52 protein-coding genes (2 of these 52 cut by a window edge) are annotated in these 57,490 nt (G+C 58.6%); 23 read left to right on the top strand and 29 right to left on the bottom strand.

What is annotated here, in order from left to right; all coding sequences use genetic code 11:
• Positions 1-1,046, bottom strand: partial view of a sensor domain-containing diguanylate cyclase gene (locus NT179_01730; protein MCX5720737.1) — the 5' portion only. Its footprint begins 316 nt before the window's first position; only the first 1,046 of its 1,362 coding nucleotides appear in the window; the start codon lies at positions 1,044-1,046; the stop codon falls past the left edge of the window.
• 230 nt (positions 1,047-1,276) lie between these two features.
• Here NT179_01730 and NT179_01725 point away from each other — a divergent pair, with 230 nt between their 5' ends.
• From NT179_01725 to NT179_01710, 4 genes are all read left to right on the top strand, one after another.
• Entirely contained in the window at positions 1,277-2,842 is a 1,566-nt protein-coding gene (locus NT179_01725) for a DEAD/DEAH box helicase family protein (GenBank protein MCX5720736.1), read from the top strand.
• Positions 2,843-3,333: 491 nt separating this feature from the next.
• A complete protein-coding gene (locus NT179_01720; GenBank protein ID MCX5720735.1) occupies positions 3,334-4,962 on the top strand; it encodes a PAS domain S-box protein in 1,629 nt (542 codons plus the stop codon).
• Entirely contained in the window at positions 4,959-6,170 is a 1,212-nt protein-coding gene (locus tag NT179_01715) for a response regulator (GenBank protein MCX5720734.1), read from the top strand. Before NT179_01720 ends, NT179_01715 begins: the two co-directional genes overlap by 4 nt.
• The gene (locus tag NT179_01710) at positions 6,163-7,374 is read left to right on the top strand and encodes a response regulator (GenBank protein ID MCX5720733.1); all 1,212 of its coding nucleotides are present in this window, start codon (positions 6,163-6,165) and stop codon (positions 7,372-7,374) included. The genes NT179_01715 and NT179_01710 overlap by 8 nt, the downstream gene beginning before the upstream one ends.
• Before the next feature lie 49 nt (positions 7,375-7,423).
• Here the strand turns inward: NT179_01710 and NT179_01705 are convergent, their stop codons facing one another.
• The gene (locus NT179_01705) at positions 7,424-9,052 is read right to left on the bottom strand and encodes a peptide chain release factor 3 (GenBank protein ID MCX5720732.1); all 1,629 of its coding nucleotides are present in this window, start codon (positions 9,050-9,052) and stop codon (positions 7,424-7,426) included.
• 154 nt (positions 9,053-9,206) lie between these two features.
• Positions 9,207-10,360 (bottom strand): IS3 family transposase gene (locus NT179_01700; protein ID MCX5720731.1). Its coding sequence is split into 2 segments (ribosomal slippage): positions 9,207-10,111 and positions 10,111-10,360, totalling 1,155 coding nucleotides; the frame shifts between segments, so codons are not numbered across the junction.
• 296 nt (positions 10,361-10,656) lie between these two features.
• Between NT179_01700 and NT179_01695 the strand changes: the two genes are divergently transcribed.
• Positions 10,657-11,583 (top strand): HEPN domain-containing protein, encoded by a 927-nt coding sequence (locus NT179_01695; protein ID MCX5720730.1) that lies wholly within the window; start codon positions 10,657-10,659, stop codon positions 11,581-11,583.
• A 474-nt stretch (positions 11,584-12,057) separates the two neighbouring features.
• On the opposite strand, the gene NT179_01690 is transcribed toward NT179_01695, so the two are convergent.
• The 3 genes from NT179_01690 to NT179_01680 all read right to left on the bottom strand — a co-directional run bounded on the left by NT179_01690 (position 12,058) and on the right by NT179_01680 (position 13,873).
• Positions 12,058-12,357: a type II toxin-antitoxin system RelE/ParE family toxin gene (locus NT179_01690; GenBank protein MCX5720729.1), complete on the bottom strand. Its 300-nt coding sequence runs from the start codon at positions 12,355-12,357 to the stop codon at positions 12,058-12,060.
• Positions 12,358-12,639 (bottom strand): hypothetical protein, encoded by a 282-nt coding sequence (locus tag NT179_01685; GenBank protein MCX5720728.1) that lies wholly within the window; start codon positions 12,637-12,639, stop codon positions 12,358-12,360. It lies immediately after the preceding gene.
• 169 nt (positions 12,640-12,808) lie between these two features.
• Positions 12,809-13,873 (bottom strand): hypothetical protein, encoded by a 1,065-nt coding sequence (locus NT179_01680; GenBank protein MCX5720727.1) that lies wholly within the window; start codon positions 13,871-13,873, stop codon positions 12,809-12,811.
• Between the two features lie 519 nt (positions 13,874-14,392).
• Between NT179_01680 and NT179_01675 the strand changes: the two genes are divergently transcribed.
• The 8 genes from NT179_01675 (at position 14,393) to NT179_01640 (ending at position 22,266) form a co-directional block, all read left to right on the top strand.
• The gene (locus tag NT179_01675) at positions 14,393-15,481 is read left to right on the top strand and encodes an alkene reductase (protein ID MCX5720726.1); all 1,089 of its coding nucleotides are present in this window, start codon (positions 14,393-14,395) and stop codon (positions 15,479-15,481) included.
• A gap of 123 nt (positions 15,482-15,604) precedes the next feature.
• Positions 15,605-16,789, top strand: a complete 1,185-nt coding sequence (locus tag NT179_01670) for an NnrS family protein (protein ID MCX5720725.1) — start codon at positions 15,605-15,607, stop codon at positions 16,787-16,789.
• A gap of 127 nt (positions 16,790-16,916) precedes the next feature.
• On the top strand, positions 16,917-17,741 hold the full coding sequence (locus tag NT179_01665; protein ID MCX5720724.1) for a class I SAM-dependent methyltransferase: 825 nt from the start codon (positions 16,917-16,919) through the stop codon (positions 17,739-17,741).
• 129 nt (positions 17,742-17,870) lie between these two features.
• Positions 17,871-19,241 carry a DUF3422 family protein gene (locus NT179_01660; protein ID MCX5720723.1) on the top strand — a complete coding sequence of 457 codons (1,371 nt, stop codon included), beginning with the start codon at positions 17,871-17,873 and terminating at the stop codon, positions 19,239-19,241.
• A 142-nt stretch (positions 19,242-19,383) separates the two neighbouring features.
• Positions 19,384-19,767: a fluoride efflux transporter CrcB gene (gene crcB, locus NT179_01655; GenBank protein MCX5720722.1), complete on the top strand. Its 384-nt coding sequence runs from the start codon at positions 19,384-19,386 to the stop codon at positions 19,765-19,767.
• Between the two features lie 133 nt (positions 19,768-19,900).
• Positions 19,901-20,365, top strand: a complete 465-nt coding sequence (locus NT179_01650) for a hypothetical protein (protein MCX5720721.1) — start codon at positions 19,901-19,903, stop codon at positions 20,363-20,365.
• Positions 20,362-20,727 (top strand): EamA family transporter, encoded by a 366-nt coding sequence (locus NT179_01645; protein MCX5720720.1) that lies wholly within the window; start codon positions 20,362-20,364, stop codon positions 20,725-20,727. Before NT179_01650 ends, NT179_01645 begins: the two co-directional genes overlap by 4 nt.
• 150 nt (positions 20,728-20,877) lie before the next feature.
• Positions 20,878-22,266 carry a BamA/TamA family outer membrane protein gene (locus tag NT179_01640; GenBank protein MCX5720719.1) on the top strand — a complete coding sequence of 463 codons (1,389 nt, stop codon included), beginning with the start codon at positions 20,878-20,880 and terminating at the stop codon, positions 22,264-22,266.
• Between the two features lie 82 nt (positions 22,267-22,348).
• Here the strand turns inward: NT179_01640 and NT179_01635 are convergent, their stop codons facing one another.
• From NT179_01635 to NT179_01605, 7 genes are all read right to left on the bottom strand, one after another.
• Positions 22,349-23,332 (bottom strand): alpha/beta fold hydrolase, encoded by a 984-nt coding sequence (locus tag NT179_01635; protein MCX5720718.1) that lies wholly within the window; start codon positions 23,330-23,332, stop codon positions 22,349-22,351.
• The gene (locus NT179_01630) at positions 23,329-24,723 is read right to left on the bottom strand and encodes an aminotransferase class III-fold pyridoxal phosphate-dependent enzyme (GenBank protein MCX5720717.1); all 1,395 of its coding nucleotides are present in this window, start codon (positions 24,721-24,723) and stop codon (positions 23,329-23,331) included. The genes NT179_01635 and NT179_01630 overlap by 4 nt, the downstream gene beginning before the upstream one ends.
• On the bottom strand, positions 24,720-25,430 hold the full coding sequence (locus NT179_01625) for an MtnX-like HAD-IB family phosphatase (GenBank protein ID MCX5720716.1): 711 nt from the start codon (positions 25,428-25,430) through the stop codon (positions 24,720-24,722). The genes NT179_01630 and NT179_01625 overlap by 4 nt, the downstream gene beginning before the upstream one ends.
• 174 nt (positions 25,431-25,604) lie before the next feature.
• Positions 25,605-26,255 carry a response regulator transcription factor gene (locus tag NT179_01620; GenBank protein MCX5720715.1) on the bottom strand — a complete coding sequence of 217 codons (651 nt, stop codon included), beginning with the start codon at positions 26,253-26,255 and terminating at the stop codon, positions 25,605-25,607.
• Positions 26,255-27,724: a CHASE3 domain-containing protein gene (locus tag NT179_01615; protein MCX5720714.1), complete on the bottom strand. Its 1,470-nt coding sequence runs from the start codon at positions 27,722-27,724 to the stop codon at positions 26,255-26,257. The genes NT179_01620 and NT179_01615 overlap by 1 nt, the downstream gene beginning before the upstream one ends.
• A 124-nt stretch (positions 27,725-27,848) precedes the next feature.
• Positions 27,849-28,739: an acid phosphatase gene (locus NT179_01610; GenBank protein MCX5720713.1), complete on the bottom strand. Its 891-nt coding sequence runs from the start codon at positions 28,737-28,739 to the stop codon at positions 27,849-27,851.
• Positions 28,740-28,833: 94 nt separating this feature from the next.
• Positions 28,834-29,148, bottom strand: coding sequence for a hypothetical protein (locus NT179_01605; protein MCX5720712.1), 315 nt, complete (start codon positions 29,146-29,148; stop codon positions 28,834-28,836).
• A gap of 145 nt (positions 29,149-29,293) precedes the next feature.
• Between NT179_01605 and NT179_01600 the strand changes: the two genes are divergently transcribed.
• The gene (locus tag NT179_01600) at positions 29,294-30,529 is read left to right on the top strand and encodes a TIGR03862 family flavoprotein (GenBank protein MCX5720711.1); all 1,236 of its coding nucleotides are present in this window, start codon (positions 29,294-29,296) and stop codon (positions 30,527-30,529) included.
• Positions 30,530-30,591: 62 nt separating this feature from the next.
• On the opposite strand, the gene NT179_01595 is transcribed toward NT179_01600, so the two are convergent.
• The 4 genes from NT179_01595 to NT179_01580 form a co-directional block, all read right to left on the bottom strand.
• Entirely contained in the window at positions 30,592-31,560 is a 969-nt protein-coding gene (locus NT179_01595; protein ID MCX5720710.1) for an acetyl-CoA carboxylase carboxyltransferase subunit alpha, read from the bottom strand.
• Between the two features lie 64 nt (positions 31,561-31,624).
• Positions 31,625-35,086: a DNA polymerase III subunit alpha gene (locus tag NT179_01590; protein ID MCX5720709.1), complete on the bottom strand. Its 3,462-nt coding sequence runs from the start codon at positions 35,084-35,086 to the stop codon at positions 31,625-31,627.
• A 175-nt stretch (positions 35,087-35,261) separates the two neighbouring features.
• Positions 35,262-35,960, bottom strand: coding sequence for a hypothetical protein (locus NT179_01585; protein MCX5720708.1), 699 nt, complete (start codon positions 35,958-35,960; stop codon positions 35,262-35,264).
• On the bottom strand, positions 35,957-36,817 hold the full coding sequence (locus NT179_01580) for an OmpA family protein (GenBank protein MCX5720707.1): 861 nt from the start codon (positions 36,815-36,817) through the stop codon (positions 35,957-35,959). Before NT179_01580 ends, NT179_01585 begins: the two co-directional genes overlap by 4 nt.
• 247 nt (positions 36,818-37,064) lie before the next feature.
• Between NT179_01580 and purH the strand changes: the two genes are divergently transcribed.
• From purH to NT179_01560, 4 genes are all read left to right on the top strand, one after another.
• Positions 37,065-38,615 (top strand): bifunctional phosphoribosylaminoimidazolecarboxamide formyltransferase/IMP cyclohydrolase, encoded by a 1,551-nt coding sequence (purH, locus tag NT179_01575; GenBank protein ID MCX5720706.1) that lies wholly within the window; start codon positions 37,065-37,067, stop codon positions 38,613-38,615.
• Between the two features lie 166 nt (positions 38,616-38,781).
• Positions 38,782-40,059 carry a phosphoribosylamine--glycine ligase gene (purD, locus tag NT179_01570; GenBank protein ID MCX5720705.1) on the top strand — a complete coding sequence of 426 codons (1,278 nt, stop codon included), beginning with the start codon at positions 38,782-38,784 and terminating at the stop codon, positions 40,057-40,059.
• Between the two features lie 27 nt (positions 40,060-40,086).
• A complete protein-coding gene (locus NT179_01565) occupies positions 40,087-40,743 on the top strand; it encodes an L-threonylcarbamoyladenylate synthase (protein MCX5720704.1) in 657 nt (218 codons plus the stop codon).
• A 36-nt stretch (positions 40,744-40,779) separates the two neighbouring features.
• The gene (locus NT179_01560) at positions 40,780-41,190 is read left to right on the top strand and encodes a hypothetical protein (GenBank protein ID MCX5720703.1); all 411 of its coding nucleotides are present in this window, start codon (positions 40,780-40,782) and stop codon (positions 41,188-41,190) included.
• An 18-nt stretch (positions 41,191-41,208) separates the two neighbouring features.
• On the opposite strand, the gene NT179_01555 is transcribed toward NT179_01560, so the two are convergent.
• From NT179_01555 to NT179_01535, 5 genes are all read right to left on the bottom strand, one after another.
• Entirely contained in the window at positions 41,209-41,598 is a 390-nt protein-coding gene (locus NT179_01555) for a hypothetical protein (GenBank protein ID MCX5720702.1), read from the bottom strand.
• Positions 41,599-41,672: 74 nt separating this feature from the next.
• Positions 41,673-42,866 carry a pyridoxal phosphate-dependent aminotransferase gene (locus NT179_01550; GenBank protein ID MCX5720701.1) on the bottom strand — a complete coding sequence of 398 codons (1,194 nt, stop codon included), beginning with the start codon at positions 42,864-42,866 and terminating at the stop codon, positions 41,673-41,675.
• Positions 42,863-43,351, bottom strand: a complete 489-nt coding sequence (gene coaD / locus NT179_01545) for a pantetheine-phosphate adenylyltransferase (protein ID MCX5720700.1) — start codon at positions 43,349-43,351, stop codon at positions 42,863-42,865. Before coaD ends, NT179_01550 begins: the two co-directional genes overlap by 4 nt.
• Positions 43,348-43,929 (bottom strand): 16S rRNA (guanine(966)-N(2))-methyltransferase RsmD, encoded by a 582-nt coding sequence (gene rsmD / locus NT179_01540; GenBank protein MCX5720699.1) that lies wholly within the window; start codon positions 43,927-43,929, stop codon positions 43,348-43,350. Before rsmD ends, coaD begins: the two co-directional genes overlap by 4 nt.
• 275 nt (positions 43,930-44,204) lie before the next feature.
• Positions 44,205-44,378: a hypothetical protein gene (locus NT179_01535; protein ID MCX5720698.1), complete on the bottom strand. Its 174-nt coding sequence runs from the start codon at positions 44,376-44,378 to the stop codon at positions 44,205-44,207.
• Between the two features lie 181 nt (positions 44,379-44,559).
• On the opposite strand from NT179_01535, the gene radC reads away from it, so the two are divergent.
• A complete protein-coding gene (gene radC / locus NT179_01530; GenBank protein ID MCX5720697.1) occupies positions 44,560-45,261 on the top strand; it encodes a DNA repair protein RadC in 702 nt (233 codons plus the stop codon).
• 24 nt (positions 45,262-45,285) lie between these two features.
• Here radC and NT179_01525 read toward each other — a convergent pair whose 3' ends face one another.
• Together NT179_01525 and NT179_01520 are read right to left on the bottom strand one after the other, a co-directional pair.
• Entirely contained in the window at positions 45,286-46,677 is a 1,392-nt protein-coding gene (locus tag NT179_01525) for a Do family serine endopeptidase (protein ID MCX5720696.1), read from the bottom strand.
• 201 nt (positions 46,678-46,878) lie between these two features.
• Complete coding sequence (locus NT179_01520) at positions 46,879-47,511, bottom strand: hypothetical protein (protein ID MCX5720695.1); 633 nt, start codon at positions 47,509-47,511, stop codon at positions 46,879-46,881.
• A 207-nt stretch (positions 47,512-47,718) separates the two neighbouring features.
• Between NT179_01520 and NT179_01515 the strand changes: the two genes are divergently transcribed.
• From NT179_01515 to NT179_01500, 4 genes are all read left to right on the top strand, one after another.
• Positions 47,719-48,057 carry a hypothetical protein gene (locus NT179_01515; GenBank protein ID MCX5720694.1) on the top strand — a complete coding sequence of 113 codons (339 nt, stop codon included), beginning with the start codon at positions 47,719-47,721 and terminating at the stop codon, positions 48,055-48,057.
• 89 nt (positions 48,058-48,146) lie between these two features.
• Positions 48,147-51,227: a CusA/CzcA family heavy metal efflux RND transporter gene (locus tag NT179_01510; protein ID MCX5720693.1), complete on the top strand. Its 3,081-nt coding sequence runs from the start codon at positions 48,147-48,149 to the stop codon at positions 51,225-51,227.
• Between the two features lie 136 nt (positions 51,228-51,363).
• Positions 51,364-53,013, top strand: coding sequence for a phosphoglucomutase (alpha-D-glucose-1,6-bisphosphate-dependent) (gene pgm / locus NT179_01505; GenBank protein ID MCX5720692.1), 1,650 nt, complete (start codon positions 51,364-51,366; stop codon positions 53,011-53,013).
• A gap of 154 nt (positions 53,014-53,167) precedes the next feature.
• Complete coding sequence (locus NT179_01500) at positions 53,168-53,524, top strand: helix-turn-helix transcriptional regulator (protein ID MCX5720691.1); 357 nt, start codon at positions 53,168-53,170, stop codon at positions 53,522-53,524.
• Between the two features lie 50 nt (positions 53,525-53,574).
• Here the strand turns inward: NT179_01500 and NT179_01495 are convergent, their stop codons facing one another.
• From NT179_01495 to NT179_01475, 5 genes are all read right to left on the bottom strand, one after another.
• The gene (locus NT179_01495) at positions 53,575-54,249 is read right to left on the bottom strand and encodes a M50 family metallopeptidase (protein ID MCX5720690.1); all 675 of its coding nucleotides are present in this window, start codon (positions 54,247-54,249) and stop codon (positions 53,575-53,577) included.
• A gap of 344 nt (positions 54,250-54,593) precedes the next feature.
• Complete coding sequence (locus NT179_01490) at positions 54,594-54,863, bottom strand: type II toxin-antitoxin system RelE/ParE family toxin (GenBank protein ID MCX5720689.1); 270 nt, start codon at positions 54,861-54,863, stop codon at positions 54,594-54,596.
• A 529-nt stretch (positions 54,864-55,392) separates the two neighbouring features.
• Entirely contained in the window at positions 55,393-56,781 is a 1,389-nt protein-coding gene (gene hflX / locus NT179_01485) for a GTPase HflX (GenBank protein ID MCX5720688.1), read from the bottom strand.
• 318 nt (positions 56,782-57,099) lie between these two features.
• The gene (locus NT179_01480) at positions 57,100-57,342 is read right to left on the bottom strand and encodes a type II toxin-antitoxin system HicA family toxin (protein ID MCX5720687.1); all 243 of its coding nucleotides are present in this window, start codon (positions 57,340-57,342) and stop codon (positions 57,100-57,102) included.
• Positions 57,339-57,490: the 3' portion of a 2-oxoisovalerate dehydrogenase gene (locus NT179_01475; GenBank protein ID MCX5720686.1), read on the bottom strand. It continues 55 nt past the right edge of the window; only the last 152 of its 207 coding nucleotides appear in the window; the start codon falls outside the window, past its right edge; the stop codon is at positions 57,339-57,341. The genes NT179_01480 and NT179_01475 overlap by 4 nt, the downstream gene beginning before the upstream one ends.

Below are 57,490 nucleotides of genomic sequence, written 5' to 3'. Positions count from 1 at the left end.
TCGTAGCGGCGGGCGGCCTTCCGGAGCCGCTGCGCAGTTTCTTGGATGACGATATCTCCCACCGGGTGCCCATAGGTATCGTTGACCCGCTTGAAATGGTCGAGGTCGGCCATGAGGACCGCCACCGGGTGGCGGGTCCGTTCAGCCCGCGACAGTTCCTGCGCCAAGGTATGCAAAATCGCCGAGTGGTTCAGCAGCTCCGTCAACGAATCGTGCCGGGCTGCTTCCGTGGATGCCTGGAGGAGCTGGAGGTTTTGAATCGCGGTCCCGGCCTGGGCCACGAGGGTCAGCACGATCTGCTCGTCCAGCCCGCTGAAGTCGGTCGCCAGTCCCTGGTCGGTCAGTTTATTGGCGAGAGAGAGCCGGCCGAAAAATCTGCCATGGCAGCGAATCGACACTCCGAGATACGAGGTCATGGGGGCATGGTCTTTGGGGAATCCGAGGGAGGTCCAGTGCTTCGCGAGGTGTCTCAGGGAGAGGGCACTATTCTCTTGTCCAAGGGAGTCCATCGCTCCCTGGTCAAGCGGGAGCGCCTGGATGGCTTGGGCTGCTGCGTCATCAATTCCTCTGCTGAGGAACTGTCCCGGTTCACGTTGATTGTCGTTGGAAACCGCTAACGATACATAGCGCGCCCCGGTGCTCTTTTTGGCGACGTCGAGGAGATGGGAGAGGAGTCCGTCGAGGTCTTGCTGCGCGGACAGGGTCTGTGCGGCTACGACCAGCGTATGAAGGGCTTCCGTTCGTTTGGTGAGGGCCGCTTCCGTGGCACTGGCCCGTAGGCATTCCCGTTTCGCCGTGCGCCATTCGCCGTGCAAGACCTTGATCACTCCCAGCGCAAGGACAAGCAGGGGGAGGAGGATTGGGCCGGCGAGCAGCGACAGTTTCCGGAGGAACGATCCAAGGGGAGCGAGGACGTTGTCCCGGTCCAGAGAGAGCAACGTGAGCAGCGCCAGGGCCGCGACCAGGGACATGATCCAGGTCCGGTGGCGGCCTATCCAGACAGGGAATCGGTGTGTGGTGGACGAAATGGGAGTCTGTTGTTCCATGCAAGTGGCTCGGGTACGGAACCTGTCGAGGTGGTTGCACTCATCATAAAGGAAGCGCGAAGCAAGGCAAGGAAAGCGTCGATTATTGCGGTGGGAATAAGGGGATCGACCAAGCCCCCTGTTCTATGCGAAAACTACCCATAGCTCTGGAGTGTCTGTACTCGAATGAAGTCGCGCCCTCGTTATGTTGTCCCTATCCATCGAACGCTGACCAGCAGGAAGAGGCTGCCGTGACCCTGTCTCCCTGGACTGCCAAGCTGCGTGAGTGGCAGGCTCGCGCCGTGTCCGGCGTCCTGACCCATGCGAGTCCTGATTTCCTCGCGACGGCGACCCCCGCCGCCGGGAAAACGCGTTTTGCCCTGCGGATCGCTCACCAGTACTTGGCGGATCGAGTGGCCAGCCGTGTGCTGGTCATCTGTCCGACCAACCACCTACGCACGCAATGGGCGACTGCCGCTGGCCTGGTGGGGATTCAGCTGGACCCTGGGCTGACGAACGAGCAAGCTATCGAGGCCCGCGACTACCACGGCGCCGTCGTGACCTACCAGCAAGTCTGTCTCGCGCCGGCCATATTTCAGCGCGCCTGCCGGAGCCGGCCCACCCTGCTCATCTTCGACGAGTTGCACCATGCGGGCGAGGGAAAGGAGTGGGGCAATGCCCTGCGGGAAGCGTTCGACGAAGCGGTTTTTCGATTGGCCTTGTCCGGCACCCCCTTTCGCTCCGATAACAATCCGATTCCCTACGTGCGCTATGAGCAGGGCGAGAGCCAGGCTGATTTCACCTATGGCTATGCCGAGGCGATTCGCGAAGATGTCTGCCGTCCGATTCTTTTCCCGAGTTACGAGGGGGAGCTGACCTGGCTTTCGGAGGGCCGCGAACATCGAGCGACCTTCGAGGATGGACTCACCTTCGAACTGCAGCGGGAGCGACTCAAGACTGCGCTCTTGCAAGATAGTTGGCTCGGGCCTGTCATCACGGATGCCCACACTGAGTTGCGTCGACTCCGTAAGCAGGAACAGCCTGATGCGGGAGGGCTCATCGTCGCCATGAATCAGGACCATGCCAGGCAGGTGGCGGAACTGGTGGGGCGTATTACGGGCAGTCGAGCCCATGTGGCCATCTCGGACGATCCGTCTGCGTCGAAGACGATCGAGACCTTCGCGCATCATAAGACCCAGCAATGGCTCGTCGCGGTGAACATGGTGAGCGAAGGCGTCGATATCCCGAGGCTCCGCGTAGGCGTCTACGCCACGAACGTTCTGACTGAGATGTATTTCCGCCAGGTCGTCGGGCGATTCGTCCGGATGCAAGAAGGATTGCCGAAGCCGCAACGGGCCTGGCTCTACCTGCCGAAGGATGCCACCCTCGTCCACTATGCCAAGCGAATCAAGGCGGAGCGGGACCATGTGTTGGAAGAGATCATGCCTTCCGTGCAGCGTACCCTGTTCGGGACTGCTGCCACCTCGCTGAAAGAATACATCCCTCTGCATGGAGTGGCCCGGATGGATAGCTTGATCGGAGGAGACGAGGGGGAGCCGGCTCTCGATGGGAAGGGCCTCGCCGCACCGCCGGTGGCGCTTCATGACAAGAAGAACGAATTGCGAGACCAGCACCGGTCCCTTGTCGGGACCGTGTCGCGCAAGACCGGCGTCGATCATCGCCAGCTTAACGCCGAATTGATCAAGCGAACCGGCGGCCGGGTCGAGCAAGCGACCGTCGCGCAGCTGGCGCGTCGGATTGCGTTGCTGGAGAAGTGGCGGGACTCCGGGTTTGACGGAGGCCGGGCGCGGACCTGACTGAACCTACGTACATTCCTGCGATCTGATATCAATTCCCAGTCCCTGCCCGCATGGATCGGCGTTCATGTGGCTGCGCGTTCGACACGTACAGCGAAGACTACGTAAGCACTTCCTCTCGGATGAAGAAGTGCCGCGCGCCGCTGCGCTGCGATCATCGCTAGGCAATTAGTGCAAATTCACCATGGCTACCGCGGTCCTGTCGCTTACGGCGCGAGATTGTTAGGTACGCTATTAATTATTTCATGAAACTTTCCGATAGGTATCGCAGGGAGTATTTGGCCCCGTGAAGCGACGGGGGCCTGACCTGTTCGAACGGGTCGTGGAATGTGCCCCTCTGCTGTGGCCGGTCCTGATTCGTCGGAGGTGAGCGCATACCCGTTTGGCCTGGCCCTGGTGCCTTGGCAGGACGAAGTGTGCGGTGGTCGTTCTCTTGCTAAGCGGTCCGTCGGACGGACCGCAGTGAGTGAAAGCTGATGGAGCGTACGCATATGAACAAGTCTCTCACTCTGGATTCAGAGACTTCTCACATCATTCTCGATAATGCCTTGGATGCCCATATCCTGATGGACAGAGAAGGAACGATCGTCGGCTGGAATCCGCAGAGCGAACGGATCTTTGGGTGGCCCGCAGACGAGGTACTCGGACGTCGTCTCTCCGATCTTATCATCCCGCCCGCATACCGAGACGCCCATGAGCGGGGGCTTCAGACCTTCTTGGCAACTGGGAAAGGCGCAGTGCTCGGCACCCGCATTGAAATTGAAGGCTGGCACCGGGATCAACGGCAATTCCCCATAGAGCTTACAGTGATCCCGGTCGAGAGGAAGGGCAGCTGCGTGTTCAGTGCCTTCGTGCGCGACATCACGGAACGAAAGCAAGCGGAAATGTCGCTGAAAGAGGCGAAGGATCAGGCCGAACGTGACGCCCAAGAGCGGGCGGGCATTCTTGCCGCCGTCGATGTCTTCTTTATCTATGTGGACTGCAACGGCCGTGTGACGGAGTGGACGATCCGCGCGGAACAAACCTTTGGCATTTCCTGGAGCCAGGCGCTCGGCAAGCTGTTGCGCGAGCTTCCGATTTCATGGAATTGGGACGAGGTTGCCGGCCTGATGCAATGTCCCGGCGGACAGACACGGTTCCGCTTGCACCAGGGCGAGCGGGGGGAGCGGTTCATCGGGATGACGGTCACCCCCATTATCCAGGAACAAGGGACCGGTCATATCTTCATGGGGAAAGATATTACCGATCAACTGAATATCGACCACGAAATCGCGCAGTCCCAGAAACTGGAATCCATTGGTCAGCTGGCGGCGGGAGTCGCCCATGAAATCAACACCCCGATTCAGTTCGTCGGCGATAACATTATGTTTCTTAACGACTCGTTTATTGGAGTCTTGCGTGCGTTGAGACAATACCAGTGCCTTCTCGAAGCCGTGAAAACGAACACCTGTTCCCAGGCACTCATTGAATCGTGCGAGGTCACCAACGACCAGGCCGATCTTGAGTATCTCCTGTCGGAAATCCCCGTGGCTATTCTTCAATCCGGCGAGGGCGTTTCGCGGGTGAGCACTATTGTGCGAGCCATGAAGGAGTTTGCGCACCCAGGAAGCAACGAGAAAGCAGAGGTGAATTTAAATAAAGCCATCATGAGCACCCTCACGGTGGCGAGTAATGAATGGAAGTATGTGGCGGATTTACAGACCCACTTGGATCCGTCTCTCCCTCCTGTGCCATGCCTGATCGGGGAGTTCAATCAGGTCGTGTTGAATATCATCGTCAACGCTGCTCACGCCATTGCCGACGTCGTCAAGGATACCACCAGGAAGGGCACCATTACGGTCTCCACGGCATGTGTCGAGGATCAGGCGGAAATTCGCATCGCCGATACGGGAAGCGGCATTCCCGAATCCATTCGCACGAAGATCTTCGATCCGTTTTTTACAACCAAAGAGGTCGGGAAGGGGACGGGCCAGGGACTCGCCATTGCGCGCGCCGTCGTCGTGAATAAACATGGCGGCAGCATCACGGTTGAAAGTGAAGTGGGGCGAGGCACGACGTTCGTCATTCGCCTCCCGCTTAAGGTTCCGTCAAGCGTCATCGCCGATCAGGTTTTGCAATGAAACGGCTTCTCTTTGTGGACGACGAGTCTAAGGTGCTGACCGGTCTGCAGCGTCTGCTCCGCCCGATGCGTCACCAATGTGAGATGCAGTTCGTCACCAGTGGAGAGGCCGCCCTTGCGACGCTCGCACAAGCCCCCTTCCATATTGTGGTTTCCGATATGCGGATGCCGGGGATGGATGGGGCCACGCTGCTGAAAGAAGTGCAGCGCCGATACCCGCACATCGTGAGAATCGTGCTCTCCGGGCACTCGGATCAAACCATGATCCATCATTCACGCGGCGTGACGCATCAGTATCTCACCAAGCCCTGTGAAGCCGATGTATTGAAAGCCACGATGATGCGTACCTGCAACTTGTGCGAGTCGCTCGCCCAGGACTCTCTCCGGAACCTCGTGGCAGGCATGAGCAGTGTGCCCAGTCATCCTGCGCGGTATGGCCAAGTGACACGCGAGATAGAGTCCAAGAATTCATCCTTGCTGGCCATCGCCACCAGTATCTCCCAGGACATGGGAATGACCGCCAAGGTCTTGCAGCTCGCCAACTCCTCCAATTCAGAACTCTACGCCACGGTCTCGACTGCGGAGCAGGCCGTGAATCTGCTGGGCTTCGACGCCATTCAATCGCTGGTTCTGAGCGGAGGCGTATTTGCTCCATTGGCCAGCACCGACAGCGTGCGACGCAACATCGAGGATTTGTGGGAGGAGAGCCTGGTGACCGGTGCACTGGCGCAGGCAATTGCACAAGCTGAACAGGCTTCGCCGCCGACGATCGACCAAGCCCGTACGGCGGGCGTCCTCCATGATATCGGCGCCCTCGTCCTCGCAGCCCATGCCACCGAGCGATACGATGCTGTCTGCCGGATCGAGCGGGAGGAAGGGATTCCTCGAGGGGAAGCGGAAACACAGGAGTTCGGTAATACTCATGCGGAGGTTGGGGCCTACTTGCTCGCGCTCTGGGGAATCAACGATTCGATTGTTGAGGCGGTGGCGTTCCATCACACGCCTGCCGAGCATCCTGGGGAGGCGTTCTGCCCGCTGACGGCGGTGCATGTCGCCGACAATCTGCAGAAGGAACTCAGGTCGATAGAGCGGGGAGGGCCGTGCTCCCAACTCGATATCGAGTATCTGAACCGGCTGGGCCTCGGCAACCGACTCCCGATATGGCGTGAGCTAGCGGCTGATCTACAGAAGGAGCAGGCCCATGAGTGAGACGATTCTCTTGGTCGATGACGATGCCAATGTGCTGGAGGGCTGCAAACGCCAACTTCACAAAAACTTTACGCTGGAAACGGCCGTGGGACCGGAGGAAGGTTTGAAGATGGTCGCGGAAGGCGGTCCCTTTGCCGTGGTGGTCTCTGATTACCAGATGCCCGGGATGGACGGGATTCAATTTTTGACGCAGGTGCGCGAAAAGTCCCGGGAGAGCGTCCGGATCTTGTTGACCGGCAACGCCGATCTTGATTCCGCTATTCAGGCGATCAATCAGGGACAGATCTTCCGGTTCCTGACCAAACCCTGCCCCCCGGAGGTGTTGACGAGCACCCTCACCGCTGCCCTCCACCAGTACAAGCTGATCACGGCAGAGCAGGAGCTGCTTGAAAAGACCTTGAGCGGCAGTATCCGGGTGCTCTGCGACATGCTGTCGTTTGCGAATCCTGAAGCATTCGGGCGCTCCTCACGCATTACGCGATCCGTTCAATCGATTGTGGAGCAGCTGCAGCTCCCTGATCCATGGCTGACGACGACTGCTGCGATGCTGTCGCAACTCGGGTGTGTGATTCTTCCGGAGATCGTGTTGGATAAGGTGTACCGCGGTGACAAGTTGGATGAAAAAGAGATACAGCTTTATAAGCAGCATCCCTTCATGGGCGCTGATCTGGTCGCCGCCATTCCCCGTATGAAGCCCGTTGCAGAGATCATCCGGCTGCAGGACAAGCCGTACGGAGGCCCCAGCGCCTCAGACGACCCTCACATCGGCGACGGCATTCCGATAGGAGCCAGAATTCTGAAAGTCGCATTGGATTTCGATGCGCTACTTTCGGCAGGCAAGTCGCAGACAGAAGCGATTGCACAGCTGAAAGGACGGAAGGACCAATACGATCCAAAGGTCCTTGACTCGCTGGTCGCCACCGTGAGCGAGAATGCAAAATTTGAAGTCAAACCGGTCGGGGTTGCCGACCTTCGGAATGGCATGATTTTGGTGGAGGACATTCACTCCGGCCAAGGTGAGCTGCTGGCGTCCAAGGGGCAAGAAGTCAATCAGCCTATGCGAATCCGCCTCCAGAGCCTCACCAAATCCTCTCCCATCCGGGAGCCCTTTATGGTGGTGCTTCCGAAGGACATGTGCAACCAACAGCCGGACCCAGGAGAACAGGTCATGAGCCGTTTCTTGCAGAGGCTGAGGGCCTCCTAGCCGGATGCAGTCGCCCTTGCGCGCGGCACCATGCAACGGGGAAGGTTTGTCAGGCTTCTATCTTTCCGATTTCTTCCCGCAACTGAAACTTGAGCGACGCATATTCCTTCATGCAGTAGGCGAGGAGCCGTTCCGAGCCGAAGAGCATCACCATCCTGCCATCCTTGTCCACGAGCCGTCTGGTGTCCTGCGGCCAGTAGATGCGGGCGATCGCGTCCGGCTCACCCGTGACCCAGCGGGCCAGGACGAAGGGCATCCGTTCGACCGTGGCCTTGACCCCATATTCGCTGTCGAGCCGCGAGGCGACCACATCGAACTGGAGTTCTCCGACTGCGGCCAAGACCGGTTCCCGCCGCACATGGTCCGGTGAATAGAACACCTGCATGACCCCTTCCTCTTCCAGCTGCTGGAGTCCCTTCTGGAACTGCTTCTGCTTCGTGAGGTCCTGGCTTCGGAGCACGCCGAAACATTCCGGGGGAAAGAGCGGGATCGCATCGAAGGCGAGGGGACTGCCGGAGCAGAGGGTATCCCCGATGGCAAAGAGGCCTGGATTCACCAGTCCCACAACGTCGCCGGGGTAGGCCTCATCGATGGTTTCCCTGTCACGACCGAAGAGCCGATGCGGTCTCGTCATGCGAATCTTCCGGTCCAGCCGCGCGTGATGGACCATCATGTCCTTTTCAAAACGGCCTGATACGATACGGAGAAATGCCATTCTGTCGCGATGCTGCGGGTCCATGTTCGCCTGAATCTTGAACACGAACCCGGAGAACTGCTCGTCCGTTGGCTGGACCGGTCCCTTGGAACTCATGCGAGGGCCTGGCGGTGGCGCAAGCCGGAGGAACCCGTTCAGGAATGGTTCGACGCCGAAGTTCGTCAGGGCGCTTCCGAAGAAGACCGGCGTAAGTTGGCCCGCGAGAAAACGGTCGCGATCGAACTTGGCACCGGCGCCGGTCAGCAGGGCGATCTCTTCTTGGAGCGGACCATAGGCCTCTCCAAGGGTCTCGGCCAGGCTTGGGTGGGGGAAGGTCTCGACTCGCATCGGGGCCCGTTTCTGGTTATGGGCCGTCCGTTGGAAGAAGAGGACTTGGGGGTCCTGAAGGTCATAGAGCCCAAGAAAGCCGGACCCTTCCCCGATGGGCCAATTGAAGGGGACTGCCGTCATGCCCAGGGTTTGCTCGATCTCTTCGAGCAGTTCGAAGGGATGGCGTCCCGGCTGGTCCATCTTATTGATGAAGGTCATGATGGGGATGTTGCGTTTGCGGCAGACGGCAAAGAGTTTCTTAGTTTGGGGTTCGATGCCCTTGGCGCTGTCGAGCACCATGACGGCGCTATCTACGGCCATGAGGGTGCGGTAGGTGTCTTCGCTGAAGTCCTGGTGGCCTGGCGTATCGAGCAGGTTGACCCGCACTCCCTCGTAATCGAACTGCAAGGCGGTGGAGGTGATGGAGATGCCGCGCGCCTGTTCCAGCTCCATCCAGTCCGACTTCGAGGCGCGCTGATTCGACCGCGCATGCACGGCCCCGGCCAGGTGGACCGCGCCGGCGTACAAGAGGAGCTTTTCTGTCAGGGTGGTTTTTCCTGCGTCCGGGTGCGAAATAATGGCAAAGGTGCGTCGCCGCGCGACTTCTCGCGCTAATTCATCGGACGACGACGATTTTTCGATCGGCAAAGACATAGAATTTCCTTCTCTTAATCAAGGCACCAGATGGAGCTATGTTTTAACACCTGGGAGGGCAGAAAACTATAGATAGGGAGCAGCCAGCCGTCCTTCTTGCTCGCGGAACGCGCACGCTCAGAAGGTGCTCGTTCGACGCGCGCAGTGAAGGGTTCTACCCCATTTCCACGGACGGTTGAGTTAAGAGTTGCTCCCCCTGGTGCTGCTGATCGAGTCTCCGCCGCTGCCGGGGATTGTGCCAGCGCTCGATGTAATCAAAGATATCCGCTCTCGCCTCGGCTCGCGTCTGGTACTGCCGCCGATTGACCCGCTCCCGTTTGAGGACGCCGAAGAAACTTTCCGCCGCGGCATTGTCGGCACAACTGCCCACCATGCTCATGCTACAGGTCACCTGGTGGGCCGCCAGGAACTGCTGGTATTCCGCCGAGGTAAACTGACACCCCCGATCGGAATGGAGAATGACCGGGGTCCGGGTGGGCCGCTGCCAGATCGCCATGAGGACGGCTTGGACGACCAGCGGGCAATCTTGCCGCGCACTCATGGACCAGCCCACCACGAGCCCGGAATACAAATCGAGGACGATACACAAGTACAGCCAGTGCTCGGCGGTCCGCACATAGGTGATATCGGTGACCCATTCGGTATTGGACGCGGTGGCGGTGAAGTCTCGCTCCAAATGGTTGCGGGTTCCAGCCGGCGGTGTCCCAGACGGCTTGGTGCGCCAGCGTCGCCGCTGCGGGAGGCCGCGCAAGCCAGCGCGGCGCATCAGACGGGCCACCCGGTGGCGCCCACATCGCTCACCGGCGTACCGCAGATCCTCCCAGATCCGCGGACTCCCAATGACGCCGTCGGAATCAGCATGGAGCTGACGAATCCGGGTGAGGAGCCGGGCGTTCTCCTGGTTCCGTGCACTCGGCACCCGCGTCGCCCAGCTATAATACCCGCTGGCCGACACGCGCAAACACCGACACATCAAGCGGATGGGAAAGGCATTGCGGCATCGTTGGATCATCCGATACTTCACTTCGACGCTCTCGCGAAGAACGCTGCCGCTTCTCGTAAAAAATCCCGCTCCTTCGTCACCCGGACCAACTCGCGACGGAGCTGGCTCATCTCTTCATCTCGGGATCGCCCGTGGCCGACAAACGCCGGCTTGGGCTCCTGACGCAACTCGCGGCACCATCGCCCCAGGACATTGGCCCCGATACCTAGGTCTGCGGCGATCTGGCTCACCGTCACCCCCGGTGACTCCAACATCGCCACTGCTTCACGTTTGTACTCGGCTGAAAACTTCCGTCGTGCTCCCATGACACCCCTCCTGGCTCATTATGAGCCGTAATCAGGTGTCCGTAAAAGCGGGGCAGAACCCGAAGGACGTCCGGCCACTCCCTATTGGGGGAAGGGTGGAAACGGGGAGGGATAGAACAACCCAAGGGGTGAGGATTGGAGTCTTCACTTCCCCCTCGCGAGTTGACGCAATTCTTCGTGAGGCGTAGCCTGCTGTCGGTCTGAATTATGGCTAGTCGTTGCATGGATCGGTGGAGTGTGCAGCATTTTCATAACTGTGCATCGATCTTCATTCTGCCGGAGTTGCATAGGTAATTATGGGCACATCAACGAATTCCATGTATCCGAGTATCCTTGCGCCGCTAGATGGTGTTATCGAGGCAATTCAGCGAACTGAGTTGTGCAAGGATGTCGTCTTGCGGAACCTTGAGCCAATTGAGATGTCGACGATCAATCGCGACCTCAGTGGCGGAAAAAGGTTTGGATTTGGACTTGGTGAACTCCCCGCCGAGATCGTTTGCTTAGAGATGAGGCTTCCTTCTCAGGATGTAACGGGCCAAAACGACGCTTGGAATTCTCATCTGAACTATGTGCGGGAAATCGGGGGCAATCTTATTCGCCAGGGAGTCACGCTACTGCGGCTAGCTCAATGTGGTCCAATTGGTGCACGGCTTGCAATTGTGCCGCTAGCTCCGGCAGTTCCTTATGGGTATACGCTCGCGCAAATTGAGTATATCCCCGCCTTGCGTCGGCCGAAGTATCCCCACAGCTATGCGATCAATTCCGAGACCCTTAAAGGTATTGGGAAGTTTTTCGAGAAATATTGGCACAGGGATTTGGAGTCCGAGCCTGGTATGCGTTGGTTCAACAAGGCTTATTTTGAGCTGAACAATGATGACCGACTCGCACACCTAGTTTTTGGGCTGGAGCAATTACTGTTAAGGGGGGAGAGGGAGCGCTCTTATCTATCATTCAAAATGGCTTTGCGAGGGGCATGGATGCTTGAGCCTCCAAGCCAGTTGCGCGTGCAGCAGTTCCGACAGCTCCGTGAGGGCTACACTTTACGAAGTGAGTTGGCTCACGGCAATTTAATGAGGGAGTTGACCGATAAGGAGCTTGAGTTAACAACCAAGCTTGAGGATGCCTTGAGGCGGTTAATGCAGCTATATCTCAAGTGTCCTGAACGGTTTAGTTCAGAAGCGCTGAACCTCCTGACGCTAGGTGTGCAGGATGTGCTTGGGTAGAAACAAAGGGGCTGAAGTTTTTGTTTCGTGACTTGGGAACATAACTGTTTTTTGAAATCCCCGCGAGTTGAGCCTGCCGGACGCTGACTGCTGGATTTCTCCTTCTCATATCATCGGTTACTTTCCTTCAAAGGGTGGCGGAGCCTGAGCGCAACTCGCCGGAGGAGCAGGGTGTCCATTGAGATTGCGCCGCGTAGGCTTGTTGGATCTTTTTTCGTTCCCTCTGGGGCGGCCTGATTTACTCCCTGACTGCGCGCGTCCAACGAGTGCTGGTTCATCTGGTCTATCTCGTCTATCTGGTTAGTCGGACTAGAAATTTGTCCAGAAGAACCAGACAGACCAGAAAGACCAGAAAGACCAGCCAACCAGACAGACAAGCCGTGCGCGTTGCGCGAGCAGGGGGAGTAATCAGGCCACCCCTCTTCGTTTCGAGCCATACGCCATCAGCCATATGCTCTTTTCTTCTGGTGGCTGCTAGCCGTAGGTCTGGTCGTCGCGCTTGGCAAGTTTGAGGAGGACGACTTTCTTGCGCTGGTCGTCGATATCGTACAGTACCCGGTAGGGGCCGACTCGCAGCCGATACTCAGCGGTGAATCGGGACACGATGAGTTCTCCGACCAGCTTCTTGGTGCGCTTGCCTTGAGGCTGGGGATTGCTTTTGAGCGATCTGACGGCGGCGATGATCGCGGCACTGTAGTCTGTGGGAATCTTTTCCAATGTCTTCTGGAAGAGACGTTCGACCCGTTCGCTCGGGAAGACGACGTCGTATTCCACCTAGAACCCCATTTTCTTGAAGAGCCGTTCCGCAGGGACTGCTTTTCCCTGCCTATACTCGATCCGTGCCCGTTCGATTTCCCCGAGCAGCTTCTTGTCTTTTAACTCATTGAGGGTGTCGACCAAGTTCAGCATGTCCTCGTAAGGGACAAGGAACGACACCGGTTTGCCATGGGAGAGGACCATCGTGGGGGATTTCGAGCGGATCAGCTTCGAGAGTTGCGCTTGGGCGTCTCGCACGTTGACCGGCTTCGCTTTTCGTACTAGATTCGTCCCGCTCATGTCAGGCCTCCATTGTATGGCAGTTGTATAGACAATAGCAGATCGCCTCATGCCCGGCAAGGCTGGCGCTACGTGCGGGATATGGGGCGTAGTCGTTTGGAAGTCACCGCGAGTTGAGCCTGCCGGGATACTACTGATCGATCCTCCCCTCACATATCATGGATTGTCTTTACGGGCTGGCAGGGATGGGCGTCAGGACGTAGGACTGGATGATGGAGGATTGGGCTCCCATCTTGGTGCGTCGGTAGGCGCGTTGAAGGGGAATGACCGAGAAATCGAACAGGAACAGGGTGCGGAGCTTTTCGAGCACTTGGGGCATTCCTTGGACGAGGAAGTACTGATCCTTCTCCGGCTGGGGCTGTGAGGAAAACAGCTCGACGGAGAAATAAACCTTGCCATGGTCTTTGTTCACCACACGGTAGATTTCAGACAGATGCGCGTCCATTAACAGCTCGAACAGTTTTGTTCGTAGCGTTTCCATCAGCGGAATGAGTGCTGTGTCGTGTCGCAGGGCGTTTGCCCCATAGCGGCGAGCCAAAAGTTTTGAGAAGAAGCCGTAGGGTTCGTACTCGAACTGCGAGACGACCATCGACGATGTGACGAGGTCGATACTGCCGGTCGGGAGGGGGAGCTCCTCGCGAATTTCGGCACAGTCGTGGCAGACGTCGATCGCCTTTTGGAAACATTGGGCTGCGGTGTCACAGGTCAGGGCGGCGGCGGTCATGCGTTGCGCAAACTGGCCGGCCCGTCCCTGCGTGACTTCGGCGGTCAGAAACAGAGGCGAAGGGCCCGCCTTGTATCCTGCGCATCGGCAACAAGAGGGGTTGTCGCTCAGGCGGAAATTATCGCAGACCCCGCCGCGACGGGACTGGGATTTCGCGAATCCTTGGCAGACTTGCTCAGGGCAGGTCTCCACTTCGCACACCAGGCACGCATATTTGTTGCCATCGCGCCGGACGAGGTCGCGTTGAAACCCGAGTTCGGTAATTTGAGGAATCCAATCGATGAGCGCGACGCGACTGCCGCCGCGTAGAAATACGTCAACTGGTATGTCGGTGAGACAGCCGGCGCCCATGCAGGCAATCGTCTTGGGTTTGAAGGTGCGATAGCATTTGATCAGATTGTCCTGCTGGTCACGAAAGGCGGCGTCGCATTGGGTCCGACGGTCCTCCACGGCCTGTGGATCGATCGGTGCGCTGAGGTACTGCGACCACTCGGAGAGTTCTGCAACCATCAAGGCTCCTTCCGGAGGGACGATAGCTGAGGTGTCTAAGCAATTGGACAGTGAACTACGTCACTAGGGCCATTTTGTCAATGATGCCTAGTGGAATGCCTAGTTGGCTATATGCATGTGCGGACTAGAGCTGAAATCTGCATGCGCTAGAGCCGGTTGGGCCGTCGGATGATCTCGTTCTGCGACCTGGCAGATGGTGGGGGATCGTTTTGTGAAATCACCGCGAGTTGATCCTGCCGGTAGTCCTACCATTTTTTCTTCCGCGACACATCGATTGCCGAGACGATGCGCCGTTGCGCCGTAGGCGACGAAGCGTGAAGGAGATAGGCTTGTAAGTTCTTCCACCCCTCCCTCAAGGTGGCCTGATTTACTCCCTGACTGCGCGCGTTGCGCGAGCAAGGGGAGTAATCGGGCCGCCCACGCTCCATCTGTGTTATTCTCCTGTGCTCTGCTCCATCTCGGTAGCGGGACTGAGCATGAGGACAACCACGCTATCTTTCACATGAAATGGGATACCGCATGAAACAGGGGATCGATCTGTTTACTCCGATACAGGTAGGGCCCTATGAGCTGCGCAATCGGATCGTGATGGCGCCGTTGACGCGCAATCGCGCCGGGCAGGGGCAGGTGCCGCAACCGATGAATGTGCTGTATTACCGGCAACGGGCCTCGGCTGGCCTCATCATCAGCGAGGCGACGCAGGTCTGCCTGGAAGGGGTCGGCTATCCGAATACGCCCGGCATCCATTCTGTCGAACAAGTGAAGGGCTGGCGCGCGATCACCGAGGCGGTGCATCAAGAGGGCGGGCGCATCTTCTTGCAGCTCTGGCATGCGGGGCGCATCTCCCATCCGTCGTTGCAGCCTGGCGGGGTTCTTCCTGTGGCCCCCTCTGCGATCAAGCCGGAAGGCGATGCCATCACTTATGAAGGGCTCAAGCCCTTCGTCACGCCCAGGGCCCTCGATCTCGCGGAGCTTCCGGGGATTGTGGCCCAGTATCGCCAGGGCGCGCAATATGCGCTGGAGGCGGGATTCGACGGGGTCGAAGTCCATTCCGCCAATGGCTATCTTCTCGATCAGTTCTTGCGCGACGGGTCAAACCATCGCACCGATGCCTACGGCGGCTCGATTGAAAACCGTGCGCGATTGCTATTTGAAGTGGTCGAGGCAGTCACGCAGGTCTGGGGCGTGAATCGGGTCGGAGTCAGGATTTCGCCGGTCAACCCATTCAACAGCATGCAGGACTTCGATCCTGACACAACATTCGGCTATGTGGCCAAGAAGCTCGGTGCCCTTAAACTGGCCTATCTGCATGCGGTGGAGATGGATCAGTCCGGGGTCACGACCGGGCAATCGGTCGATTTTCACCGTTTACGCGATCTCTTTGGCGGCATCTACATGGTCTGTGGCTGCTATACCTACGAGCGAGCGACGGCGGCTCTTGCCAAAGGCGAGGCCGATCTCATTGCCTTCGGACGGCTCTTCCTGGCCAATCCTGATTTGCCGGCACGGTTTGCCAAGGGCGCTCCCTTGAACGTGCCTCAGGTCGAAACCTTTTATGGGGGGACTGAGAAGGGCTATACCGACTATCCGAGCTTGGCAGGATCCTGAAACATGTCGCCAGTCAAAACGCTGAGCTGTGAGCGATGAACGATGAAGAAGGACAGAGCCCTCACTTCAGCGTTCTGTGTTCACAGTGCAGTATTGTTCGCATGACCGAGGATGACCGTTCATATGCCTGATCACGCAGACGAGGGAGCGGACTACCAGGGCCTGGCGCTTTTTTCGTATGGGTTCAGACCATTTTTTCTTGGCGCATCGCTGTTTGCCGCTCTGGCGATTCCTGTATGGATTTTGACTCTTGTCGGAGTCGGTGGATTGGGATTTCTCTATCCGGCGCGGGATTGGCATGTGCATGAGATGGTCTTTGGCTTTCTGCCTGCTGTGATCACCGGCTTCCTGTTCACGGCGATTCCCAATTGGACCGACCGTACTCCGATCAGGGGCACGGCATTGATCCTGGTCTCGATCTTGTGGCTGGCCGGCCGTGTGTTGATGGCCGTTCCATTGCTCACGCCTGTTCTTTCTGCTTCCGTTGATGCCGCGTTTCTTGTGGTGGTGGCTGGGCTGGTTTGGCGCGAAATTGCCGCGGTGAAGAGCTGGTCCCATGCCCCGATAGGAGGACTGATCAGTCTCTATGCCTGCGCCAATATCCTGTTCCATGTATCGGCTTTGAGCGGAGCTGCGACGGATCGTCCCGAGCGCATGGCCCTGGCGTTGGTCTTGGTGCTGTTGGCGCTCATCGGTGGACGAGTGACTCCCAACTTTACCCGCGAGTTCCTGGCCGAACAGGGAACGTCCGAGCAGCCTGCAGCCTTTTCCCGTTTCGATGGCCTGTCGGTGTTGCTCGTGGTCATTGCCGCTGTCTCGTGGATCGTTCAGCCTCACGCGATGGTCACAGGCTGGCTGTTCCTGGCGGCCGGGGTACTCAATGTTGGCCGTTTATTGCGTTGGTACGGCTGGCTCACTTGGCGGGAGCCGTTGGTGCTGATCCTGAATCTAGGGTATGGGTGGCTGACCCTGTCGTTGCTGGTATTGGGTAGCGCGATTCTCTGGCTGGACCTGCCGCCGGCGGATGCGGTGCACGCGCTCACGACCGGCGCGGTGGGCGTGATGACTCTGGCGGTGATGACTCGCGCCAGCCTGGGCCATACGGGGCATCCCAAACATGCAGGTCCTCTGACGGTCTGTATCTACCTCTTGGTCAACCTGGGTGCGTTGCTGCGGGTCGTCGGGCCGGCCACGGCGTTTCCGACGAACATGATGCTCACGGCTGCGGCTGTTGCGTGGAGTGGGGCCTATCTGTTGTTCGCCTTGGTCTATGGTCGGTTTCTTCTCAGTCCGAGTATCGAGGAATGACGGAGACGTATGCAGAGGCGCGGCAGGATTTTTCTGAGCCGCTTTCCCTCCGGTAGGGAGAGTCGCGGCGGTAGACGTTCAAGTTGAACTATTGATCCCCGTAACAGGGGACAGCTATTGGAGAACTATGTCACAGATTGATTTTGATAAGACCCTGGCTGCTGGCCTCGGGGCCTACAACCGGAAAGTGGGACAGTGGTGGGTGGACCAGACGAGGAACAAGGCTCATGTGGCAGCCTATAAGAACATTGCGAGCCATGTGGCGCGGTGCGCGTCGAAGGAGAGCGGTTTTCTTATCGATTATGGATGCGGCACCGGCCTGATCATGAAGCAGCTGGTCGAGGCGCTTCCCGGTTGGAACTTTCTCGGTATCGATGGGTCGAAGGTGATGTTGAGTGAGGCGGAGACCTGGGCTGCTTCCAAGCGAAAAAAACGCCAGGCCGCCATTGAGTTTCGTTGTGCGAAATTGCCGGACTTCTCTGCTCCCGCCGCGCAGGCGGACGTTATTGTGTTTACCTTCCCCAATATCGTGTCTGTGCCCAGTGAGCGGCGCCAATTTGAAAAGCGCTTCCCGCGAGATCGGGATCTTGCGCGCCTGTTAGCCAGGAAACAGGAAAAGGGGGAGAAAGCCGAGGAGCTCTTCGATCAATTGCTCATGAGCCGGGTGGTGTCGCGGAACCTTCGTACGCTGCTGCGGAAGGGCGGCCTGTGCGTGCGCGTCGATTATAGTCAAGCTGAACGGCATGAGTTGGGCCGGTTCGACCTGCTGGCGACGTTGTTCGAAGAGGGGTCGCTGAACACGACGCAGGCGCATCTGAGGCCGCAGAAGTTTTTCAAGCTGCGCTCCTCGCAATATTATCCGTCGGCGGTCATTCTGGATGTCTATGAACAGACCAAGGATAAGGACTTTCTCGAGGGCGGCTATTTAGTCAGTGTGCTGGAAGCGACCTAGGAGCCTGCCCGCATGGATTCATGGGCAGAGCTGCCGTCCGCTCCAGGCTCTCCGCTGACGGTCGGTTGACAGGGCTCCAGCAAGGCAGTAATTTGGCGCTGGTTCATTTTTCATCACGTAGGGTGTTGTATGTCGAATCCTGAGATCGCCAAGCCGGATGCCGGCGAACTGATCCGGAAGCTGCACGAGCGGCCGCAGATGCCGCTGGCCGAGTGGCTGCAAGCCCCGGCGCACGTCCATTACAAAGCGTTTCGCATGACCGATCCTCCGGTGCAGAGGCCGGCGAGCCGTGACGAGTTCCTGTCGCTCTTGAAGGCCTTTGCCGTTTCCGCGGAGGAGATGGTGGTGCATGAGGCGTTTGGCTATGGCGTCAAGACGGCTGCGGCCGGCGATCGGCTGATCGTGATCTGGCAAGCGCATACGGAATACTACAGCTATCAAATCTGGCATATCCCGTCCTCCAGGACTGCGGGAGTGGTGTTCGGCCCGATGACGTTCCCGGACTATCGGTTTCCGATCACACCGCTCGGCGCGGAAGTCTGTCATTTGGATATCGTCCTGATGGCCGACCCATTGCCGGACAGTGAGGCGCTGCGTCCTCATTTCCCAGGCCCGGTCATGTATGGCAGCCGGATTCTGGATGAGGAGACCTCGCTGGTCACCAGCTTTACGCCGGACGAATATGGGAGAGAACACTATTGGGTCAGCGTGGGGTCGGTCAGGGCCAGCCGGTCCCATTTGAAGGATATCGTCGATGCCATTGTCCGGATCGAAACCTACTATCACTTGTTGCTGATGCAGAAGCCGTTGTTCTCGGCTGCGATCGATCAGGCCTATAAGTTCGAGCAGGTGCATTTGAAGCAGCGTGAAATCATCACCGAACATATCGGCCATGCCGACTCCCAGACGCTGCAACGTTGGCTCAACGGGCTGACGCAAGACCTGTTGAAAACCACTCGGCTGTCCGGCCGGTTGCATTTCGAACTGTCCTCCTCGCTGCCCTACGACAAGATTGTGCAGCGGACGCTGGCGTCGCTCAATGAACGGCCGCTGCCTCTGTACCGCCCGATGTCCGACTTTGTCTTCAGCGGGATTACCGGAGTGGCGGAGGGCTATCAGCAGCTCCTGAAGCGAATCGACACCCTCCGCAGCGGGTTTGAAGGGATTATTTCCATCATTCGCGCCCGTGTCGATCTCATGCTCCAATCCCAGAATCTGACGCTCCTCAGCAGCGTCGACAAGACGACGAAGAGCCAGGCCATCCTCCAACATACGGTCGAAGGCTTGTCGGTCATTGTGATCGCCTACTATCTCAGCGGGTTAGCCGGCTATGTCTTTAAGGGGCTTCACGAGATGGGATGGCTTCGTCACGCGGAGATCGCCGCCGCCTTGTTTGTGCCACTTGCGGTCGGTCTCGCATTCTTTATTACGAGCTTCAGCCGGAAACATCTCCACAAAAAGCTCTCCGGCGAGCCGGCTGCGGCACCAGAAAAACTGTAAACCGGAAGAACGGAACCGCGCAGGCAGAGAAAACGTTGCCTGATGCGCCGGATCTGTGCACTAGGAGGTAAATCGAGGTGCGATTTTGACGAGGTTTGGTATACACTTCGGCGCGAGAGAACGCCGGCTGTAGCTGTACACGATGATTAAACTTTTACTAATCGGGGCCGGTGGGTTCATCGGTTCTGTCCTTCGCTATCTCGCGAGTGGCTTTGCGCAAGCGCTCAGCCAGAGCACCGTATTTCCCTACGGGACGCTGGCGGTGAATGTGCTGGGCTGTCTCTGCATCGGATTCCTGTCCAGGCTTTGTGCCGGCAGCGCACTCATCGGCGCCGACGCGCAAGCCTTTTTGATTGTCGGCATTCTCGGAGGATTTACGACCTTTTCGGCCTTCGGCAATGAAACGATGAATTTAATCCGGGAAGGGGAGGCGGCGCTCGCCTTGCTGAATGCCGGCGCGCAAGTGTTGCTGGGGCTTGGCGCGGTTTGGCTCGGTTATACGCTGGCTGCTGCGATCTGGCGATGATTCCTGCTTGGCCTTTGCGCGGCCTTGCGGCGCGGAAATCCTCTCGTGGTGCTTCTAGGATGTTTTGCCCTGCTGGCACCTTGTCGAACCCAGCCGTTGAGTCTTCTGCCAGTCCTCTGGATGTTTTCTTGCTATGACCCAGCCAGCGACTTCGAAACCTACGCTGTTGAGCCGGCGACAACTTGTCTGGCTGACGCTGACTCTGGCGATTGCCATGGACACGGTCGTGCAGCTCTGCTGGAAGTTCGCCATCGAACAGGTCCCGGAGACGGTCGGTCTCTGGCAGAGCGTCGCCGCAATCCTCCATGAACCGTTGTTCCATGTCGCGCTGATCGTGTTCTGCATGCAGTTCTTCAATTGGATGATCGTCCTGGCCCATGCCGATCTCAGCTATGCGCAACCGGTCACGGCCCTGAGCTATGTCACAGTCAGTGGCGCGTCGGTGGTGTTGTTTCAAGACCAACTGTCCCTGTCGCGGATGGCTGGCCTGGCCATGATCATGGTCGGAGTCTGGGTCATCAGCCGCACGAACGTCCGGACTGCCGGGCTCGCTCCAGTTCAGGGCGAGGAGCCATCGATGCCTGAGGTGCCTCAATGAGCCTTCGCGTGATGGGTCTGGCCCTGGTGACGCTGGCCGTCCTCTTCGAAGCGGTCGGACAACTTGCATTCAAGCATGGGGCGGAGAGCGCCCACGCGGATACGAGTAAATGGGGTCCGTTTCGCGGTCTTTGGCGTAATCGAGCCGTCGCGCTGGGGATTCTCTGCTTTGTCGCCCAGGCGATCATCTGGACGATGGCGATCCGTCTTCTCGATATTAGCATCGCCTTTCCGGCGAGTAGCATCGGGTTCGTCTTTGTGGCCCTGTTGTCGAAGGTCTGGCTGCAAGAGCAGGTCGGCCTGGAACGGTGGATTGGCTTGGGCTTTATTCTTGGCGGCGTGGTGCTGGTTGGGTTAAGCTGAGCCGCGGTTCGGCGCTTTGATGGCTAGTCAACGTGTGTAATCTGAGTTCCGTTGTAATCTTCATGTCGCTGCTATGATGTGTGTCGCTTCTGCTGTGCATCCCCATAAGATTCTCCCCGTCAGGATCAGCCAAGGAGTGCCATCCATGAGATGGTGCCGGATGATATCGTGCTGATCTATTGGATCGGGATTCTCACGCTACAAGCTCTACTCCTTGCGCCGACTTCAGCCGGCGCAGAGGAGCCCTATGGTCCTTCGAAGGACCAGCAGATTATTGCCTCGACTCAAGAGGCAGAGGATGGGGGGGGGATTCCGAGGAGGGATCCTCTGGAGGACTCGAGCCATCCGACAGAACATCTGATGAAGTCCCTGCCGGCGAAACCAGACTATACGATCATCCCGCTGCCTGCCTTCGGCACGAATAAAAATGAAGGGGCGTGGTTTGGCGGTATCGCGCCTATTCTCAAGGCGGATTCCACCGGGGACGTGAAGGAAATGTTCGTCCCGCAGTACCTGTACAATAAAAATGTCGGGAATTACGGGTCGCTGAATTATTTCGGCTATCCCTCCGATACAGAGCAGTACCATGCGCTGGTCTGGGCTGGTGAGCGGCTCGATCAGGGGATCGATCTGGGCTATAAGAATGTGAGCGCGGGAGGCGGGCGATTTATTTTTGCTGCAGATCTCAGCGCATTTAAAAATCCCTTCGCCCGATTCTTCGGCTTCGGGAGCCGCACGCCTGAACGGGATGAAACCAATTATACCTCTCGCGAGTTCCTTGGCAAACTGACTGCCGGCATCAATCTCACTGAGGATTTCGCCCTGATGTGGATTGAACGGTATCGCGATGTGCGGGTGGATGACGGCATCATCGGCTCACTTCCGCGCACAGCAGCCAAATATGCGTTGGTCCCAGGCGTTCAGGGGGCTCAAATATTGGGCCATGGGTTGGCGCTCCGTTATGACACGAGAGACAGCCAGCTGATGACGAGCAAGGGCACCTATGTAAACCTGTTGGCCGAGTTTGCGCAGAACGTGGCAGAACGTGGAAACAACGAATGGGTGCACACAGTCCTCGATGCTCGACACTATAAGCCCCATTCATCGGACCAAATGGTGTTCGTGTCGCGCCTATTCATTAACGGCGTGTTCGGTCAAATCGAGGATGTAGGGAGCCGCACGCGTGGTGTGCCGTTTTACGAGCAGGCGGCGCTGGGCGGCGAGGATACCCTTCGCGGGTTCGGACGAGGCCGGTACATTGGCAGCTGGGCTGCCATGGTGAATCTGGAAGAGCGAGTGACCGTACTCAGCGAAAGATTGTTCGGTCTCGATACCCACCTGGAAGTCGCGCCGTTTCTCGACATGGGCCGAGTCGGGCAAAGTACGGTGAAGGCCAAGAATCTCCTTGCCAAGAATCTTGAATACAATCCCGGCGTCGGATTTCGCTTGTTGGTCAAGCCCACTATCGTTGGTCGGGCCGATGTCGCCTATGGCCGCGATGGGGCCAACGTGTTCGTCGGGCTCGATTACCCATTTTAAAGTTGGCGTGTTGCTGATGAGGCGTTTGCCATGCGTGGCAGCGGGTGCAGAGTGTTATCGTTCGTGATGCGGGGCGAGCGCGTCAACTTGCGACCGGTTCCCTCTGATTCTGCCCCTCGACCCCCTGCTTGGCATGGGCGTTCAATTTGAAAAACTCAGCCAGGTGATTGACCACAGCCTGGCGCTGCCGGTCGACTGTGATGACATGGTAGCAATCGTCCAGCATGACGATTTGCTTGCGCAGCGAGGCGATTTCGTCATGGACGAACTGCGCGTTGCGAGGTCCCGTCATATCGTCATCGCTCGCTTGCAGGATGACCGTCGGAGCCGACACCTTCCCTAAGTTCCCCTTGACGCGCTTCATGAGCCGATCGATTTCCGTCAAAGTCCTGAGGGGGAAGAGGGGATAGCCCTTGGATGCGGCCGATGGCGGTTCTGTCCCGTTCCCTGCCGCTCCGCTCTCATGTCCTTCCCACCATAAATTGACCCATTCGTGAAAGACCGCTCTTGGATTGTAGGAGGCGCGAATGTGCGCCTGGATCATGTTGTCTTTCACGCCGTAGGGAGGGCCATCCAGGTGGAACAAGAGATGCTGCAGGCACTCAGGCACCAATTTGAGGGCCATCGGCAGGATGGCATGGCTCCAGGGGGTATTCCACCCGTCATAGAAGAAGGTGGGGGACATGACGCCGACTCCATCCACCGGCACCATGGTTGAGGCTTCGAGCGAAAGCAGCGATCCGGCGCTCAACCCCGCCACATAGACATGCTCATAGCGCGTCCGCGCATAGGTTAATTGTGCGGCGATGTGGTCGCACCACTGTTGCTCGTTGGCCCTGACAAGGTCGCGCAGGCTGGTGCAATGGCCCGGCAGGGTTGTGGCGTAGACATCTCCGCCACGCCGTGCCAGGCCGCGAGCCAGATAGCGCATCTCGACCGGCGTGCCGGTAATGCCATGGATCAAATAGACGAGGGAGTGCCTGCCGTTCTGGAGGACGATATCCGTCGGCTGGCGATCCACCATCTCGGAGAGCCGGTCAGGGCCCTTGAAGGTCTTTGTGGTCATTTGCCGTCCTTGCAGGTGGTAAACAAATAGTCCAGGAGTTCGATCCCCAGATCGATCTCGGCGGTGGTGATGTCCAATGATGGCGCCAGCGTAAACACATTTTTATAATGTCCGCCGATGTCCAGCACCAAGCCCATCGGCCCGCGCGACGAAGGCAGGCCGCCGGCCAATCCTGCCTCGAAGATCTTGTCGGCAAGGGCCCGATCCGGGGTAAAGCGATCCGGTTTCGTGACTTCAATGCGCAGGGCTAAGCCCAACCCTGAGACATCGCCGATTGTCACATGACGCTGTTTCAGCGCTTCAAGCTGGCGCAGGAAGTAGGCGCCGGATTCTTTGACCTTCTTCTCGTACTGCTGCTTCTCGATCCACAAGAGGGTTGCGAGCGTTGCCGCGGTCCCGAGCGGATTCGAGGCGAAGGTCGAATGGGTGGAGCCGGGCGGAAACTTCGCGGGTGAAATGAGGGCCTCGGTCGCCCAGAGGCCGGAGATGGGATTCAACCCGTTCGTCATGGCCTTGCCGAAAACGACGATGTCCGGCTGGACCCCGAAGTTTTCGAGCGCCCAGAACTTGCCGGTGCGGAAAAATCCCATCTGGATTTCGTCGTCGACCAGGAGGATCTTGCGTTCCCTCAGAATCTTCTGCAGCTTCGAGAAATATTCCGGTGGCGGAATGATGTAGCCGCCCGTGGCTTGCACCGGCTCCACATAGAAGGCCACGAACTCCGGCTCATTGGCCTTGGCATCCCAGAAGGAGTTGTATTCGGTCTCGAAGAGACGCTCGACCTGGTTGACGCAGTAATAGTCGCAGGAGTCTAACTTCTTCCCGTAGGGGCAGCGGTAACAGTAGGGGAAGGGTACGAAGTGCGCCCGATTGGAGAAGTGCCCGAACCGGCGGCGATACCGATAGCTGGATGTGATTTCCGATGCGCCCAAGGTACGACCGTGATAGCCGCCCATGAAGGCCATGAAGAGGCTCTTGCCTGTGGCATTCCGCACGAGCTTCATGGAGTCTTCGATGGCCTGCGCGCCGCCCACGTTGAACTGGATGCGTCCCTCCAGGCCGAAGGCCCGCAAACATTCCAAGGCCAGCTTCTCGGCCACGAGTACTTTTTCTTCATGGAGATATTGGCAAGCGAGTTGCGGGAGCCGATCCAACTGGGCCTTCAGGGCATCGATGATGCTCTGGTTGCGATAGCCGAAGTTGACCGCCGAGTACCACATCTGGAGATCGAGATAGGGCTTCTCCTCGCGGTCGTAGAGGAAGCTCCCTTCGCAGTTCTGGAAAAATTTCGGGACGGGTGAGTAATGGACGGTGTCCCCGTGCGAACAGTATTTCGCTTCTTTTTCACGGAGCGCTGCTTCACTGAGATGGACCATTGGGAGAGGTTTCATGCGATGCGGGCCTCCTGTGGGAAAAGACGTTCGGCCACTTCGGCCAGCGTGTTGAATGGGATGCAGGGGATGCCGGTTCGCTCGCACCAATTTTTGAGCGAGCCTTTGGCAAAGACGGTTTGCATTTTGCCTGAGACACATTGATCGGAGCGGCCGTCTCCGATATAGACCGGGCGCGCCGATCGGGGATCTGTGGGACGGGTCAGCGAGCATTTGCAGGTGCCCGCGCCGCTTTCACAGGTTTTTTCCGCGAAGGGGAAGCTGAGGGTCGGACGACCGTCGTCATTCCAGCGCAGGTGGTTGGAGAAGACCGAGAGATGCAAGAGGCCATGCCGGCGCAGGACTGCTTCGACCAGGAGATCGATGCCGTCGCTCACAATGGTGAACGGGACTTCCTGTTCGGTGCACCGTTGGGTCAGCGTGAGAAAGCCCTCGTCGATCGGAAGGTTCGCGGCGAATTCGATGAGTGTGTCCCGGTCCGCCTGGATGAGTTCGATTTGGCGCGCGAGACATTCCTGGCTCGTGATTTCGCCGTTCACCCATCGGGCTTCCCAATCCCGCCAGGCCGGGAGGGCGAAGGCTTCAAGTACGGCATCGGTGGCGTCAAGGGTGGTGATCGTGCCGTCGAAATCGCAGTAGACTTCCGTCGGTATGGTCTGGGGGAGGCGTCGTGCTGCGACGTGGCTCTGAGGTTGGTTATGAATCACGGGGACCCCTTTGTGACTGGCCAGCGTGGGTGATTTGTGCCATTAGGTGCGTATTGATACTAGCAGGTGATCGATGATGCGCCGATTGAGGAAGTACGGGAGGGGGTGGGAGATATTACTGGGAATAGAGTTGGATACTACGGATGGCAATGATGTAATAGTAAACGCTTGGTTTTATTGGCTTGGCTTGATGAGCCCGGCGCGTAGCGCGATTTTGACGAGGCCTGGCACGTCGCGGATGTTCAGCCGTTCCATGAGTTCTGCCCGATGGGTTTCTACGGTGCGAGGACTCAGGTCCAGCCGTTGCGCGATCTCTTTGTTGGCATAGCCCTCGGCAATCAATTGGAGGATTTCTTTCTGTCGAGAGCTGAGACTGGCGAGCGGGCCCTGGTCGCCGTCTTTTCGTTGCCGATAGGCCTCGACGGCATACTTCGCGACGGTTGGCGTCAGGTAGGTGTCTCCTCGCAGCACGGTTCTGATCGCGAGCTCCAGCTCCATCCGGTCCGCGTCTTTGAGCAGGTATCCGGCTGCGCCGGAATCCAGCGCTTGTTGAAAGTATTCTTCGCCCGCATGCATTGATAACATGACGACACGGGTACTCGGACATTCCTTTTTCATGCGGGTGACCGCTTCGAGGCCGTTCAGCCCCGGCATCGTAATGTCCATGAATGCAATATCGGGGTGAGTGGTTTTCGACAGTTCCAGCGCCTGACGTCCATCGCTGACTTCTCCGACGACTTCGATATCGTCGAGTTTCTCCAGGAGAGACCGGATGCCTTGGCGGACCAGCGCATGGTCGTCTGCGAGTAAGACGCGAATAGACATTAGGATATCCTCTCTTCCGATGTCACCAGTTGCGGATTGAGTCCAACGAGAGGCAGGCTCGCGGTGAGCTTCGTGCCGGTCTTCGGGGAGGAAGCGATCGTCAACTCCCCCCCGACCAATTTGGCTCGCTCTTCCATGCCCAGTAACCCGATGCTGATGCCAGTCCTGGCGCGAGTCTTTGCCCGCTCGACGTTGAAGCCTTGGCCGTTATCCTCGATGATTAACAGCAGATGATCTCCCTGCCGTGTCAAGGTCACTTGCACATGGGTGGCCTCGGCATGGCGTGCGACATTCGTGAGGGCTTCCTGCACGATTCGAAAGCAGGCGATTTCCACTCTAGGCGGCAGGTGGTTCTCTCCGAGCTGTGCGGCATATTCCGTTTCCCAGCCGGCTCGTTCCCCTTGGCGCTTGATGTACCATTTGAGGGCGGGGACCAATCCCAACTCGTCGAGCAGCGAGGGGCGCAGGTCCAAGGCGAGATTTCTGACTTGCTGGATAACCTGGTCCAGGATCGTCAGGCTATCGGCCAGCAGGGAAGCGGTTGGGCCGGATTCCAGCGCAGTATTCGCCTCGCGCAACCCCAACTTCATTGCGGTCAGCGACTGTCCGATTTCATCATGCAGATCGTGGGCGATCTGCCGGCGTTCCGTCTCTTGCACATTCATCAAGCGGTGCGAGAGCTCGCGCAGCCGTTCGTTGGAATCGATCAAGGCCGTGGTCCGCTCTTGAATGCGCAGCTCCAGTTCGTCATGCGTCTGCAAAAGCGCATCTTGCGCCTGTTGGCGTTGCGAGATTTCTTGACGGATCTGCCAGGCGATCCAGAGCAGAATCATGATTTCCATGATGACGCCGGCGATGAAATAGAGCACGGCGCTCTGGCCCTTTTCGTCGGCATGGCGCTCCCGCACCGTCAACCGCGCCTTCTCCAGCTGCTGCATGTCTCTGATGACCATACGGATCCCGTCCAGGAGCTCTTTGCTTTCAGTCATGTGCGATTCCATGTGCGCGGACTGATAGGTCGCGCCCTTGCGCAAGGCGAGCATGGTCTTCAAGAGGGCCAGCTTCTTATCGATCAAGGCGTTGAGCGTTTCGAGGCGGCGCGCATGTTCGGCACGGTCCTGCGGACTCACTTGAATGATGGCTGAAAGTGCGTCCCTATCGCGACTCAATACGACCAGTCCGTTTTTGTAGGGGTCGAGGAAATGTTCTTTTCCGGTCATGACATAACCCCGCAGCCCGATCTCGATGTCCTGCACATCGGACAGCACGACTTGGAGATGTCCCAAGACGTCCTGCGAATGGGTGACCCAATCCACGGTTTCTTCGAATTCTCGTATGCTCTGATAGGAAGCAAGGCCGATCGACAGGAGAATGGCTCCCACCAGCCAAAATCCGGCTTTGATTTTGCGTGAGAACGTCCGTGCCGATTGGGTGGTTGGCGGCTGAGTGTCAGGAGCAGGAAGTGGCATGCGACCTCTGAGTGATGCAGCCAGGCGGCCTTGTGTGGAGATGAGCCGGAGTATATCGGGATCGCTGTATTCTATCCAGGGCTAAACGGGAGCCGTCAATGGGCAGGAGGCCGGTAACGAGCAGTTACGGATGGGGCGTGGTTTTCCAGATGTTGGTGATGGGAGCGGCGTCGGCGCTTGCGCCGGAATGGGGGAGGCCGTAGAGGTCTTCGATCGTACGCAAGACGTTGTAGTGATTGATCTGCTGGTCGTAACGACCGGCCTGCACCATGGGGCCGATGAAGAGCGTGGCGATCCGGTTATGCTCTTTCTTGTTGTCCTCGTCCCAGGTCACGATTAACAGGCTGTTGTGCTGCTGCGCCCACTGGACATAGGCCTCCAGGTGGTCCTTGAGCCAGCGATCGCCGAGCTGAATCCTGTCCGGGTCCTTCCCATGATGCATGTCGTTGACCTGATTCGGCACGATCATGCTGACGGTCGGGAGCCTGTTAAAGTCGGCGGGGAAGCTCGTCAGAGGGAGATTGGACGTTGCCGGGAGTCCATGGGCCTGGCTGTCCTGCCAATTCACCCAGGGATTATGTTTGCGCGCATAGTCCCCGGCGATGCAGATGAGGGAGCCGGCCGAGGGCAGGTCTTCCGAATAACCGGCGAACGTCAGCCCTGCTTCCAGCAATGCATGGCCAAGATTGGGCGTCTCCATGGTATGTGGGCAGGAGTTATCGGTGATGCTTTGGGTGGACCCTGAAAACAGCGCCAGATAGTTCGGTTTACTGGGGTAGGTCACGCCAAAGGATTGGGTGAAGACTGCGCCCTGGGCTGCCAGGCTGTTGATGTAGGGCGCATCGGGCGAATCGATAATCTGGCTATAGGAGTGATTTTCTTCAATCACCACCACGATATGGTCTGGTCGGGGGAGGTGCGACGTGCTGCCGCCCGGTGCTGACGCAGCAGAGAGGGCGCCTAGGCCTATTGCCAGCGAGAGGACCATTGTCCCAAGAAATAGTTTTCGTTGCATGAGAATTTATACCATTCTTTCTGCGGACGCGCCACTCAAAGTGATGTCGTGTTTATGAAATCTCTGTTAGCGCACGAGGGTGTGATGGCTCTGCTTACTCAGGGCAATCAATGAGATAGCAGGGTGGCGTCGGTAAATCGGTAGCCATCTGTTGGGCCTGGCAGGGCGGGATATCTTCCTTGAGCCGTTTTAGGAGTCTGAGCACCTTCATGTTGGGTGGGACTTCGCATAACCAGAGGTGGGAGCCGGACTCCAACTCATGGATGTGCCGTTGCACGCGAAACCCCGGATGTTCCATGAAGTAGGCGGAGAGGAATCCTCCGATGGCCTGCACCACCCACGGGTGTTCAGTGACATAGCGGGAGCTGACTCGAAGCTCGACGACCTGTGGGGGCTCTTGTTCCTGCATGGTTCCAGTATAGCCTGTCTGAGGCGATGACACCCGAAGCATTTTATGTCTGGAGGAGCTTGCTTGACCGGCTCTGCTGCTGCGTGTAGGGTCACCAGGCTCTGTATGTTTACTCGTCTCACGAGACACAATCATTGGAACCTCTATGAAAATTGCAATTATTGGTGGTGGTCCGGCCGGACTGATGGCCGCGGAGTCGGCTCGTGCCGCAGGCGTAGAGGTCGATCTCTATGATGCAATGGCATCAGTCGGGCGCAAGTTTCTTCTGGCCGGGAAGGGCGGCTTGAACTTGACACATTCTGAGCCGGCGGAGAAATTTCTGGCTCGCTATGGAGCTCGCCGCGCGCAGATCGAGCCGTGGCTCGCGTCGTTCGGGCCTGCGGAGCTGCGGGCCTGGGCCGCTGGACTCGGCATCAAAACATTTGAAGGTTCTTCCGGGCGCGTCTTCCCCAAGGATCTCAAGGCGGCGCCCTTGCTGCGTGCCTGGATTCGACGGTTGCGCCAGGCTGGTGTGCGGTTCCACATGCGCCACCGTTGGTCCGGCTGGGACGAGCAGGGGGCTCTGTGTTTTTCTACGCCCGAGGGACGCCGCTCTGTTCAGGCCGATGCGGCGGTGTTGGCGCTCGGTGGCGGGAGTTGGCCGAAGCTCGGGTCCGATGCGTCGTGGGTGCCCCTGTTGGCGGGGCGCGGACTTTGTATTGCGCCGTTGCAGCCGGCGAACTGTGGCTTCGACGTGGGCTGGAGCGAACATTTCCGGACGAAGTTCGCCGGGCATCCGGTCAAGTCGGTGGCGATTATTATGCGAAGTGAGGCCGGCGCTGAATCCTGGCATCCCGGCGAGTTCGTCATCACGGAGACCGGGGTGGAAGGCGGCGTGATTTACGCAGTCTCTGCTTCGTTGCGCGACGAGATCCTGGCGAAGGGCGGGGCCACGTTGCGTCTCGATCTGGCGCCTGACCGCGATGTGCCGCGTCTGGCTCATGATTTAGCGCGACCGCGCGGTAAACGCACCATGGCCACGCATCTGCAGCGGCAGGCCCATATCGAAGGGGTGAAGGCGGGGCTGCTGCGTGAAGTGGTGTCGAAAGAGGACTTTGCGGATCCGGCTCGCCTGGCGGCTGCGATTAAATCCTTGCCGCTGCGGCTTGTTGCCGCCCGTCCGCTGGCGGAAGCGATCAGCACGGCAGGAGGCGTGCCGTTCGATGCATTGGATACACGGTTGATGATCCGTTCGTTGCCCGGGATGTTTTGCGCCGGAGAAATGTTGGATTGGGAAGCGCCGACCGGAGGCTATCTTTTGACCGCCTGTTTTGCCACCGGTAAGGCGGCTGGCGCCGGGGCTGCTGCGTGGCTTATGGAGGGCGTGAAACGGAAGAGGTAGCGTAACGGAGAGTTGTCAGCGTTACGAAGGTCCTGTTCGGATCGACGGAAATAGTGAGGTCTCTATTGGGGCGTTGCAAGCAGGCCGCTGACGGATCCGATGGAGCGATATTTCTGGTCCCGTTGCATCAGTAGCTCAGGGATGGAGAGGTCGGTGAGTTGGGCGAGTTGGTTGGTGAGGGATTTGGCCACGCGCTCGGTGATGGCTTGGGGATCGCGATGGGCGCCGCCGAGCGGTTCCGGAATCACTTCATCGACGATACGGAGATCGACCAGATCTTTGGCCGTCATCTTCAGCGCGGCGGCTGCATCAGGCACTTTGGCCGGGTCATCCCATAGGATGGCGGCGCAGCCTTCCGGAGAAATCACCGAATAGACACCATGCTCCAGCATGAGGACCCGGTCGGAAACGCCCAAGGCGAGGGCTCCGCCGCTGCCGCCTTCGCCGATGACGATGGAGACGATCGGCACGGCCAGCCGGGACATCACGAAGAGATTGCGGGCGATGGCTTCGGCCTGGCCCCGTTCTTCCGCGCCGATGCCGGGATAGGCGCCGGGCGTGTCGATAAAGGTCACGACCGGGCGGCCAAACTTCTCCGCCATCCGCATAAGGCGCAGGGCCTTTCTGTAGCCTTCCGGATTCGGCATCCCGAAATTCCGCTGCATCCGTTCTTTGAGGGTTTTCCCTTTTTGATGGCCGATGACCATGACCGACCGGTCGTTGAATCGGGCGAAGCCTCCGACGATGGCACGATCGTCGCCGAACGACCGGTCTCCATGGAGCTCAAGAAAGTCTCTAAAAATGGCGCTGATGTAATCGAGGGTGCTGGGCCGTTGGGGATGGCGGGCGAGCTGTGTCCTCTGCCAGGGAGTCAGTTTGCCGTAGAGCTCCTGTTCGACCTGGGCGAGTTTGGTCCGCAGCTTGCGGATTTCATCCTGAGGATTCGATTTGCCGGTAGGGGTGGCCGAGAGCTTTTCGATCTTTTCTTCGATCTCGCGGATCGGCTTTTCAAACTCGAGGTAATCGCGCATAGGGCTGGTGAGGCTATATGGATTGGTGTGGAGAGGGCCGGGCCCCCATCCCTAGGATGAGGCTTTACGATAGCAGAAAAATGGCCCCTTTGCCTAGTATTTCTTCAACGTCTGCCACGAAACGTTCACTAGGGGTGACCGTGAGATTCGGAAGGGGAGCCGTCACGGCTTCCTGCGATGCATCCATGCTCAACGTGAGGGAAATGGTCGTGTGGCCCGGGTGCCGTCGAAAGACCTCGCGGAGGCGCGATAACTGTTCCGTAATGTCGAGATGAGCCGGCAGTCGAATGTGGACCCGCTTGATCATCTGCGCTTGTACCTCGGCGAGCGGCTCGATCTTGCTCCCTCGAATCTTCGTGCCTTTATCTCCCCGGTCTACCGTGCCAGTCACGCGCACGAGGCGCTCCGGCACAACGAGGTCGGCGGCGTTTTTATAGAGATCCGGAAAAACGACGATCTCCACCACACCCAGGAGGTCTTCCAGGGTGATGTAGGCCATCTTGTCGCCCTTTTTGGTCAGCATGCTTTTGACGGTCGTAATGATGCCGCAGAGTTTGACCTCCCGCCCGTCCGACGATTCCGGCAGGCTGATGGTCGTGGCCGTAGAGAGGGCTTTCATGGTGGCTTCATAGCGAGCCAGCGGATGGGAGGAGATGTAAAAGCCGGTCAGCTCCCGCTCATGTTTCAGCCGTTCGTTTTGATCCCATTCCGGAATGTTGGGTAAGGCCGGTGCGGCGAACTGTTCAGTGGTCTCTGGTCCTCCCAGCTCGTCGCCGAAAATATTCGTCTGGCCCATATCCCGTTCACGTTGCGCGGCGGCACCCTCTTCGACTGCCTGCTCCAGGACCGCAGCCAGTTGCGACCGTTTCGCGCCGGTCGAATCGAAGGCGCCGGTCTTGATCAGCCCTTCGAGCATGCGCTTGTTCACTTTATGCAGGTCGACGCGGCGACAAAACTCAAAGAAGGATTTGAAGGGGCCGGTGTTGTTTCGAATCTCGATGATCGATTCGACTGCGCCTTCGCCGACGTTCTTGATGGCGGCCAGGCCGAATCGGATGGCCTTGTCCACCACGGTAAAGTTCTTATGGCTTTCGTTGACGTCCGGAGGCAGAACCTTGATGTTGAGATCGCGGCATTCCGAGAAGTAGCCGACGATCTTGTCGGCGTTCCCCATGTCGGTGGTCATCAGGGCAGCCATGAACTCCGTCGGGTAGTGTGCCTTCAAGTAGCCGGTCTGGTAGCAGACGACGGCATAGGCCGCCGCATGCGACTTGTTGAATCCGTAGCCGGCAAATTTCTGGATCAGTTCGTAGAGCTTCTCCGCCTTCTTCTCGGGAATCTTGTTGGTCTTGGCGCCGGCCAGGAATTGCGCGCGCAACTTCTCCATCTCCTCCGGCTTCTTTTTACCCATCGCGCGCCGGAGAATGTCGGCTTGGCCGAGCGAGAAGCCCGCCACCTTGTTGGCGATCGCCATCACCTGCTCCTGGTAGACGATGACCCCGTAGGTGTCCTTCAGGATCGGTTCGAGCTCAGGCGTTTCGTAGGCGATGGGGATCTTGCCCTGTTTTCGTTTGATGAAGTCGGGGATCAGATCCATCGGGCCAGGGCGGTAGAGCGCGATGATGGCGATGATGTCCTCGAACCGGTCCGGTTTCAGGCCGGTCAGGAGGTCGCGCATGCCGGAGCTTTCCAGCTGAAAGAGGCCGATCGTTTTGCCTGACGCAAGCAGGGCAAAGGTCTTGGGATCGTCGAAGGGCACCTGCTCCATGACCAGGGGGGGATCGTTGGGGTGGCCCGCATTGATCAGGTCCTCGGCCCGTTTGATCATCGTGAGGGTTTTGAGGCCCAGGAAGTCGAATTTGACGAGCCCGATCTTTTCAACGTCGCCCATCGAATATTGGGTGACGACTTCGTCGTTGGAGCCTTTATAGAGCGGCACATGGTCCGTGAGCGGTCCTTCGGAAATCACCACGCCGGCCGCGTGGGTCGAGGCATGGCGGGCCAGCCCTTCGAGGGAGCGGGCAATGCCCATCAGCTCTTTGACGCGCGCATCGGTATCGACGAGCTCTTGCAGCTTGGGTTCCTGGTCGAGCGCCTGCTGGAGCGTGATGTTGAGCTGATTGGGGACGAGCTTAGCCACGCGATCGACTTCGGCATAGGGAATTTCCAGTACGCGGCCCACGTCGCGGATCGCGGCCTTCGCGCCGAGCGTCCCGAACGTAATGATCTGGGCCACGTGGTCCTTGCCGTACTTCTCGACCACATAGTTGATGACCTCGCCTCGGCGATCCATGCAGAAGTCCATGTCGATATCGGGGAGGGACACACGTTCGGGATTCAGGAACCGTTCGAACAGGAGCGTGTAGACGAGGGGATCGAGGTCCGTGATCCGTAGCGCGTAGGCGACAAGACTGCCGGCGGCGGAGCCTCGGCCAGGCCCGACCGGAATGTTGCGCGAGCGGGCAAACTTGATGATGTCCCAGACGATGAGAAAGTAACCGGCGAAGCCCATCGAGCAGATGATCGTCAGCTCTTCACGCAGGCGCAGCTCGTAAGCGGCCGGCAGGATCTGGCTGGGTCGCTCTTTGAGTCTGGCCGCCAACCCCGCCAGCGCCAAACTCTCCAGATAGGTTTCCCTCGTGAAGGGTTCGGGAACCTTGTATTGCGGGAGATAGGTTTTATTCAGCGTCAGTTGGAGGTCGCAGTTGTCCGCAATCCGGCAGGTATTGTTGACGGCCTCGGGGAACTCGATGAAAGCGGCCGTCACTTCGTCGGTCGATTTTACGTAGAGCTGATCCGTATCGAACTTCATCCGATTCGGGTCGCTGATCGTCTTGCCGGTTTGGAGGCAGAGCATCAGCTCGTGCGGGCGGAAGTCTTCTTTCTTGAGGTAGTGGCAGTCGTTGGTGCCGACCATCGGGATGCCCATCTTCTTGGACATCTCAAGCAGGCCGCTATTGGCGACTCGCTGGTGGTCCAATCCGTTCGCCTGCACCTCCAGGTAGAAGTGCTCCTTCCCGAATATTTCCTGAAACTCGCCAGCGACAGCCATGGCGCCATCCATGTCCTTCTGGCCGATGAGGTAGGGAATCTCGCCGCTCAAGCAACCGGAGAGGGCAATGATGCCCTCATGGTGCTCTTTAAGAATTTCCTTATCCATCCGTGGCTTGTAGTAGAACCCTTCAAGGTATGCCTTACTAACGAGCTTGATCAGATTCTGATAGCCGGTCAGGTTTCGAGCCAGGAGGATGAGGTGGTAGTAGTCGTTGTGGGCGAGGCCGCTGTCTTTGGCCGCCAAGCGGCTGCCTGGCGCCATATAGGCTTCGCAGCCGATGATGGGTTTGATGCCGGCTTCTTTGGCTTTGCGGTAGAACTCGATGGCCCCGAACATGTTGCCATGGTCGGTCATGGCCACGGCCGGCTGATTGAACGATTTGATCTGCTGGACGAGCGGCTCAATTTGATTCGCGCCGTCCAGGAGACTGAATTGGGTATGGAGATGGAGGTGAACGAATTGCGATGCCAAGGGGGAATGTCCTTTTAAAGATTCTAGTCAGCGACGAGAAGTGAAGTCAATCGATGCCGGTCACTGCTGTTAGCTGTCTGCGTAGACGGATTACCGGGTTTCTCATCGCGACATACTCGAGTGTGATTCAGGAAAATCGTGAGCCAGTTGATTCTTTGCGCATCGCGGGCGAATGTCAATTCGCGAGGCCGTCTGTCGGGAGCGCCGTTGACGGATGGGGCTGGCCGATTTGCAGGCTGAGTTGATTGCCGGTCTGCTGGGGCTGGCGTGGCGCGATGCCGCCCTCTGCCCGAATCCTGAGCGCGGCTTGGACTTCGATCAGTCGCTTCCGGAGGCGATCGATCTCTGCCTCTTTTTCGCCGGCCCTCGTGGTTTGCGCCGCGAGCTGCTGGTCTTTTTCTTTCAGCCCCTGCTCCTGGAGGGTTAGCCGGTCTTGGAGTTCATCGGCCTGGGTTCGCAGATTCTGTGATCGGGCCGCTTCGTCCGTCGCGCGCTGGACGGCCTGGGCGTAGGTATCGATCCAGGCATCGCGCGCCGTGTCGTGTTCTAGAATCTGCTGCCTTGTCGCAGCCAATTCCTCCCTCAAGGTTCGGACCTGCTCGTGTTGGGCGGCGAGTTCCTGCTCGGTGGATTGGCGTAGGGCGTCCGATGCGACCATCTTCTCTTCGAGGGCCCGGGTCTCAGCGACTTTGATGTTCAGTTCCTGCTGGAGCTTCTCCAATGCCTGACTGTTGAGGCGCAGGGAGGAACTGCCACCCGTGCCCTGCTGCGGGCGCGAGCCGGAGGAGAAGTGGCGCAGGAGCCATCCAACCGCTCCGCCGATTCCCGCCGCAACCAGGAGGCAGCCCAACATCTGTCCGATGAGCGTGGTCATAGAGGGCCCGGTCCTTTCACTCGTAATTCGATGCGGCGGTTGTGTTGAAAGCCGGCTTTCGTTTGTGCGGCCGACAGGGGCCGTGAGGCGCCATAGCCGACGGTGGTGAATTGATGGGTCAGGCTGTGATTGAGGAAGTAGCGTCGCACGGTTTCGGCCCGGCGGCGGCTGAGTTCAAGGTTATAGCCGGGGGCGCCGTATTTGTCCGTATGGCCGCCGATCTCGATGGCAGTCTGGGGGGTCTCCTGTAACAGTGCGGTCAACCGGTCGAGTGTGGCGCGGCCGCGCGGCGTCAGCGTGGCGGTATTCGAGTCAAACTCGATGGAGGCGTGCGAGAGCAGGTCCGTCAATTTTTTCTGGAGCGGGACTGCTGCGGCCTGGTGCGGAGCCGTCAGAATGTAATCTTCCAGATTGAGCCCAGCTTGCACGAGAGGGTCAATGTCGCGCAGGACAGTAGCTTTGACCTGATCGTTGTCGACGCGGCCGCTCAGCACGATTGAACGACCGTCGATGATGATCGAGCCTCGCTCGGTCATCTGCCCTAAAACGGGGAGCATCGCGGGGATCTGCTCTGCCCAGGCTGCCGGTCTCAGGTCCGGATCCACCGTCAGCTGGTCGATCAGGCGGCCAGGTGCAGAGCCGTACAGCTGTTGGGCCTGGTGCAGGATGGCGGCTTTGCTGGACTCAGTGGGGAGTGAGCCACGGAGGGTCAGAATGCCCTGCTCGAAACGCGCATGAAATGTGGCCTGGGTCAGGGAGGTCGAGGCAGCCGGTGACGGAAGATGGCGCGGGAAGCAGAGGACGGCAAGGAGGCCAAGTGCCACAACCCCTGCTGCAAGAATCGCTGCACGCATCATCAAGGACATCTCGTGTGAAAGTAATCGGTAGGCGCTTCTGAACCTATCATACTGAGTACAGTCGTGCCAGGCAGGATTTGTGGCCTGCGGCGCAGTGGGCTGTCGGGTCGGACCTGAGTCGATGAATAGGTTGGTATTCGATGCCTGGGCGCGGCATTCCCCTTGTAAGGAGAGGAGTCATTTGTTATTCTTCGCCGCACCTTCCGATTCACATACTATCAATCGATTGTCTTCCAAGGAGTGACCTATGGCCGGCATCAAGCGGGCATTAATCAGTGTGTCAGATAAGACCGGTGTGGTGGAGATGGCCAAAGGACTTGAGGCCTTGGGCGCCGAGATCCTTTCGACCGGAGGAACCGCCAAAGCGTTGCGCGAAGCCGGCGTGAAGGTGACCGACGTGGCGGCCTATACCGGCTCGCCGGAAATCCTCGATGGCCGAGTCAAAACCCTGCATCCCAAGATTCATGGCGGCTTGCTGGGGCGGCGTTCGGTGCCGGCCCATGTTGCGCAGATGGAGCAGCATGGCATCGGCCCGATCGACGTGGTCGTGGTCAACCTCTATCCCTTTGAGGCGACGATCGCAAAAGCGAGCTGCCCGTTCGAAGAGGCCATCGAAAATATCGACATCGGCGGACCCTCGATGCTGCGTTCTGCCGCCAAGAATCACGAAGATGTCCTGGTCGTGGTGGACCCGACCGATTACCAGCGTGTGCTCGATGCGGCGAAGGCCGGCATTGTGTCGCATGAGTTGCGGCGCGAGCTGGCGATGAAGGTGTTTCAGCATACGGCGCGCTACGACAGTCTGATTGCCGGGTATCTCGAAAAGCAGGTGCAGGGCGAGACGAAGTTCCCGAAGATATTGTCTTTGCAGTTCGAGCGGGCGGAGATTCTCCGTTACGGGGAGAACCCGCATCAGCAGGGGGCCTTCTACCGGGAATTGCATTCGACCGAGCCCTCGGTCTCCCGCGGGAAGATTCTGCATGGCAAGGCGATGTCGTACAACAATTTCCTCGATGCCAATTCGGCGTTGGAGTTGGCGAAAGAGTACGACGAAATCGCTGTCGCCATCATCAAGCACAATAATCCCTGCGGCGTGGCATTGGGCGCGACGCCGGTCGAGGCCTATGTGAAAGCCCGGGAGACCGATCCTGTCTCGGCCTTCGGCGGCGTGATTGCCTTCAACCGCCCCGTGGATCTGGCCGCCGCGAAGGAAATTACCTCCACGTTTGTGGAAGTGGTCGTGGCGCCGGGATTTGCCGAGGATGCCCTCGCGGAATTAAAGCGCAAAAAGGATCTACGGTTGCTCGATGTCGGCCCGCTCATGAAGGTGAAGCAGGAGGGTTTCGACCTCAAGAAACTGGTCGGTGGTTTGATCGTGCAGGATCGGGACCTTGGGGTCTTGACCGATCTGAGAGCGCTGAACGTTCCGACCCAGCGGAAACCGACGGACGAAGAATATGCGGCCTGTGCCTTTGCCTGGAAGGTCTGCAAACATGTGAAGTCGAACGCGATCATCTATGCGAAGCCGGGGCAGACGGTGGGAATCGGCGCAGGCCAGATGAGCCGGGTCGATTCGGTGAAGCTGGCGATCATGAAAGCCCAGATGCCGGTCAAGGGCTGCGTGATGGCGTCGGATGCGTTCTTCCCGTTCCGTGACGGATTGGATGCGGCGGCCCAAGCCGGCATTACGGCGGTCATTCAGCCGGGCGGCTCGATTCGCGATGCCGAAATTATCAAAGCCGCAGACGAGCAGGGGCTGGCGATGATTATGACGGCGATGAGGCATTTCCGCCATTGACGGATGTTGAAACCAGCCTCCAGCTTCGTTCTCGGCTTGGCAAAATCCTCAACGTAGCCCAGAGGGCTACGCCTCCGGTTTTGCCTTCGCCTGCGGCCTTGCTGGAAGGCCGGTTTGAACATCCGTTCCGCACGTACCACTCCAGGAAAGAACTGAGGAGTCGACGGTGAAGATTCTTGTCATCGGGAGTGGGGGGCGAGAACACACGATGGCGTGGAAGCTCGCGCAAAGTCCCCGCAAGCCCACGCTCTATTGTGCGCCGGGCAATGCGGGAATCGAATCCCTCGCGACCTGCGTGCCAATCAAAGCCGACGATATTGCCGGACTGAAAGCCTTCGTGCAGTCGGAGCAGATCGATCTGACGGTCGTGGGGCCGGAAGCGCCGCTGGCGCTGGGCATCGTCGACGAGTTCCGTAAAGCCAAACTGAAAATATTCGGCCCGACAAAGGGCGCCGCTCGCATCGAAGCCAGCAAGGTCTTTTCCAAGGAGATCATGGCCAGCGCGAAGATCCTCACAGCGAAGGCGCAAAGCTTCGATCAGCTCGCTCCGGCCTTGGCCTATCTCGATCAGCACGAACTGCCTGTGGTGGTGAAGGCCGATGGACTGGCGCAGGGGAAGGGCGTGGTGGTCGCGACGACCCGCGAGGAGGCGAAGCAGGCCGTCCGCGATTCGATGGAACATGCCGTATTTGGTCAGGCCGGTCAGCGCGTATTGATCGAGCAGTTTCTTGACGGCGAAGAACTGACGATCATGGCCTTCACGGATGGCCGGACGGTGGTGCCGATGCTGCCGGCACAAGATCATAAACGGGTCGGCGATGGTGATACGGGTCCCAATACGGGTGGCATGGGCGCCTATTGCCCTGCTCCGCTTGGTACTGCAGCTCTGCGCGAACAGGTTACGAAGCAGGTGCTCTATCCAGCCGTCGAGGCCCTGTCTCGCATGGGTTGTCCCTTTCAAGGCGTCTTGTATGCGGGCCTGATGGTTGTGAAGGGGATACCCTACGTGTTGGAGTTCAATGCCAGGATGGGAGATCCGGAAACGCAAGTCGTCCTCCCGTTGCTCAAGACGGATTTGCTGGAGGTGATCGAGGCGGTGGTCGAACATCGGCTCGATCAGCTGAGCGTCGAGTGGCATGATGCCACGGCGGTCTGTATCGTCATGACGTCGGCAGGGTACCCCGGCTCCTATCCAACCGGTCGAGCGATTCATGGATTGCCTGCTGCGCCAGATGCGACGACGGTGGTCTTCCATGCAGGCACAGCACGAACCGGCGCCGAGGTGGTGACGGCCGGAGGGCGGGTGCTGGGCATTACAGGATTGGGGAAGACCCTGGCTGTCGCGCAAGCGGAAGCCTATCGCGTGACCCGGTCGATTGCCTTTGACGGCGCGCATTACCGGAATGATATAGCGCACCGGGCGTTCGCACGTCACGCAACATAACGCAGAATGGGACTGATGGTTCCTGCCATGGCACAGATCGAGCGTTATGTGGCTTCGACCGTTCCGGTGCTTGTCGCTCAGATGCGCCGCCTGTTCGGAGCGGGCGGCCTTTGCGTGTTGCCGACAGAAAGTTTCTACGGACTGGCGGTAGCCCCCTTCGACGAACAGGCTCTGGCCAGGTTATGGCGGGTCAAGGGCCGCTCCGAGGGAAAACCGATTCTTCTCCTGATTGGAGACCAGTCTCAATTGGCTCCCTTGGTTCAGACGATTCCCCCGGCTGCCACCGTCTTGATGAACGCCTTCTGGCCCGGACCGCTGACGATTGTCTTTCCCGCAGCTGTGGCGCTCTCTGATGCCGTGACGGCGGGAACTGGTTCAGTGGGCATTCGCCTGAGTGGCTGCCAGCCGCTGGTCGATCTCTTGCGGCAGGTCGGGCCTGTGACCGGCACCAGCGCGAATCGGGAAGGCCTTCCGCCGCCAATCAGGGCCGAAGAGGTTCAGGCGAACCTGGGTGAAGAGGTCGATCTGATCGTCGATGCGGGACTGACGCCTGGCGGGCGCCCGTCTACGGTCGTCGACGTTCGGGGGCCGATCAGAATCGTTCGCGAGGGAGCCATCGAGCGAGGCGTCATTGCGGAACAGTTGGCCGCTCATGGCCTGCATCTCGAGGCAGAGAGTCGGTGAAGTCGGTTGTATGTTTATATTGAAAGGAGAGTCCTGATGATTCGAACCATGATGGTGCGCAACCTTGTGGCTGTGGCGGCAATCACACTGTCCGCGGTCAGTCTGTCCGGATGCGATTACTGGCCCCCGGCACTCCAGGCGCAAGTTGAACAACTTCGTGCCGAGCTGCAGACGGTGACCGCAGAGAAGGCCCAGCTCGAGAATCAAGTGGCGTCGTTTGGGAAGGTGCGGGACGATCTGCAGGCGCAGGTGGATGATCTCACAAAGGCGAACCGCGATAAGTCGGCCATGATCGGTAATTTGCAGAACAACCTGGCGGCGGCGCAAGAGCGGCTGGCGAAGTCGGTGAAAGTCACCACGCCGAAGGCTGGCGCACCCAAGCCAGCGGCCAAGGTCGCGCCGAAGGTTCCAGCCAAGAAGAAAGCCGCAACGAAGGCGACGCGCTAGCGCATCTCGCTCCGCTGCCTATTTGGCAGCGGAAGACGAGGGTGCGGTTGTCGTGGTGCTGGAGGCCGCCGGGGCCGGACTCGATGGGGCACTGGCCGGCGCGGACGCGGGGGGAGAAGCGGGAGTCGCAGGAGCGGCAGACGTCGTCTGTTCAGATGTGCTGGGCGCCGCCTCTTTCTTCTCCCCGGTCTTGGGTGCCGGTGGTTCACTTCCTGAGGACGGTTTCATTTTGTCGGAGTAGTCGGTCACGTACCACCCGCTGCCCTTGAACATGATGGCAGGCGAGGAAATCAACCGCTGGACATGTTTCCCGCACTTCGGGCAGGTGGTGAGGGCGTCGTCCTTCATGCTTTGCTTGACTTCAAACCGGTCTGCGCAGCCGTCACATTGGTATTCGTAGATTGGCACGATTCGTTTCCTCCTGCTAAACCGAAAAATCTGTTTTCGTCACGCTGCGGGGCTCCTCATGATGAGGCGCTCAGCTACGTGAGCTGTTTGAACGCCGCGTCGAGGCGATCCATGCCACGGACAATCGTCTCCATGCTGGTCGCATAGGACAACCGAATATGCTGGTGGCTCCCGAACGGCTCACCAGGGACCACGGCAACCTGGAATTCCTTCAAGAGATAGTTCGCCAGGTCGGTCGGGGTCGAGATGGTTCCGCTGGGGCCCTTCCGTCCGAGCAATCCGCTCACATTGGGAAACGCATAAAATGCTCCGCTGGGCATACTGCAACGAACACCTGGCATGGCGTTGAGCCGTTCGACGATCACGCGCCGCCGCCGGTCGAACTCGGTGACCATCTTTTTCGTAAAGGCATCGCCTTCACGCAAGGCTACCACGGCAGCCTTTTGGGAGATGGAGCAGGGGTTGGACGTGCTCTGGCTTTGAATGTTGGCCATGGCGGTCAAGAGGTCTTTCGGTCCCGCCGCGTAGCCGATCCGCCAGCCGGTCATGGCATAGGCTTTCGAGACTCCGTTGATCACAACGGTGCGGGCTGCCACTTCCGGTCCCAATGACGCGATGCTCGTGTGGGTCGCGCCGTCATAGAGAACCTTTTCGTAAATCTCATCGGAAATCAGGAGCAGATCCCGGCTGACGGCCAGTTCGGCCAACTGCTCAAGCGTCGCCCGGTTGTAGGTCGCGCCAGTCGGGTTGCAGGGGCTATTGACGATGATCGCTTTGGTGCGCGGGGTCACCAGCCGCGCCAACTCCTTGGCATCAATGGCGTAGCCATCCTCTTCGCGGGTCTGCAAAAATACTGGGGTGGCGTCGTTGAGCAGGGTCTGGTCGGCATAGGAGACCCAATAGGGAACGGGAATGATGAGCTCGTCGCCTGCTTCGAGGAGCGCTTCGGCCAGGTTGTAGAGCGAATGTTTGGCGCCGCAGGAGACTAGCACTTGAGACTTCTCGTACTGTAGCCCTTGCTCGGTCTGCAGCTTGTCGATAATCGCCTGGCGCAGTTCATCGATGCCGGACGAGGGCGTGTATTTGGTGAACCCGGCGCGAATCGCGGCTTCCGCCGCGGCTTTCACCGGTTCCGGCGTGTCAAAGTCCGGCTCCCCGGACGAAAAGTCGGCGACGTCGATTCCGCGGGCCGCCATGGCTTTTGCGGTGGCCGCCATGGCCAAAGTCGGGGAAGGGGCGATCCGCCCTGCACGTGCAGCAAGCTTCATGTTTTCAAACTCCTGATTCGTTCCTGCAGCCGGCGTGCGACTTCTGGATGCAGGAATTCCGTGAGCGCCCCGCCATGGGTGGCCACGTCTTTAATGATGGTGGAGGATAAATAGGAATATTCCTCGCTGGGCATGAGGAAGACCGTTTCGACCTGTTTGGCGATTTTGCGATTGATGAGGGCCATCTGAAACTCATGCTCGAAGTCTGAGATAGCCCGCAACCCCCGGATAATTGCATGGGCCCCGTAGCGTTGGACATAGTCCACCAGCAGGCCGTCGAAGTGGGTGACTTCCACCCCTTGGATCTCCTGCGTCACGACCCGGATCATCTCCAGCCGTTCGGTTAGCGTGAAGAGCGGATGCTTGGCCGGATTCGGCGCGACGGCGACCACCACTTTATCAAACACCTTCAAACTTCGGGTGATGATGTCTGTGTGCCCGTGGGTAATGGGATCGAAGGTTCCTGGATAGATGCCAATTTTCATGATGCGGGTGACTCTGCCATGTCTGATGTGGATAGGCGATACCGATAGAGTGCGGTGTCGCCGTAGACGTATCGCCGCGCCAGGGTCGCGTGGTCGATCGAGTCTGGCAATGTTGTGCGCGAGTCCTGTTCAATCATCACGGTCGCCTCTTCCGATAGCAGTCCTGGTCTCCAGGCATGGATCAGGATCTCTAGCTCATCCAGCGCGGCATAGGGCGGATCCGCAAAGAAGATGTCATAGGGGCCTTCCCACCAGTCTTGTCGCGCGAGAAAGGTGGCGGCCTGTCCCACGCAGACCTTGGCCCGGTCGAGCAGCTGACAGGCCTGTAGATTTTTCTGTAACAGCTTCACAGCCTTGGGGTCTGATTCGACAAAGGTGACGGTTGCGGCGCCACGGCTTAAGGCTTCAATCCCGACGGCTCCTGTGCCGGCGTACAAATCCAGAAAACGGCTGCCAATCACCTGAGGCCCCAGAATCGAAAAGAGGGCCTCACGAACCTTATCTGATGTGGGGCGGAGAGCCGTCCCTTCTGGTCCACTGAGGCGTCGGCCTCGGTGGGATCCGGCAATGATACGCATAATTTCAGGTGAGAGGCATTTCAGGAGCAACTGACTCTAACATAGCGTTTTTGAAGGGGTCAAGGTGACTGCTGTGGCGGAGATTTGCGGGATTTATCCGGCGCGCTGGTGCGGCTGGTCACGAGGAGCTGGCGTGAGAAATGGAAGCGTTTTGACGACTTTTGTGGGGTTGCTTATAATGCCGCCTGGCGATGTAGCGGCATGAGGGGCCATACGGTCGACGCATGATTACGGCGACCACGAGTGGCGACCAGCGGAGACGAATCGCGATGGTCTTAGCGGGTCGCCACTGCTTGGGGTTCCTGAACGGCCAAGCTCTTCCGCCGGTTATTCGAAATGGTGCGGTCGATGATCGCGCCGCAGTTAATGCACTTCCAGGCGTAAAATATCAAAAAGAAGTCTGAGAACCGCTCCAACATCATGAGGCCTTTGCATTTCGGACATCCCATCGAATCCTCCTTGATTGTGATGTGCACTGCTGCCAGCGTGTTAAAGCAAAACCTGCGCCAATCGATCGATGTACGTAATTTCAATAGGTTAGGCTATACGTATTTGTCATGAGTAGGCAGTAAGGGGACTAGCGCCAGTACAAAAACGTCCGGAGTGTCACTTTTTGTGCAGGGGGCCACTATGGCGAGCAAGAAAGCGGGGCAAGGGATTGCGCAATGGCCCGAAATGGAACGGCCGCGCGAACGATTATTGGCTCAAGGTTCACAGGCATTGACCGACGCGCAACTGCTCGCCATTCTGCTTCGAGTCGGGCGTCGGCGCTGTTCAGCGGTCCAGGTTGGAATGGACATTCTTGATCGGCTGGGAGGGCTGGCAGGGCTTGCGCAATGTGGCATTGAGGAGCTCTGCGCCGTTCCGGGCGTCGGGACCGCGAAAGCGGCTCAACTGAAGGCGGCGCTGGAGTTGGGGAAACGGGCCCTGGCTGGTCCTCTGACGAAAGGCACGAAGATTACCTCCAGCCGCGAGCTCTTCACCCATTATCATCCCGCGCTGCGCGATCTCCGTCATGAAATCTTTAAAGTGGTGTTGTTGGATGCCAAACATGCCATCCTGCGAGATGCGACGGTGTCATCAGGCAGCTTGACGCTCAGCATTGTCCATCCGAGAGAAGTCTTTACGCTTGCGGTCAAGGAATCCGCGGCGGCTGTGATCTTCTTGCACAACCATCCCAGCGGTGATCCGACGCCGAGCCAGGAGGATCGAGTGCTGACGGCACGGTTGGTGTCGGCGGGACAGCTCTTGGGGATTCAGGTGTTGGACCATCTGGTCGTCGGCGATGGGCGCTATGTCAGCTTTGCCGACCAAGGCTGGTTGACGAGCTAGCGGCGCAAGCGGCGAGGCGATCCGTCAGGGCTCGGTCGATTTCAGCACCACGTAGAACGCGCGGCTTTCTCGCAGCACGCGAAGCAGGATGGTGTCGCCGCGTCGGACTTTCGAGACCGCGTTGCTGAATTCTCCGACCGATCCCACCTCCACGCGGTTCACTTCCTTGATCAGGTCTCCTTCATGGAGCCCTTCCGCTTGGGCGAGGCTGCCAGGCTCCACCTTGGAGATGAGTACTCCGCGGCTTTCCCGCAGTTTGAATTTATCGGCGAGGCTTGTTGTCAGATCCTGCACGTCCAGTCCGAGTTTCACGTCGGTGCGGGTCTGGGGCAGGGACGTCGTGACGGCATGGTCGTGGCGTTCGATGAGGGCGACGTCCAGCACCAGGCGCTGCTGATCGCGGACGATTTCGACTTTTGCCGTGGCGCCGGGGAGCAATCCCGCCACGACCCGCGACAGCCGGCTGGGCGTGTCGATGACGGTGCCGTCGATGCGGGTGAGGATGTCGCCCGGCTTGACCCCGGCGGCCGCAGCCGGGTCCTTCTCGAAGACTTCGTTGATCAGGACCCCTTCGCTTTCCTTCACGCCGAACTTGCGTGCCAACTCCACCGTGAGCGGTTGGATGCCGACGCCCAGCCAGCCCCTCGTCACCCGCCCTTGAGCGATCAATTGCTGAATCACATGCTTGGCCATGTTGGACGGAATGGCAAAGCCGATCCCTTGGGCGAAGTTGATGATCGCGGTATTGATGCCGATGATTTCACCGCGCAGATTGAAGAGGGGGCCGCCCGAGTTGCCGGGATTGATGGAGGCGTCCGTCTGAATGAAGTTTTCATAGCGCGAGAGATTGATATTCTCCCGGCCGATCCCGCTGACCACGCCGAGCGTCACGGTTCGATCGAGTCCGAATGGATTGCCCACTGCGAGCACCCATTGGCCGACGCGCACGCTGGACGAATCGCCGAACTTCGCGCTGGAGAGGGGATGATCGGCGGTCACCTTGAGGACGGCCAAGTCCGTATCCTGATCTTTGCCGACGACCTGCGCGATCAGTTTGGACGTATCGGAAAAACGGACTTCAATTTCCGTCGCCTCGCCGATCACATGGTTGTTGGTGATGATGTACCCGTTGGGATCGATGACGACACCGGACCCTGAGCCTGAGACATTGGGAAGCCGCTCTTGAGAAAGATCCCGTCCTCGTCCTGGCCCGGAGAGGGGAATGAGATTCACGACGGAGGGTTTTGCCGATTCGGCCAGGTCGGTAATGACAGTTTGAATCTCTTCCAGGAGGCGGAGGCCCGGCGAGTCGCTGGACTTGAGCGCGACCGGCTCCACGGCTGGCGCGGCCCAGGTTGTCTGGTTGCCCTGCCAGGCCAAGAATCCGAGGCAGATGAGGATGTGCCACGTACGCATGATTCAGTTCCTCCTGTGAGAATTGTACCGCAAGGAGAGGGGGCTCGTCTTGCCGCTACGGTCCTCCCATCGCTTTGCAGGCTGTTCAAAAAGGTCGTCCAGCAAGGCCGCAGCGAGCGAAGAGGCGACGCGTACTCTCTGCGGTACGTTGAGCCTCTGAGCGACGCGAGAACGACGCTGGCGGACTTTTTCAACAGCCTGTTAGGCAGGTTTGCTGTTTCGCGTCTGAGTGAACCATGAGGCAATCAGCGCAAGATCTGCCTGCGGCCCGATCATCACCGCCACATCGCCGGTGCGGAGCGCAAGGGCCTCCTCGGGAGGCACGAGAAAGGGGCCGCGAATGATGGTCACTAGACGAACCGATGCAGGCAGCCCCATTTCAGCGAGAGTTTTTCCGATGACGGATGAGCCCTGGATGACCGGGAACCGTTCAAGGGCTGCGGCGCGAAGGCTCAAATCCTGTTGCAGCGTCAGGAGCTCATGGTGGATCGTTTCCAGCCGGAGCTCGCGGATCTGACTGTCCACGGTGGCCAGCATATGCTTGAGCTGTTGAATACGTTGGCCAGCCTGGCTGATGAGCTGTTCCAACTGATCGGGCGGAACGAGTGACGTGGAACTGAACGGAATTCTCCGGGAGGAGAGCCCCGCAATCTGGCTGCCGAGGTCACTATGGACCTGTTCGATCTGGCGCAGCAATTGGGCCGCTTGGCTATGGAGGCGCAGCACCTGCACCTTGCGATTGACTCGCTCGGCGATGGCCAGCACGGTTTCATGGATGGCGCTACCGGTAATCGATAGCTCATGTTGGATGCGAGTCAGCAGTTCAAGGGGCATAAATGGGAAATCTCTACGTCTGATAAGAACTATTATGTCAACTCATGGAGCGATCACGGGCGCCATCATCTGTCCGACCCCTCACCCTTTACGCTTCTCCTTCGCGGAAGTAAATCCCCTTGCCATCATGTCCCTGTCGATATTGCCGGATCATTTGCGCTTAATGAGTAAAGCGGTGTATCTTTTTACATAGGAGTTTGCCCTTCAATGATGAGTTTGTGCGGACGTGTACAAGGCCAGCCTCTTTCGTTCAACGTGATACTCGTCCTCTGCATTTGGGTATTGGTCGGCGGGCTTGCCTGGGCCGACTCCTTCGACCTGACCGATGATATCGGGATCCCGCACGCAACCGCCGGTGTCATTGTTGATGTGGACGGTGATGAAGTGCGTGGGAAGCTCGACGCCGCCATGCTGGTCGGCGGGGCTTGTGCCGAACGCATCCTCTCCCTCACGCTTCCGCAGTCGTTTCCGCTACTGCGTTCATGCTTGTTCGTGGCCCCATCGCAAGATCCTCTCCACCAACGATTCTGCACCTTTCGAATCTGATTCTTCCTCGTTCGACCCGCGCCCATTCCACTCGATTTCCATGTCGATCGTGTTATTGCCGTGGCGCAGTCTCGTAAAGAGGAGTATTCATGCTTGAACGGTTGATACAGTTTTCGCTTAGCCAACGGCTCTTTGTCTGTGTGGTCGGGCTCGTGCTGATGTGCAGCGGGCTCTACGCCTTTCACATCCTCGATGTCGTGGCCTACCCCGACCCCTCCCCGCCCATGATTGAGGTCATCACGCAGTATCCGGGCTGGTCTTCGGAACAGATCGAGCGAGCCATTACGCTCCCGCTCGAAATCGGGCTCCAGGGAATGCCAGGCCTGACGGATATTCGCTCACTCTCGATCTTTGGATTGAGCGACATTAAGGTCTATTTTGATTTCGGCACAGACTATTTTCGGGATCGACAAGAAGTTCTCAACCGACTCCAGATGATCGCGCTGCCTCAAAATATACAGCCGGCGATTTCCCCCTGGTCGGCGATCGCGGAAATCTATCGATATGAGCTGGTTGGTGAGAAGAAAACGCTCACCGATCTCAAGACGGTGCAGGATTGGCAGATCCGTCGAGAGTTTAAGCGCATACCGGGAATTATCGATGTCTCGACGTTCGGGGGCACGACGAAGGAGTACCACGTTGAGTTAGACCCGGGGCAGTTGATCAGTTACGACGTCACGCTCGATCAAGTCATGGACGCGCTGGCCAAAAACAACACGGATGTGGGGGGCAATTATCTTACCCAGGGCGGGCAAAATTTTAATATCCGCGGGATGGGGCTGATTCAGAGCTTGGACGATATCACGGCGGCAGTGGTGGCCGAAAAGGCCGGTACCCCCGTGCTCATCCGAAATCTCGGGGAAACCAGCATGGGCTATCGCGTCCGGCTGGGGAAAGTCGGGATCGACGATCGGGACGATGTGGTGGAAGGTGTTGTCCTTCTGCAGCGCGGCGCGAAAGCACTACCGGTATTGGAGCAGGTCCATCGGAAGGTGGACGAACTCAATAGCAAGAAATTGCCGCAAGGTGTGACCGTCAAGACGTTCTATGATCGAACCGTCTTGATCCATACGACCATCGAAACGGTCGTGGATATTCTTATCGCCGGGATTCTGCTCGTCTCGATCATCCTCTATGTGTTCTTGGGCCATTTCCGAACGGCGATGATCGTGGCCCTCACGGTTCCCATTGCCCTGTTCTTTACGTTTTGTATTTTGGTGGCGCGGGGAGATTCGGCCAACCTGATCTCGCTCGGCGCCATCGACTTCGGCATCATTGTGGATTCGACGCTCATCATGGTCGAAAGTATTTTCTTCCATCTGGCACACAAGCGAAGCCCCAACCTCACCGTGCCGATGCATATCGTGAGGGCCGCCCGCGAAGTGGGCCGCCCGATCTTCTTTGCGACGACCATCATCATCGTCGCCTTTGTGCCGTTGTTTACGATGACCGGAGTCCCCGGCAAGATCTTCGCGCCGATGTCGCTCACTTATGGGTTGGCCTTGACCGGGGCTCTACTCATGGCGTTCACGCTGGCCCCGGCCCTCTGTTCCTTTCTTCTGACCGGTCCCATCCAGGAGCGGGACACAAAGATTGTCGAAGTCATCAAGCGACGGTACCTCGCGGTGTTGGGATGGGCGCTCGATCGTCCACGGGCGGTGATCGGCCTGGCCATTGCGGTGTTGGTGTGCTCGCTGAGCCTGGTGCCGTTCATCGGCGGAGAGTTCATGCCGGCATTGGAGGAAGGGAATATCTGGGTGCGGACGACGATGCCGGTGGACATTTCATTCGAGGAAGCCAGCCGGCTGGTGACAGAGGTCCGCGCGATCTTCAAGCAATTTCCCGAGGTGGTCAGTGTGGCGTCTCAACTGGGTCGCCCCGACGACGGCACAGATCCCACCAGTTTCTTCAATGCGGAATTTCTGGTGAACCTCAAGCCGAAGGCAGAGTGGCGGAAGACCCTTTCGACCAAACGGGACTTGATCGATGAGATCGAACGGGAACTGTCCGCGATCCCCGGGGTGACGTTCAATTTCTCTCAGGCGATCCAAGATAACGTGCAAGAAGCCATGTCCGGTGTGAAGGGGGAAAATGCCGTCAAGCTGTATGGGAGCGACCTGCATGTGCTGGAAGCGCAGGCGGCCCAAATCAAACATGTGATGGAGCAGGTGCCGGGGGTGAAAGACCTGGGCGTCTTACATCTGCTCGGCCAACCGAATCTCGTGCTCGAGGTGGACCGTCAGGCCTGCGCGCGTTACGGGCTTAAGGTGGGCGACGTCAATAACGTGGTGCAGGCGGCCATCGGTGGGCAGGCCGTCACGCAGGTGTATGAAGGAGAAAAGTGGTTCGATCTTGTCGTCCGGTTCAAACAGGACTATCGTCAGGACGCGGACGCGATTGGCAATATCCAAGTCAATACGCCGGAGGGAGCCAGGATCCCGCTCAAACAGTTGGCCTCGATCACCGAGCAGACCGGCGCCTTCATCGTGTATCGGGAGAACAACGAGCGGTATATTCCCATCAAGTTCAGCGTGCGGGGGCGTGATTTGGAAGGGACGGTGACGGACGCGCAGCAGCGAATCGCCAAGCAGGTGACCTTGCCGGAGGGCTATCGCATGGAGTGGCATGGTGAATTTGACCAGTTGCAGGATGAAAAACGGCGTCTCATCGTCATCGTGCCCCTGACGCTTCTGATTATCCTGTTCCTCGTGTATTTTGTCGTCAATTCTCTCCGCGATGCGCTCTTGGTCTTGATCTCCGTGCCGTTTGCCCTCGTGGGAGGGGTCTTCGCGCTCGCGATGACGGGAACGCACTTCAGTATCTCCGCCGCCGTGGGGTTCATTTCGCTCTTTGGCGTGGCTGTGCAGGGCGGGCTGATTCTCGTATGCCGTATCCGCGATCTGATCGGGGAAGGACACGAGGTCAGAGCGGCCATCATGAAAAGCGCTGAAGTGCGAATGCGCCCGGTCTTGATGACGTCGCTGGCGGCGGCGATCGGGCTCCTGCCTGCAGCGGTCGCGACCGGCATCGGGGCCCAGTCCCAACAACCGCTGGCCCGCGTCGTGGTGGGTGGCATGCTGACTTCAGCGGTCTTGATTCTTGTCGTGTTACCGATCCTGTATGAGCTGCTTCATCGGAAGAAAAATCAGGAGGCGCCCCCTGGTCAATAGACGATCGACCCACTGATTGTCTCGACGCAATGACGTGTCGTGTGGGCGCAACGCATCCAGGTTTGACAGAGGCCCTGGAGCAGAGATATACCGCGCAGCGGTACACCGTTCCCAATCTGGACCAAAGGATCATATCGTGGCCAACCATTCTCTTGCAGGTCAGCCGGCACCTCCGTCGATGCTGGTCAATGTTCCTCGCCTCATCACGGCCTATTACACCGAGAAGCCTGATGCGAACCTGCGCGAGCAGCGTGTCACCTTCGGCACCTCGGGCCATCGAGGCACCTCCTTCAAGCGCAGCTTTAACGAAGTCCACATCGTCGCGGTTGCGCAGGCGACCTACGAATACCGCAAGAGAGAGAACATCACCGGCCCCCTCTATCTGGGGATGGATACCCATGCTCTGTCTGAGCCGGCCTTTGCCAGCGTCCTTGAGGTGCTGGCAGCCAATGGAGTCCTGGTCATGGTGGATCGGGACGGAGGCTACACCCCGACTCCGGTGATCTCTCATGCGATCCTCACCTACAACCGGGGCAAGAGCTCCGGCCTGGCAGACGGCATCGTCATCACCCCCTCGCATAATCCCCCTGAAGACGGCGGCATCAAGTACAACCCGCCGCATGGTGGGCCGGCTGATACAGTGGTGACGAAGTGGATCGAGGACCGGGCCAACGCCTTGATGAAGGCCGATCTCCATGGAGTGGCCCGCCTCCCCTACGCCCGCGCCAGACGGGCCGCAACGACCAAGCCCCATGACTACCTCGGGACCTACATCGGGGACCTCGCGCAGATCATCGATATGGACCTGCTGCGGTCAGCCGGCTTGAAACTCGGCATCGATCCGCTCGGCGGAGCCGGGGTGGCCTACTGGCAGCCGATCGCAGAGCGATATGGCTTGAACATCGAGGTGGTGAATCCTGCCGTCGATCCGACCTTCCGCTTCATGCCGCTCGACTGGGACGGCAAGATCCGCATGGACTGTTCCTCCCCCTCTGCCATGGCCAACCTCATTGCGCTGAAGGATCGCTTCGATGTCGCCTTCGGCAACGATGCGGACAACGACCGGCATGGTATCGTCACCCGCTCGTCCGGCCTGATGAACCCCAACCATTATCTGGCCGTCTCGATCGCCTATCTCTTTGCGAACCGTCCGGACTGGAAGCCGGATGCCGCGATCGGCAAAACGCTCGTGAGCAGCAGCCTGATCGATCGTGTCGCGGCCAAGCTCGGACGTAAGCTGATCGAAGTGCCGGTCGGGTTCAAATGGTTCGTGAAGGGATTGTTGGACGGCTCGCTTGGTTTTGGCGGAGAGGAAAGCGCAGGAGCCTCCTTCCTCCGCCGCGATGGCACGGTCTGGTCCACAGACAAGGACGGCCTCATCATGGACTTGCTGGCTGCGGAGATGATGGCCAAGACCGGCCGCGATCCCGGCGAACTGTATCGGGAGCTGACCAAAGAACTGGGAGAGCCAGTCTACGAGCGGATCGATGCAGCCGCGACGCCGGAGCAGAAGGCCATCCTGTCGAAACTTTCCCCCGACCAGGTGCAGGCCTCAGAATTAGCCGGCGATACCATCCTCGCGAAATTGACGACGGCTCCCGGCAATGGCGCGGCCATTGGCGGATTGAAAGTCGTAACCGAGCAAGGCTGGTTCGCCGCCCGTCCCTCCGGCACCGAAGACGTGTACAAACTCTACGCCGAAAGCTTCCGCGGGAAAGACCATCTGAAGCAGATTCAGAACGAAGCGCAGGCCCTCATCACTAAAGCCCTGGCCTCGGCCAAGTAAGAAGAGAGCGCTCCTCTGGTCTCTCTGGTTGGGTTTTCTGTCCGATCGACAAGACAGACGGGACAGACCAGACGGACCGGATCGACCGCATGAACCAGAGAGACGGACAGAGCCGCTATGCCGATCTGCTCAAGTGGCGAAGGGAGGAAGGCGTATGAAACGTGCCACGGTGACAAAAGGCAGTGGCAATATTTTTCTCGATCTAGGGTTTTCGGAAGAGCGGTCCGCGGAGCTGATTCTGAAAAGCAGTTTACTGCAGGCGCTTCAGGAAACGATCAAAGGCCGAGACTGGAAGCAGGCGGAAGCGGCAACCCAACTCGGCATTGACCAAGCCAAGGTCTCTAAGCTCCTCGCCGGCCAGATGGCCGGGTTCTCCGTCGAACGTCTGGTTCATTTCCTGTCCATGTTAGGCCAGGATGTCGAAGTCACTGTGCGGCAAGCTCCTCGCGGGCGACGCTATGGAACCGTCCGTTCCAGCCTACCCAAGAAGCTCGTTAAACGTCCGGGATAGAAGAACAGCGACCACTCCGGAAAAAAGCCTCCCCGTCCCTTATTGTCCCGTTAGCGCATCGCCCAATGGAGCAGGGTCCAATCCGACCCGAGTACATGGTGGAGGCTTGCCAGGATGGTGAGCTGCCCGGTTGCCACCGTGTTCAGCACGATCGAGTAGATGAGCAGATTGGCGCCCGGCAAGAACAAGAGGCAAAAGATCCTGCCTGCATCGTGGAAGTCGGTTTGCCCTGGATGGATTTCCGCCCACGTTGAGGTGGCGTGATACGCGACGGACGCGCCGAGGGCACAGAGCATCCAGTCTCTCAGGGCGAGATCGCTCACGTAGAGGCCTGCGAGTAAGCCAATCGTGACCGTGGGGAAAAAGTACGGGGCAACCGGAATGAGCCAGTTCGGGGTGCCTCGATAGGTCATATGCCCCCCAGCCCGAAACGTCGCGTTGAAACCTGTCACTCGATTACAGGTGGCCCAGGCAAAGAGACAATGCGTGAATTCATGCTCAAGCGTACTGAGCCATGTGAGCGATGTCTTGCGAAAGACGGCCCACCAGAGCCCCCCATACGCGACGAGCCCCAGAAAAAAATACGCCAGCCGTTCAGACGCCGCCATCGCAGTGGAGAGCGAGCCCCAAAACTCAATCGCAATGGCCGGGGAAAACGCCGCGACCCAGAGCGCCAGTGGCCATTTGATAACTTTGAGCAATACACCGAAAAATTGGTGCCCCAAACAATCCTGCCCTTCACCACCAAATTCGTCACGAGCCGATAGGGTCCTATGCTCGCGCAATACGCGCGCGGCTCGTCTGTTTGGTCTATCTGGCCCTTCTAGTCTGTCTGGTTTGTCTGGTGAGCGTCCGATCCTGCCGACAAAATAAACCAGACAGACCACATGAACCAGATAAATCTGTCAGATCACTCCAGACGAAAGAACGACTCCCGATCCCTGTGTTTCAACTCTTGAAGCCGTGCGAGGATGGCGGCACAGGTTGCGGCACGCGCCACACCGCCATAAGGACTACTGTGAGTGATTCGTACGGCGGCAGAAGAGATGAAGACCGCTTACCCCAACTCTTAGCGAAGCGTCCGATACACCTCACGCCGGTGGCGGACATAGTGCACTGTAATCTGTTCGGCCTCGCGATCGACTTCGTAGACGATCCGATAATCACCTACACGCAGACGATACAAGCGTTCCGCGCCTTGCAGCTTCGTCGATTGTGGTGGATTCGGATGAACCGGCAAGCGGTCGATTCGGTCAAGAATGCGAGAGGCAATGGAACGCGGAATAGACTGAAGATCTTTCTCGACGGACGGCTTGAAGTTGAGGCTATACGAGGCCACGTTTCTGGAGCCGCTTTCTCATGTCGTTAGCGCTCACGGGCTTTTCAGCCCGCCGTTCAGCCACCACCGCGAGATCGTGCAGGTCTTCCATCAGACGAGAATACCGCTTGAGCGACAGCACCACCCCGGTTCGCTTTCCCTGATGGTCAGTCACGTACCGTGGCCGAGGTGTTGTTGTTTTTGGAGATTGTTTAGCCAACATAGTGATCTTATAACTCACTTAGGAGAAGTTGTCGAGAAGCAAGCGGGATGGTCTGTCTCGTCGGTCTAGTCTATCTGGTCATTCTGGTGAGGTTTTCAGTCCGGCCAACACGATCGACCAGACCGACAAGATCGACCAGACAGACCTTCTTCGCCTCGTTTCACCTCTCACGCCTCACGTCCCATCCCGCCAGTCCCGCTTGCCTCGCGCGGCCCCATCGACAAGACAGACCAAACAGACCAGAAGAACCAGACAGACCAAATGAACCAGATAAATCTGTCAGAGCACTCCAGACGAAAGAACGACTCCCCACCCCTGTGTTTCACCTCATCGCGCGAGCTTCTTTTTGATGCTGGTCAGGTCCTCAGGGGTCGATCGCACCCGTACCGTGAGACCCTCGGCATCATAGGCTTCGGACAAGATCCGCATCTTGGTGCGGATCTCTGCCATGATTCCTTGAGCCGTAAACGGAATATGTAATTCCTCGTCGACCATCTCGCGCTCAAAGTGCCGCATAATGCGCTCACGGAGCGCCTGCAGATCGTCTTTGCTTCTCGTGGACAGAAAAAAGGCGTCGGGATATTCCGCCTTCAGGGCCGCGAGCTCGTCCGGTCCGAGACGATCTTGCTTATTCAACACCACGAGGCTGGGAATATCCGTGGCGCCGACTTCGGCTAACACCGTCCGCGTGACGTCGAGCTGGGACCGAAAGGACGGATCTGAGGCATCGACGACAAACAGCAACAGCGAGGCATTGGCCGCCTCATCCAGCGTCGACTTGAACGACGCCACCAGGTCATGCGGGAGTTTTTTGATAAATCCGACCGTATCGGACAGGAGCACTTTGGGACGCGTGTCAGGATACAGGGGCCGGATCGTGGTATCGAGTGTGGCGAACAGCTTGTCGGCCACGAGCACATCGATGCCCGTCATCGCGCGCATCAGCGAGGATTTGCCGGCATTGGTGTACCCGACGAGCGCGACCGTCAATTCGTGTTCCCGTCTCGCGCGGCGCGTCTGATGCTCGTCCCCGATCGCCGCCAATTCCGCCCTGAGTTCCTTCAGGCGATCGCGGACTCTGCGCTTATCGAGCTCAAGACTCGTCTCTCCTGACCCTTTGGCTCCGACCCCCCCGCCTTGCCGCTCGCTGGCGCCGCCGGTTTCCCGCAAACGCGGCGCAAGATAATTGAGCCGCGCGATCTCCACTTGAAGCCGGGCCGCTCTGGTGCGAGCATGTCGACTGAAAATCTCAATGATGACACCGGTACGATCGAGCACCGGCACGCCGGCTGCACGTTCAAGATTTTTCAACTGGGACGGCGACAGATCACAGTCCACGATGACGATCTGCGCCTGTTCGCGAGGGCCTGATGCGGCCTCGCCGGTGTCATCCGATTCGTCGTCTTCTGATTCCTCCGTGACGTCCGAGGCCGCCGCCTCGCGCTTCGAAGCCGCTTTGTGCATCGGCCGTTCAAACGCCACCGCGACTTTCCCGGAACCACCGGTCCACTGTGCCAACTCCGCAAGTTTTCCCTGACCCAGGACCGCCGCATATTTATCGGAACTACGCTTTTGCGTCACATGGCCCACGACGGTGTGCCCGAGGGTGGTCACAAGACGGGTGAGCTCTTGCAGCGAACTCTCCAGCTCCTCCACGGTTACGCGAGGGGTGCGGATCGCGACAAGTACGGCATTCGATTGTGCGGGCGTCGACATGGCTGATTTTTCCTTGGCTACATCGTGGTGAGGGGTCTGTATCTTAACAGGAAATGTCATGTTCAAGTCAGTTCGCGTCGCAGGATCTCTATAGACGTCCAGCGATCATTCCCGTGACATGATCCAGAAAGGACACGTCAGGCAGAGGCCGTTGCGGGCGATATGTGAACAGGCGCGATTGGCGGGAAGCCCTCAGATTTGGGATTCGCCATCGGCGGCGCGGTGGAGACATGAAATCAGCGCTAAGTGAGACATGGGATGGCGTGTCGGATGGAAGCCCAGGATCACATTGGCAGTGGCTCTACCCTGTTCGCTTATCTACCCAAACAGCTGTTCAAGTAACTGTTCCCGGGTGATATCGAAATGTGCAGCCACATCGGCAAGAATGGCCGAGAGGGTGCCGATGCGCAGCGGAGTATGTTGGGGGATCGTGAGATGATGCTCGCCATGCTCATGGGTAGTCAGTCGAAGGTGACTACCTGCTTGACGGGTTGTCGAGTAACCGAGCTTGCGAAGAGCCCGAGCGAGATCGCTTCCGGACAGATCGCGGGGAAGCCTCATACGGCGATAACTTCCTCGCGGACGTGGTGCAGGCGGACGACTTTGGGAGCGTGGCCCTCCTCAAAGTGGCAACGAACCGCTTCACGGACTTTCTCCGGCAATTCCGCCAGGGTGTCCGCTTCCGTGAAGATCGACTGCCCGAGCGCGC

Source organism: Nitrospirota bacterium (assembly GCA_026387665.1).
In the GTDB taxonomy this organism is placed as follows: Bacteria; Nitrospirota; Nitrospiria; order Nitrospirales; family Nitrospiraceae; genus Palsa-1315.
Note: the sequence above shows the minus strand (reverse complement) of the source record. Positions and strands in the feature narration are given on the sequence as shown.

What these genes read in the sequence shown, in the direction of transcription:
- NT179_01720 (MCX5720735.1), top strand. Translation starts at nt 3,334, where the DNA reads ATGAACAAGTCTCTCACTCTGGATTCAGAGACTTCTCACATCATTCTC.
- NT179_01560 (MCX5720703.1), top strand. Translation starts at nt 40,780, where the DNA reads ATGATTCGAACCATGATGGTGCGCAACCTTGTGGCTGTGGCGGCAATC.
- NT179_01675 (MCX5720726.1), top strand. Translation starts at nt 14,393, where the DNA reads ATGAAACAGGGGATCGATCTGTTTACTCCGATACAGGTAGGGCCCTAT.
- NT179_01630 (MCX5720717.1), bottom strand. Translation starts at nt 24,723, where the DNA reads ATGAAACCTCTCCCAATGGTCCATCTCAGTGAAGCAGCGCTCCGTGAA.
- NT179_01685 (MCX5720728.1), bottom strand. Translation starts at nt 12,639, where the DNA reads ATGAGCGGGACGAATCTAGTACGAAAAGCGAAGCCGGTCAACGTGCGA.
- NT179_01480 (MCX5720687.1), bottom strand. Translation starts at nt 57,342, where the DNA reads ATGAGGCTTCCCCGCGATCTGTCCGGAAGCGATCTCGCTCGGGCTCTT.
- purH (MCX5720706.1), top strand. Translation starts at nt 37,065, where the DNA reads ATGGCCGGCATCAAGCGGGCATTAATCAGTGTGTCAGATAAGACCGGT.
- hflX (MCX5720688.1), bottom strand. Translation starts at nt 56,781, where the DNA reads ATGTCGACGCCCGCACAATCGAATGCCGTACTTGTCGCGATCCGCACC.
- rsmD (MCX5720699.1), bottom strand. Translation starts at nt 43,929, where the DNA reads ATGCGTATCATTGCCGGATCCCACCGAGGCCGACGCCTCAGTGGACCA.
- NT179_01670 (MCX5720725.1), top strand. Translation starts at nt 15,605, where the DNA reads ATGCCTGATCACGCAGACGAGGGAGCGGACTACCAGGGCCTGGCGCTT.
- NT179_01585 (MCX5720708.1), bottom strand. Translation starts at nt 35,960, where the DNA reads ATGACCACGCTCATCGGACAGATGTTGGGCTGCCTCCTGGTTGCGGCG.
- NT179_01515 (MCX5720694.1), top strand. Translation starts at nt 47,719, where the DNA reads ATGATGAGTTTGTGCGGACGTGTACAAGGCCAGCCTCTTTCGTTCAAC.
- NT179_01500 (MCX5720691.1), top strand. Translation starts at nt 53,168, where the DNA reads ATGAAACGTGCCACGGTGACAAAAGGCAGTGGCAATATTTTTCTCGAT.
- NT179_01715 (MCX5720734.1), top strand. Translation starts at nt 4,959, where the DNA reads ATGAAACGGCTTCTCTTTGTGGACGACGAGTCTAAGGTGCTGACCGGT.
- NT179_01610 (MCX5720713.1), bottom strand. Translation starts at nt 28,739, where the DNA reads ATGCAACGAAAACTATTTCTTGGGACAATGGTCCTCTCGCTGGCAATA.
- NT179_01595 (MCX5720710.1), bottom strand. Translation starts at nt 31,560, where the DNA reads ATGCGCGATTACCTCGAGTTTGAAAAGCCGATCCGCGAGATCGAAGAA.
- NT179_01600 (MCX5720711.1), top strand. Translation starts at nt 29,294, where the DNA reads ATGAAAATTGCAATTATTGGTGGTGGTCCGGCCGGACTGATGGCCGCG.
- NT179_01550 (MCX5720701.1), bottom strand. Translation starts at nt 42,866, where the DNA reads ATGAAGCTTGCTGCACGTGCAGGGCGGATCGCCCCTTCCCCGACTTTG.
- NT179_01660 (MCX5720723.1), top strand. Translation starts at nt 17,871, where the DNA reads ATGTCGAATCCTGAGATCGCCAAGCCGGATGCCGGCGAACTGATCCGG.
- NT179_01580 (MCX5720707.1), bottom strand. Translation starts at nt 36,817, where the DNA reads ATGATGCGTGCAGCGATTCTTGCAGCAGGGGTTGTGGCACTTGGCCTC.
- NT179_01645 (MCX5720720.1), top strand. Translation starts at nt 20,362, where the DNA reads ATGAGCCTTCGCGTGATGGGTCTGGCCCTGGTGACGCTGGCCGTCCTC.
- NT179_01510 (MCX5720693.1), top strand. Translation starts at nt 48,147, where the DNA reads ATGCTTGAACGGTTGATACAGTTTTCGCTTAGCCAACGGCTCTTTGTC.
- NT179_01650 (MCX5720721.1), top strand. Translation starts at nt 19,901, where the DNA reads ATGACCCAGCCAGCGACTTCGAAACCTACGCTGTTGAGCCGGCGACAA.
- NT179_01695 (MCX5720730.1), top strand. Translation starts at nt 10,657, where the DNA reads ATGGGCACATCAACGAATTCCATGTATCCGAGTATCCTTGCGCCGCTA.
- radC (MCX5720697.1), top strand. Translation starts at nt 44,560, where the DNA reads ATGGCGAGCAAGAAAGCGGGGCAAGGGATTGCGCAATGGCCCGAAATG.
- NT179_01665 (MCX5720724.1), top strand. Translation starts at nt 16,917, where the DNA reads ATGTCACAGATTGATTTTGATAAGACCCTGGCTGCTGGCCTCGGGGCC.
- coaD (MCX5720700.1), bottom strand. Translation starts at nt 43,351, where the DNA reads ATGAAAATTGGCATCTATCCAGGAACCTTCGATCCCATTACCCACGGG.
- NT179_01635 (MCX5720718.1), bottom strand. Translation starts at nt 23,332, where the DNA reads ATGACCACAAAGACCTTCAAGGGCCCTGACCGGCTCTCCGAGATGGTG.
- NT179_01605 (MCX5720712.1), bottom strand. Translation starts at nt 29,148, where the DNA reads ATGCAGGAACAAGAGCCCCCACAGGTCGTCGAGCTTCGAGTCAGCTCC.
- NT179_01705 (MCX5720732.1), bottom strand. Translation starts at nt 9,052, where the DNA reads ATGTCTTTGCCGATCGAAAAATCGTCGTCGTCCGATGAATTAGCGCGA.
- NT179_01525 (MCX5720696.1), bottom strand. Translation starts at nt 46,677, where the DNA reads ATGCGTACGTGGCACATCCTCATCTGCCTCGGATTCTTGGCCTGGCAG.
- NT179_01565 (MCX5720704.1), top strand. Translation starts at nt 40,087, where the DNA reads ATGGCACAGATCGAGCGTTATGTGGCTTCGACCGTTCCGGTGCTTGTC.
- NT179_01615 (MCX5720714.1), bottom strand. Translation starts at nt 27,724, where the DNA reads ATGCCACTTCCTGCTCCTGACACTCAGCCGCCAACCACCCAATCGGCA.
- NT179_01535 (MCX5720698.1), bottom strand. Translation starts at nt 44,378, where the DNA reads ATGGGATGTCCGAAATGCAAAGGCCTCATGATGTTGGAGCGGTTCTCA.
- NT179_01680 (MCX5720727.1), bottom strand. Translation starts at nt 13,873, where the DNA reads ATGGTTGCAGAACTCTCCGAGTGGTCGCAGTACCTCAGCGCACCGATC.
- NT179_01710 (MCX5720733.1), top strand. Translation starts at nt 6,163, where the DNA reads ATGAGTGAGACGATTCTCTTGGTCGATGACGATGCCAATGTGCTGGAG.
- NT179_01620 (MCX5720715.1), bottom strand. Translation starts at nt 26,255, where the DNA reads ATGTCTATTCGCGTCTTACTCGCAGACGACCATGCGCTGGTCCGCCAA.
- NT179_01640 (MCX5720719.1), top strand. Translation starts at nt 20,878, where the DNA reads ATGGTGCCGGATGATATCGTGCTGATCTATTGGATCGGGATTCTCACG.
- crcB (MCX5720722.1), top strand. Translation starts at nt 19,384, where the DNA reads ATGATTAAACTTTTACTAATCGGGGCCGGTGGGTTCATCGGTTCTGTC.
- NT179_01520 (MCX5720695.1), bottom strand. Translation starts at nt 47,511, where the DNA reads ATGCCCCTTGAACTGCTGACTCGCATCCAACATGAGCTATCGATTACC.